Origin of the sequence: Aromatoleum diolicum, assembly GCF_012910955.1 — a bacterium.
GTDB lineage: Bacteria > Pseudomonadota > Gammaproteobacteria > Burkholderiales > Rhodocyclaceae > Aromatoleum > Aromatoleum diolicum.
The window spans coordinates 1-56,727 of the sequence record NZ_WTVQ01000028.1; the positions used below are offsets into that span (position 1 = coordinate 1).

Consider the following 56,727-nt stretch of genomic DNA (forward strand, 5'->3'; position numbering starts at 1 on the left):
GGCTCAGAGCATGCGTTCGATCTGCCCGTAGTCTCCACGGGTCTTCAGCGTCACGGTGATCTCGGCTCCCGAGCGGTTACGCCAGAACCAGCCGTGCTTGCCATCGAAGGCGGCCTGCAGCGTACCGGCATCAGCGGTTTCATTCTTGCCCTTGCCATAGCCGTGGTAGAAGCCCTTGGGGGCTTTGACGGGATCGCCGTGGGTGTCGTAGTTGACGGGGCCGCCGACCGTGGACCATTCGTAGCTGACGCTGGCGTCCTTTTGCATGGTCAGCTTGATTTCCGCCGCCTCACCAGGCTTGAGGCTGATCGTCACGGTATGTTGCCGCGCTGGTGCCCCCTCGGCGGCTGCGGGCTCGGAGCGTGATGGCACCGCGGGCGCCACGACGGCCGTGTGCTCGTGCTCGTGCTCGTGACCATGTTCGTGACCATCGGGGGCGGGGGCTGTCACGACCGCTGCGGCTGCCGGGGTGGCCGGTGCCACGATCGGAGCGACACCGCCTGCGGGCGACGCTTCTCCGGCCTTCGCCTCGTTCGCCAGCGAAATCTTTATTTCCCCCATCTGCGTAAGGCCGAGGGCGCGGCCGGCGCCGGTCGGATCGATGCCGTACTCCGCCGGCAGGATGGTGGTGACGAGCAGGCCGGTCGCGATCAGCGCGGCGACGGCGGTGGAACGCAGCAATTTGCCCGTGCTCGGCAGTTCGGCGCGGGTGGGAAGATCGGTGTTGTACATGGGTCAGGACTCCGCAGAATTCAGGAAATGAACAGGCCGGTCAGCTGATAGCCGATGAGCATGAAGCCGGCGCACATCATGGCGACGTTGGCGGTGTAGGCATGCTTGAGGAACGCGGCGGTACGCCGCCAGTAGCCCATCGCAATCAGGATGGCGCCAAGTGCGAGCAACTGGCCGATCTCGACACCGACGTTGAAGGCCAGCAGGTTGGGCAGGAGACCGTCACGCGCGATCTCGAACTCCTGGATCTTCGCCGCCAGACCGAAACCATGGAACAGGCCGAACACCAGGGTCGCGGCCTTGGTGTTCGGCTGCACCCCGAACCAGCGTTGATAGGCCCCGAGGTTGTCCAGCGCCTTGTACACCACCGACAGACCGATGATCGCGTCGATCAGGTAGGCGTTCACATTCACCCCGGCATAGACGCCATACAGCATCGTCACCGAGTGACCGATCGCGAACAGGCTGACGTAGAGCGCGATGTCCTTCAGTTTGTAGAGGAAGAAGATCACCCCGGCGAGAAACAGGAGATGGTCGTAGCCGGTGACCATGTGCTTGGCGCCGAGATAGGTGAAGGGCAACAGCTGCGTGCCCGAGATCTCCTGGATATAACCCTTGTCGCCTTCGGCTACGCCGTGGGCGTGGGCGGCAACGCTGAAGAGCAGGTAGAGCAGCACGCCGGCAAGGGCGTGCGGGAATGCTCCGAAACGGGACAGCCGTATGGGCTGGCCACCGACGGGAAACGGTCGAGTCATGTGTCAGTTCCGATCAAATTGAGGACGGGCCACGGTGTCACGCAAACAACGGACCAATGGTCATGGGCGGACGCTCGAAGGGGAAATAGCGGCCGGGATGGACCAGAGCCTGATTTACTGCGCTCCAGGCGTCCTGCGACTTCGCACCAGCGCAACCTCGCTGCACCTGCGCGCACGCGACCGCGTTAAAAACTTGGCTCGCGCGCGATGCATCGCTTCAACTGGCCCTTGGGAACGCGCTGAATCCTGCGAAGTAGTTCGACGGAAACGTCATTCACCTGGTGACGGTCACGCAGCTCACCCTCCAACCGCAGCAGAAGGCTGGCGGCCATTTCCGCATCGGCTAAAGCCCGGTGGTATCGGCCTGCTACCGGTAGATTCGCATACTCGACCAAGGCACCAAGCTTGTGGCTCGGCGCCTGCGGGAAAATCCGGCGCGAAAGCAGCAACGAGCAGACGAATTCCTGCTGCCTGCTTCTCTGAATTCGAGCAAGCTCGGCATCCCAGAATTTGCAGTCGAAAGAAGCGTTGTGGGCAACCAACGGATAGTCGCCGACAAAATCCGACACCTCCTGCATGACCTGCGCCGCCGCCGGCGCATGACGAATCATTTCATTGGATATTCCGGTCAGGGATTCGATGAAGGACGGTATCCTGGCACCTCCGTTCATCAGGCTCTGGTAGCGGTCGACGACCCTGCCGTCTTCCAGGATCACCGCAGCAATTTCCGTTGCGCGGTCCCCCTGTGCCGGCGACAGACCCGTCGTTTCAAAGTCGATTACGGCAACGACTTCCATGAGCTCGTCCCCTCAACCCGGTTTTGACAGGGCTGTGGCCCGACACTTGTCGCACACCTCCCACGGGGGGCAATCACACACCCGAGGATGCGCGACGTAGTCACTGCCGACATGGACCTTGCCGGACGAGGCCTGATTCTTGGCTGCCACGCTCTTCTGCGTCCGCACGTCGCCAACAGAAGCATCGTGAGGCGTTGGCGACCATCTGGAAAACGGGGTCACGTCGTCTTTGCCCTCGACGTACCAAATTTTTCGGCCAGCATCCCACCGAGCACCAAGCTTCTTGGCTTGGTCTTTTTCCGCGAAGGGGACCTTCAGGTTCAGCCTCATTTTTCTCCCAAGCCAAGAGTTACGGGCGGGCATTATATGTTGCCGTTGCAGGCGCAGGCCCGCTTTGAAGCCGTGTCAGCGCAGCAGCCAGGCGCTGCACCCCCTCCTGGATATGTTCTCGCTCCAACAAGGCATATCCCATGACCAGGCCAGCCGGCCTTTGCCTTGCAGTTGCTTCTCCAGCCGGAAGGAAGAACTGGCTGATGGGGTAGACGCGAACGTTGCTGAGACGAGCCGCCTGAACCAGTGCAGTTTCCTGTTCTCGTCGGAGAGACGGGAACCAGGCGACAAGGTGGAGCCCACTCGCCGAACCCTGCACCACCACGCGATCACCCAAATGGGCGGAAAGAGCGTCAAGCAGCGCTCGCTGCCGTGCATGCTGCAGACGACGCATCCGGCGAACGTGTCGGTCGTAGCTGCCATCCCGCAGCAATACGGCCAACGCACGTTGAATGCCCGTTGGTGCGTGCCGATCTGCGAGGCGCTTCGCTGCAGCGAACGTGCTGACCAGGCGCTGCGGTAGCACCATGTAGCCGAGCCGGAGTTGAGGAGAAAGCGTCTTTGAGAAAGTGCCGACGTGGACGACGCACTCGCGCAAGTCGAGCGACCGCAACGTGGCCTCGGGGCGCACCGAGTACCGGTACTCGCTGTCGTAGTCGTCCTCGATGACCCAAGTCCCCCCGTCCGCTGCCCATTCCAGCAACGCCCGCCGGCGTCCGATTGGCAAGAACGACCCGAGCGGGAATTGATGCGTTGGTGTCACGTAGGCCATCTGCGCACGGGGAACCTGCCCGAGCAAGTCGGTTCGGAGCCCTTGGCCGTCAACCTCGATACCAACAATGTTGGCGCCATAAGCCTCAAAGACGTAATGCGCCATCCGGTATCCGGGGTTCTCAACAACAACCGGGTCACCCGGGTTGACGAGCAGCCGCGCGCAGAGATCGAGCGCCTGTTGGGATCCATTCACGATCAGCAGTTGCTCAGTCGAGCAAGAGAGACCACGCGTCTGGCTGAGATGCGCCTGGAGCGCCCTGCGAAGGTCGATATTTCCGCGAGGATCTTCGTAGGAAAGGCGCGCACCTCGTTGCCGCTCCACTGTCCGGAGCGCCTTCAACCAGAGCGACGTCGGGAAATCACGTCCCGCCAATGGACCATAGACGAAGTCGATCTCGCCGGTGACCACAGGGAGAAGGTCCTGGAACTCCAGGGCGGACACCCTCACCCCAATCTCGGACAGACGACCGTCGTGATGTTTCGGGCGCGCAGCATCTGTGCCGTCCGACCGGTCATGCTCGTTCTGGCTTGACGGCACCGCCCCTGCCGCCACGCGGGTTGCGGCGCCAGGCCGAGTTTCGATGAACCCATCGGCGGCCAGTTGTTCATACACCAGCGACACCGTGGTGCGCGACAACCCACGCTCGGCCGCAAGCGCCCGGGTGGAAGGCAATACTGTCCCCGGCGCGTAGGTGCCATCGCCGATTCGCGCCTTGATCTCCTCGTAGAGTGCACGACTGCGGCCGCGACGGCCGACATCGTCCATACCCATAGACAGCAACTGGACCAGTGAGATGATTTAGAACTGGCTATTATCTACGTGCCAGCGGCGCTGCACAATGATCGATCGAGCAGACAGGACCGCCACATGTACCTTCCCAAGCAGTTCGCCGAGCCGCGGCTTGAAGAACTTTATCGCATCATCCGCGAGCATTCCCTCGGCATGCTGGTGACGCACACCGCCGCCGGCCTGGAAGCGAATCACCTTCCGTTCCTGATCGACGCCGAGAATGGTTCCTGCGGCGCACTTCAAGCGCATGTTGCGCGCGCAAACCCGATTTGGCGTGAGGTCACGGAAGGCGACCCGGTGCTGGTGGTCTTTCGAGGCGTGCAAGGCTATATCTCGCCGAATTGGTATCCAGGCAAGCATGAGACCCACCGCCGCGTGCCCACATGGAACTACGAGGTCGTGCATGCCCACGGCACCGTCCATGTCCACGACGACGAAAAGTTCGTTCGGGGTGTCGTCGCTCGCCTGACGCGACAGCACGAGGTGGAGGAAGCCCAGCCGTGGAAGATGGGGGACGCGCCCCCGGACTTCCTGGCGGAGCAACTAGGTCATATCGTCGGGATCGAAATCCGCCTCACCCGTTTGGAAGGCAAACGCAAGCTGAACCAGCACCATGAGGCCAGAGATCGCGAAGGTGCCATTTGTGCGTTGGAAGGGAGGGGAAACCACGGCCTGGCGCTCGCAATGAAGGAAACGGCCAGGTAGCGCTTGCTACGTGTTGCGTGGCTACCAGATGAGGACGCATTTCTTGTACACCGCTACCTTTACCTTTGCCAAAGGCGAATACGACGCCGAGTTCCATAAATTGGATCAAGCGATAGCCGAGGTCGCGAGGTCCATCCCTGGTTACTTGGGCGAGGAATCATGGGAAAACCCGGCTTCCGGGCTGATCTCGACCGTCTACTATTGGCAGACGCTGGAAGCGCTTCAGCAGCTCATTCAGCATCCCAAACACGTTGCCGCGAAGCAGCGGCAGGCGAAGTGGATAAACGGGTATCACATCGTGATTGCCCGAGTCATCAAATCTTATGGCGATGGCGGTATCCCTCATCCACTTTCGCCAGGCCAACCCGCGACTGGTCAGTTCGTCGACATCGGCGGCGACCTTCAATCCTGAGTCGCCTCTGCATCCCATGCCCCTCGTCGCGTTTGTCTTTGCCGCAGTTGTCCTTGCCATCACGCCTGGCCCCGGCATCGCATATGTTGTGGCGCGTACCGTTGCCGGCGGCCGCTCAGAAGGCTTGGCCTCATGCTTCGGGACGGGCCTCGGCGGCCTTGTCCACGTGGCTGCAGCCGCCTTGGGCCTATCCCTGCTCATCGCGCAGTCGGCCTTCGCGTTCAACCTGGTCAAGTACCTCGGCGCTGCGTACCTGATCTATCTGGGCCTCCGTATGCTCCTGCGCAAGGAGCAGCCGATTGCAGTGGAACGGGTCGCATCCCAGGGCGCTCGCCGCGCCTTCATGCAGGGGATCATCGTCGAGACCTTCAACGTCAAGACTGCACTCTTCTTCCTCGCCTTTCTTCCCCAGTTCACCTCTCCCGATGCGCCGCTGGCTCCGCAGCTAGCGGTCCTTGGCAGCATCTGCGTCGTCCTGAATACGTTCGTCGACGTCCTGGCCGTGTTCGGCGCAGACCGTCTGCTCAAGTCGAATGCCGGCCTAACAGCCAGAGCCCGCCTGCTCACGCGAGTGTCGGGCTGCACGATGATGACCCTTGGTGTTTTTCTCGCCTTGGCACGTCGCGGGACGTAGTCCGAGGGCTTGCTGCACGCGCCGCTATGGCGTCTCGCGCACGAACACGATGTCCTGCCGGTTGTGGGTGTCGAGGAACAAGCCGCTCTCGTCTTGCGGGAAAACGACCGGCAGGTTGAGGTTGTTGCTCCTTGTGAATGCCGCGACGAAATCGCCGCCGACGCTGGCGAGCCCGACGTAGTCGCCGGGGAAGAAGCCGCGCGGGCCCGTGATCACCATCTGACGCATGTCAAATGAGCTGGCCGTCAGCGGGCGCTCGCCGAGGAAGTCCAGTTCCGGCGTGAACAGCGACAGGAACACGTCGGTGCTCAACGGTGCGTCGCCAAGCACGTCGTTGCGGAAATCGTAGAAAAGCACACCCACGGTGCCTTGCTCGTTGACCGCAACGATCGGCAGGAACGCCTGGACGTCATCCGGCGTCGCCTGGTTGACGCGCACCGGCGCCGACCAGGTCAGGCCGCCGTCGTCGGAGCTCGCGACGAAGGCGCCAACGAGCCCCGCACTGTTGGCGTTGCGGTCCTGCCACGCGATGTAGATCTGCCCGCTTCGAGGGTTGACCGCGATGCTCGGCAATCCGCCCGCGTCGCGCACTGGAATATCACGCTCGGGATCGACCGCCGACGCGCTCTCGAACGGCGCGACCCGCGTGTCCAGGCGTGTCCAGTGCCGGCCCTGATCGGTCGAGCGCAGGATCGCCTGGTCGTTCGTCACGCGCCCCGTGGCGTCGTCGAGCAGTATGCGGAAGAACGCGTTAACCAGCGTTCCGTTGGGAAGCACGACGATCTGCGCGCCTTGGCGGAATATGGTCTTCTCGGAAGTCCCAACCCCCGAGCCCATCGTCGCGATCGGCGCCGGCTTGGACCAGGTGAGCCCCCCGTTCGTGGAGCGCGCGAACACGAGCGACGTGATCCCGGTGCGGAACAAGGTCCAGGTCGCATACACGAGCCGTGCATTGAAAGGGTCGGCGGTGAGCGTGTTCTTGTCGTGGAACAGCGAACGCAAGACCGGATCCTGTGCGGGCATGCGCGCGATCACCACCGGTGCGGACCAGGTGTTACCGCCGTCGGTCGAGCGCGCGGTGACCATCGCGTTCTCGTTGACCGACTTGTCGGTGACCAGCGCCATGTAATGCGCCGTGCCGGTCGGGCCGAAGCTGATCCACGGATCCGAGCCGCGCTCGTAGTCGCCCGCGGAGCGCGGTGCCGCGCCGGAGCAACGCGTGAACGGGATCACCACCTGCGTCCATGACACGCCGCCGTCGGTCGTGTACGCCGCCCCCAGGCTTTGCGCGCCGCCGGAGCTCCAGCGGTCCTGGTGCCACCCGGCGATCATGTTCGCCGGATCGCTCGGGTTGACCGCGAGCTGCGGTTCGCTCTCGCTATTGCGATAGAGGACACCGAGTTGCGGCGCGCCATTGCACTGCGTCACCGCGAGCGGATCGTTCGGATCGCCGCCGTCGGGGTTCGAGCTCAAGTCGCTGATCGGCGTTTGTGCGTGCGTCGCGCCGGGCCACATGCCGCTTGCCAGTAACGTCATGCCGAGGGCTGCCGCCCGCAGGACTGCCGATCTCGTTGAGCGTGATAGCGTCTGAAACATGATCGCACTCCCTCCTGAAAAGAGACAGGAACAGGCATCGTGCGAGTGCGGGTGGCACTGCACTAAATGCTAACGGCGCCATTCTGGATAGATGCCATTCCGAGTCTAGTCAACTTTGGTCGCCCATCCCTCCATTTCGAGTCCGCCTCGTCCCAGGCGTACGGCCAGGATTGTTTCGCTTTATGCGTCCTCGGCAGCCCAACTGTGATTCGACTGACCCAACACCTCTCCTCGACCTGTTGGACATTGCCCACCGTTTGGCCTCCGCCAGCGGACCCGTCATCGGCTTCGCTGCGATCGGTGCGGTTTCACATTTTTAATTTTTTCAATGCCTTACGCCGATCTCGCGGTGTGCATGGCGACACCCTGGCGCGCTTTCTGCAATAGAAGTGGCGAGCGCAACATCCGGCTCACTACCAACAGAAACGCGAAACACCCTTCAGGAGAACCGCCATGACCCACCTCACCATCCACGACCTGCCCGCGACCGAAACCCTCGACGCCAAGGCCATGAGCGCCGTGCGCGGCGGCATATGGGACTATTCCAACCGACTCGGCATGCTCGGTCAGATGTTGGAGGACCAACAGGATCGCAACTACGGCGATCCTTTCGGCCCCAAGACCCTGGACGAGGCGGCCCACCAGGCTCTTGAGGGCTGGGTCTCGGTTCCTTGAGATGATCATCGCGTCGAGGGGGCGCCGACCGTTAGCACGCCCGGCGATGTCGCCGTGCGGGACCGCGCCAACGGAATCCTGTTCGCCGGCAGCCTCGTCGTCCTCGGCCGGGTGCCTCTGATGCGCGATGCCGAGGTGTGGCGAAGCAAGAATGCGATGCGGTTTGTCGCCGGACCGCGCTCAGGTTCCCGAACCGGAAAGTATCGACCTCACCCGCTCCGGCGTCGGCGGATGCGTCGATAGATACCCCCCTTTTTCGTCCTTCGGCGCATCGAGCCGCTGCAGGATGTCGGCGAAGCGTTGGGGGTCGATGCCCTGGCGGCGCAGCATCTCGACCGCATGCTGGTCCGCTTCGCGCTCGAAGGTGCGTGAGTAGCCGAGTTCGGTGAGCATCACCGGAAGCGCTGCGATGGCCGAGGAAACGGAGGAGATGTCTCCTACGACCAGCGTTGCGATGAGGCCCATGAAAGAGGCCTGGATGGAGCTGCGCAGGGCGTGGCGCTGCCTGACGTGGCCGATTTCGTGGGCGACCACACCCATGAGTTCTTCGTCGTGCTGCGCCAGATGCACGAGCTGGTCGGTGAAGATGATGGAGCCGGCTGGAAGGGCCAGGGCGTTGGCGCCGATGGAGTCGGCGGCGTCGCGGAACAGCACGCGCACCGGCTGGTGCTGCGCGGCCTCTTTCACCAGCGGGGCGAAGGCTGCGAGCAGGCGGGCCTGTTCCTGTTCGGGCAGGCGGCTGGTTTTGAGTAGTCGACGGTCGAGGATCTCCAGCACCACGCGGTCGACGTGGCCGTTGACCGCGGCGGGCAGCGAGAAGGCGGCGATCCTGGCGAGCGCCGGCACGCCCCACTGCACGCTGCCCCAGACGAAGGCGACGGAGACGACGAGACCGACGACGACGTAGCGCAGCTTCGATTCCAGTCGATGGACGAGCCCGCTCGCGGGCGAACGCTGCGCGGCGAGGCGGTCGACCGCCTCGTTGTCGGGCGTCTCGAAGCTCGCGCCGCCCGGAAAGCGAAGGAAGCGCGGCGTGTTGCCGATGCGCGACGAAAAGGCGACGCGATCGAGCGCGACCGGCGACAACAATTCATCGCCGGCTTCCCCTTCCACGCGCGCGCAGCCGTTTTCGACGAGTACGCTCGCGCAGTCACCGCGCGAGCTCGCACCGTCGAAGAAGCGGCCCTCCACGCGCATCAGATGCCCAGATCCATGTCGAACACGTCGCCGATCTCGCCGCCGAGCGCGGAAACCTGTTCGCGCTGTGCGGCAGCGAATTCGCCGAGGTCGCCGTCGGCCACGAGACCGATGTGCCCGGCCGCATAGCGCGCGGTGCGCACCTTGGCCCAAGGGTAGAACAGTCCCAGCGTGAGGGCGATCGCCAGCGTATTGGTGAACATCAGCATGGCGTAGGAACCGAGCCGGTAGTCCGCCTGCAGCGCGTGCGCGCCGAGTCGGGTGTTGTTGTAGCGCAGGTTGGTGAACATCACATTGGACAGCGCGAATATCACGGCGTACGCGGCCACCATCGCCAGCGCGCCCAGCGGCGGGAAGACCTTGCCGAGGAGCATGGACAGCAGGAAACCGCCCACGGCGGCGCCGAACACGGCCAGCGCGATCCTGTAGAAGGCGCTCGGGCGTGCGCCGAACTGGAAGGGCTCGACGCCGTAACGGCTGTTGCCGATCACGAATTGCTGCTGACGATACACGGCGTACGGGAACATCAGGCCGAGACTGAGCACACCGAGAAGCGGCCACAGCAGGAAGACCCGGTAGGCCTCGCCGAGCTGCCCGTCGAAGCCGAAGCGCACGCCGCGCCAGGCGGAGTTGTGGTTACGGAAGGCCAACCCGCGCACCATGATCCACGGGAAGATCGCAAGAAAACACAGCATCAGCACCGCGCCGAGCAGCGGGGCGAACTTGTTTGCCAGCGAGTAGATCAGCAGCAGCGCAAAACCGACCAGGCGTCCCTTGAGAATCTTCAGCGGGTCGGCGAGGTATTCGAAGGAGGCGCCGTCGCTGCGTGTGTTGCCGTAGAAATAGCGCTGCGTGCGTACCTTGGCCCAAGCGGAGTAGATGCCCGCGGTGACGATGCTGAGCAGCAGGTTGACGATCCATATGCGGAAGAACTCGAAGCCGTTGCCGGTGAATTCGAACTCGATCTCGCGAGGGGCGACGCTGGCTGGGGTGACGGGCATCGCGGCGGCAGCGGATTGTGCATCGGCGACGGGCGGCGCGGCGGCCGGGACCTGCGCCGCGGGCTCGTCAGCCTGCTTTTCAGCCTGCGGCTGCGGCGCGGACATCGGTTTCAGCACGGGCGAGGATGGCGCGGCGGCGGCCGGCGGATGTGCGGCATCCACGGTGACGGCCATGCCGATCCCCGCGAGCCGACTGGCGTAGGCGTCGGCCGCGGCACGGTCGAGGTTGCGCTGGAGCACCACCCGCGGATGGCCGAAGACCTTTTCGACGTCCGCCGCCGACAGGCGGAACAGCTGGCCGAAACGCTCCATGACTTGTTCCCGCTCGAACCCTCCAAGAGTAACTCCCTGGAATACCAAGGCGTAGCTCGCGTCTGCCATCACTCCTCCGAAAAGTCGCCTGAACCGCCGCAGGATGCGGCTGGTCACCGCCGCGAAACGACGCACTCGCAGCACGGGTCGCGTTCCGGGTATGACAGGAGTGTAACATTTGATTACTTTGCTCGTCATGACGAGCGCGGGCGGAATGACCGCAACCGGGCAAGGGGCGTTCATGTCCGAAACATTCCTTTCTGCCTTGGGAGGTGCGGAACTCCGGCGGACTTTTGAAAGTCTGTTAGGCGTAACTTGGCTGACGCGGCTGAAGGGCGAAAGTCGTCGGCAGGTGAGAACCATGGCCACATGAGGTAAGCTCGCCCAAATGTTGAACCTAGAAAGAATCCGGGCCATTTCGCTGGATCTGGATGACACGTTGTGGCCCATCTGGCCCACCATCGAGCGCGCGGAGAAGGTGCTCCATAGTTGGCTGGAGATCAACGCTCCGATGACGGCGGCCATGTTCTCCACGCCCCGGGCGCTGCGTGAGATTCGCGATGCAATGGGGCAGCAGCGGCCGGACCTGGCGCATGACCTGACGGCATTGCGCCGCGAGTCGATCCGCGTGGCACTTTGCAGCGCGGGGGATGACCCCGGGCTGGCGGAGCCCGCCTTCGAGTTCTTCTTCGCCGAGCGCCATAACGTGACCCTCTTTCCCGATGCGCTTCCTGCTCTGGAGTTTCTGGCCGCGCGTTACCCGCTGGTGAGCATTTCCAACGGAAACGCTGAGCTCGCGCGCATGGGGTTGGCACCATTCTTCGTGGCCAGCGTCGCCGCCCTCAAGGTTGGTCTGGCCAAGCCCGATCCCCGTATCTTCCACGCCGCCGCCGGGGCAGCCGGAGTGCTGCCGCAAGAGGTGCTGCACGTGGGCGATGATGTGCTGCTGGACGTGCTGGGCGCGCGCGACTCCGGGATGCAGGCGGCCTGGCTCAACCGAGCACAGGCGCTATGGCCGCACGCGGAGACACCGGACTTGGAACTGGCGAGCCTGAGTGAATTGTGTGATGCACTGAAATAGGAGCCCTTTCGGTATTGCTCGCAGACAATTAACCGAAAGAGACGCACAGGAGTACGGAAATGCGCAGGATTTGGCCTGATCGGCGCAGTGAGCTTTGAGGGTTCCGGTCGCCGACCCCGTCCCGAACCGCCAGGCACGGTCCCGATCAACATGGAGAAAACTCATGACCTTGTCGATGTATGAAGCGAGCGCGCCGCGCTTTGCGAACATGCTCAGGAACCTCTCGGCGATTCTGGCCAGGGCCGAGACCCAGGCTGTCGAGCGCAAATTCGATCCTGCTGTGCTGCTGGGTTCGCGTCTCTTCCCGGACATGTTCCCGCTATTGCGGCAGGTGCAGATTGCCTGCGATAACGCCAAGGGGCCCGTGGCGCGACTGGCCGGCCTGGAGCCCCCCCGGCATGAAGACAACGAGGCGAGCTTTGCGGATCTGCAGGCGCGCATTGCCAAGACGCTGGACTTCATCGCCACCGTACCGGCAGATCAAATCGACGGCTCCGAGGACCGCGAAATCATCCTCAAGCTTGGCAAGCACGAAGTGCGCTATACGGGAATGCAGTATCTGTGCGGATTCGCCTTGCCGAATTTCTACTTTCACGTCGTAACGGCCTACGACATCCTTCGTCACAACGGGATTGACCTCGGCAAGCGCGACTATATCGGCCAGCCCTGACGCACAGGGCTCGGGCCCTCCGCACCGAGGGGCTTTCGCGCGGTGCGGAGACGCGAAATCCCGCTGCGGAACCGCGGAAAGCAGACGAATCACCTGGACGCAGTTCCCTACGGGGCCGGGTGGCGCGGCGGCTCAGGTGCTGGTGACGATGATAAGGCGGTAAGTGCGGCGACGACATCGCGCACGTCGCCTGGCAGGAAGGGTTTTTCGATCACCGGACAACCGCACGCGGCGGCAAACTCGCGCAAGGCATCGGTCAAGGTGTCCCCGGTCACGAAGGCCACGCGCTTGGCCTGTTCGGGCCAGCGTCGTTCGACCTCCCGATACAGGGCGCGCCCGTCGAGATCGGGCATTCGAACGTCCGTGAGGATCACGTCGTAGTGCTCCGCGGCGATGCGCGCCAAGGCTTCTCGCCCGGAACTGACGGTGACGACCCGATGCCGCGCGTCGGTCAGAATCTCGGCCAATGTTTCGCGAATGTCCGGTTCGTCGTCGACAACGAGTATCGCGCGCTGGCCCGGAGTCGCCTGCACGGGCGGCGGGCGCGCTGCTCCGGCGGTTTCCGCGCTGCCCACGGGCAACGTGATCGAAAACTCCGCTCCACCCTCGACCGGACAATCGACGGTAAGCGTGCCACCATGGGCTTCGACGATGCCGAGACTCACCGCCAGCCCAACGCCGGTGCCGATTCCGACCGGTTTGGTGGTGAAGTAAGGCTCGAAGACCCGCGCGCGGAGGTCCGCCGGAATGCCGGGTCCGTTGTCGGCGACGGTAATGCGGATCATGTCGCTGGTCGTGTCGTAACGGCTGGTCAGGCGAATACGGCGCGGCCCCGGCTGATCTTGCAGCGCTTGCTGCGCGTTGATGATCAGGTTGAGGAATACCTGGTGGAGCTGGTCGGTGTCGGCGAAGACGGCCGGGAGATTATCGGCAAGATCGAGCGCCACGTCGATTCCACTGGTACGAACGGCGTAACCGGTGATGTCGAGCGCTGCCGACACGACCTCGTTGATCGCCACGGGCCCGCGCTCGGGTCGTTGCTGCCGAGCCATGGCGAGGAAGGTTCGCACGATGCGCGCGCATCGCTCCGCGGCAGTACGGATTTTTGCTGCAGCAGCCTGGGTCGTCGAATCCCCTTGTTCCTCCAGCATGACCGCCCGCGCCACGACCACGGAAAGCGGGTTATTGAGCTCGTGAGCGACGCCGGCGAGCAGCGACCCGAGTGCAGCCAGTTTCTCGCGTTGATGCAGGGTTTCGCGATGGCGCGCCAGCTCCTCTGCGGAGCGCTTCTTTTCGGTGACATCGCGCGTGATCATCAGGACATGAGGCTTTCCCTGGTACTGCATCGGGATGCCGTGAACCTCGACTTCCAGCGTGGAGCCGTCCTTGCGCAAATCGGTGAGCTCTACATGCAAGGGCTCGCCGGCCGCGATCGATCGCAGCAAATCAGGATGGTAGGACGGACCGACGAATTTGCTCAGCGGCGACGCCAGGTGCTCCGCTTCGCTATAGCCGTATATCTTCCATAGCGCAGGATTGGCGTCGACCATTTCAGCCGCGGCATTCCACAGCGCCAGTCCATCGATCGACGCGTTGAACATGGACCGGTACTGCTCCTCGCTATTCTCCAGCGCCTGCTGCACGCGGGCGCGTTCGGCAATATCGTGGCGCAGCCGGGTTTGCGTCTCGGACACCTCGACTGCCATCGCATCGAAGGCGCGTCCCAGCCGACCGAGCTCGTCGCGACCGCTCAGATTGCTGCGGGCGGCGAGATTTCCGGCAGCGAGTTGTTCGGCGGCGCGGACCAGTTGCGCAGTGCGCCGGGTCAGGAGGAAATGGAACGCAAGCCACATCGCCAGTGCCAGCGCAATCACCCATCCGGCCCAGTAAAGCGATTGCTGAAGCACCCGCGCGCGAGCTTCCGACGTGGATCGCTTGAGATCGTAGGCGAGGAACAGGCTGCCCGCCCTTGAAGGACGCAGTTCTTCACGCTCGCTGCCCATCAGGATTCCGGCGTAACCGAGCAATGCACTGTCGGCTGCATCGTGGGTCACCCTGGCGCGACGTTCGCGAATCGCGCCGGCCGCCTGGTCAAGATCGAACTGCGGCAGCACATCCGTGACCTGCCGCCCCAGCCACGCTCGACGCGTGGCCGCGATGACCGCGTGCCGGTCATCCGTGAGCACGACGACGAGGTAGTCGTGGTTGTGCGCCAATACCGCAATCTCGCGTTGCGCAATCGCTTCATCACCCTTGAGCAGCAGGTATTCCAGCGTGCTTTGCAGCCGCGACATCTCCTGAGCCAGGCGTTTGCGGCTTTCTTCCTCCGCTGCGTGTTCGGCACGCGGCACGTGGTAGACGAAATTGAAGGCGCTCAGCGTCGCGGCAAACACCAGCAGGATGAGCGGGACCGTCAGCCTGAGCGATGCCGGAATGCGAATACTCACGGCGGCGAACTCGCCAACGGACCCGGTGCAAGCACTTCTTCGATTGCAAGCGGGGCGCGCAGCAACTTCGCTTCCTGCATCAATGCCATCAGTCGGCGCCCGCTAACCGCCAGCTCGGGGGTCGCCCCGCCGATCATCCTGAGATTTTCCTCGCGGGACGGAATGTGGAGGCCTTTCAGTGCGTCGAGGAACTGCTCGCCGGTCGTCTGCTGACGTATGCCCATGCGGTGCGCCGCATCCTTGGGCTCGCGCTTCAGGTAATCGATCGCACTGAACCAGCCGGCCAGCAAGGTCTGAATTGCCTTGGGCTGCTTTTCGAGGACGCTCGCCCGGACCGCCACGAGATCGACGATCTCGCCGGGAATCTGGGTGCTGTCGAACAGCGTCGTGGCGCCCGCGCGAAGCAACTGGGTACGGTACGGGTCGAACGTGACGGCGCCATCCACCTGCCCCTTCGCGAACGCACTGGGCTGTTCGTTCGACTCCAGGTGGACGACCCTGACGTCGCTTGCCTGCATGTCATTGAGGGACAGGGCCCGGCTCAACACGAAGGCCCCCAGCGCGCCGCTTTCCACCGCGACCGGTTTGCCCTTGAGATCCTTCATCGTGCGCATGCCGGTGCGACCCACGACCGCATCGGCCCCGTGGGACACGTCCACCACCAGGATGATCCGCGGTTGCAGCCCGTCCACCGCGAGTCCGAACAGCTCATCCAGGCTGATCACCATGCCGTCAATGGCCTGGTTGCGAAAAGCGCGAAGCACTTCGCTCGCCGATGGATATTCCACAAGCTGCACGACCTCGGGATTCAGGTGACCCAGTTCCCGCGCCAGGTAGAGCGGTTCGCTTCCAATCCAGACATTGGTGCCGATGCGCAACGCGGATTCCGGTTCGCGCACGCAGCCGATGAGCGGGAGCAAGAGCGCGACGCACGCCAGAACACACCAATGCCTCTTCATCCTCAGCCATGTTTTCATTTCGTTCTCACTCTCCACCCGGGACGAAGATATAGCCCGCGTTGCGCACGGTCCTGATGAATCGGGGATGCTCGGGATCAGGCTCGATCTTCTTGCGCAAGCGCATGACGCGCAGATCCACGCTGCGGTCGAACGGGTCCAGATCACGTTGCTGGCCCAGATTCAGGATGCGTTCGCGAGAGAGCGCCCGGTTGGGGTTTTCCACCAGCGCCTTCAGCAGATCGAACTCCAGCGGCGACATGGGTACCTCGTTGGCCTCGTCATCCGTGAGCCGATGCGCGCCAAGGTCGAGCACGCACCGGCCGACGCGCACGCGGGCAGCACCCAGGTCGGCGCTCGCAGCCAGCGACGTGCGGCGCAGCACACTCTTGACGCGGGCGAGCAGTTCGCGCGGATCGAAGGGTTTGGCGACGTAATCGTCGGCGCCCATTTCCAGGCCGATGATGCGGTCGACCACGGTGCTGGCGGAGGTCAGCATCACGATGGCGATCCGCGCGTAGCGCTCGCGCAGGTGCCGCGCAAGGCTCAGGCCATCCTCGCCGGGCATGGAAATGTCCAGCAGCGCCACGTCGATCGGATGCTCGGCAGCCATCTCCCGCGCATCGCTGGCGCTCGCCGCGCAGAGGGCTGCGTAGCCCTGGGCGATGAAGTATTCCTCCAATACCTCGCGCACGTCCGGCTCATCGTCGACGATCAGGATGGTGGCTTTGGGACCCATCGAAGCTCTCCCCCTCCTTTGGCCCGCAGGGCGCGGCAGCGACTGATCCCCTGGCTGCCGGACGCACGGGCCGTACAACCCCAAGCTAGCACACGCCATCGCGCATTGCGCCGTAAGCAGGGCGCCCGCGCCGCGACCGCCAGGAACGTATCTGCCGGGATTCGGTTCGATCGGTGCCGGGGGGCTTGAAACAAACGAAACAAGAACAGCCCCGTGCTGAAGTTCGCCTGCCACAGCTGCTCACTAGACTGGGCTTCAATCCAGGCGCCACCCGATTCAGTGCGGCATCGCTCGTGACCAAGCTAGCGCAGTTGCTCCGACCGCCAAAGCCGAACACCGGGCCTGTTCCCGGACCCTTCTCCGCCCGACCCCAAGCAAGGAGACAGCCATGAACGTATCAGGTGCATCACCGAACACCGAGATGACCCGCATCGAAATCGCTCGCAGCGAAATAGCGCACATTCGAAACGGTCGCGGCGCGCTACTGCGTGTGCAGTACGGCGCCGTCTGGCTTACTCAGTACGGCAGCCCCGACGACGTAGTGCTGGGTGCCGGTGCGTCATTCCGCATCCATCGCGACGGCCTGACGCTGGTGTCGGCCTGTGGCCCTGCGCCGTACGCGCTCGTGACGCTTGCGCCTGCGATGCGAGTGACGCCCTCGCTCGCGAAGCGCTTCTGGAGCCTGTTGGTCGGCCTGCGGATGCCATCGCGGCAGCCGATTCGCGGCATCTGAGTCGAGCGCGCAATGATGTCGACACTCCAGATTTCCGGCAACCGCATCGCATACCTTGAACTGGGCAGTGGCGAGCCGGTGGTACTTCTGCACAGTTCCGGCAGTTCCGGCGCCCAATGGCGCGCACTCGCCGAACGGCTGGGCGCGAGATACCGGGTCATCGTGCCGGATCTTTACGGCTATGGCGACACGGCCGACTGGGCGGGACGGAGACCATTCGGCCTCGAATGCGAAGCCGAGATCGTTCTCGCTCTGCTCGCGCGGGGTACCGGGCAAGCGCACCTTGTCGGACATTCCTACGGTGGTGCCGTCGCGCTGCATATTGCGAGTCAGCGAGGCGATCTGTTGCGCAGCCTCACGTTGATCGAACCGGTCGCATTCCATCTACTGAGAGGAACAGATGCCCCGGCTCTTGCTGAAATCACGGAAGTCGCCGAGCGCGTCGCGCGCGCAATCGCCCGCGGCGAGTATGTCGCGGGTTTCGGAGGTTTCGTGGACTATTGGAGCGGTCCCGATGCATGGGCGGCGGTACCGGCAGACAGGCGCCGCGTAATGGCCGCGCGCCTCCCCAAAGTCGCGCTCGACTTCCATGCGACGGTCAACGAGCCGATCCGACTCGAGGACTTGCGCTCGATGGCTGTTCCGACCCTGCTCTTGCAGGGGACGAGCTCGCCGTTGCCGACGCGGCGCATCTGCGAACGGCTCGCACACACCCTTCCCGACGCAAAGCTGACGAGCATCCCCGGTGCGGGCCACATGGCTCCGCTGACCCATCGCGCCCAAGTCAATGCGATGGTCATGACGCAGATCGATGCGCATTCGGCAGGAGGGTTCCGACCGTCCCTCATTCCGGAAGCCGCCTCCGGGACAAACGTCTCATGCGCGGCCGCAATGGTCACCTGACCACGCGACCGTGTTAACCCCGCGCAACCCAAGGAGAAAATCATGCAAACCATGCAGCACACAGCAACAAGCGACCGCTACGCCAAGTGCATCGAAGTGTCGAAGCGCATCCGCTGGGACATCGATCGCGACGTCATTCGCGGCCGCAAATTCGACGTCTCGAAGAAGTTTCTGCCTGACGGGCTGTCCAAGATCGAGCGCCTGTCCTTTCTCGACGCGAACGAGAAACGGCTGGTGAGCCAGATCCAGGGGCGTACGTATGCCAACCTCTTCGGGCTCGTCGAGCGCTACATTGGCGCAAAGATGCTCGAGATCAGCCGCGAGCATTGCCTGGGCGACCAGACCGTGTTCGAGGCGCTGGTGCGTTTCACCGACGAAGAATTGAAGCACCAGGAGCTGTTCCGCCGCGTGGAGGCGATGGCGGCCGCAGACATGCCCCCGGGCTACAGCTTCCTGCCAAAGCCCAACGACGTTGCCAACGCCGTGCTCAGCAAGTCCACGTGGGCGGTACTTGGACTGACTTGCCACATCGAACTCTTCACCCAGGCGCACTACCGGCAGAGCATCGAGCCCGACATCGCACTGTCCGAGCTATGGAAGGATGTCTTCCTGTTCCATTGGAAGGAAGAATCGCAGCACGCCATTCTCGACGAACTCGAGTGGCAGCGCGAGGACGCGAAACTGACGCCGGAACAGCGCGATTCGGCCGTGGGCGATCTCATCGAACTGGTCGGCGCCGTGGACGGCATCCTGCAGATGCAGGCCAAAGCCGACGCCGATTACTTCCTGCGAGTGTGCGGCAGGACGCTCGACGAGGCGCAGGCGCAGGCGCAGCAGCTAGGCGAGACCATGCTGCATGCCTATCGCTGGCAGTACATCGTTTCGGGCGTCGCGGACGAGCGTTTTCAGAAGATCCTCGGCGGCATGATCACGGCGCCGCAGTTCAACCGCATCAGCGCCGCGCTCGCACCCATCATGCAATGACGGCAAACATCGAATGCGGGCCCAGAGCCGACGATTGAACCATGTTGTTTCGGCGCATCGCCGGCCCTGCCCCAACCCTCGACATGCAAGAGGATCCTGAGATGAAAAAACAGAGTTTAGTGGCAATGTCCCTCGCGGCACTTGCGGCGGGGTACGCAACGGCCGAGGCCGGGACGCTTCCTTCGATCCCCGAAAGCCTGCGAACGCCGGCGGCCGAAATCCTGACGCTCGAAACTGCCGCGCGCGGTGTGCAGATCTACCAGTGCAGCGCCCGCCAGGATGAGCCGACACGATTCGAATGGACCTTCAAAGCACCGGAGGCCGACCTGTTCGACACGACAGGTCGCAAGATCGGCAAACACTATGCAGGACCGACCTGGGAATCCGATGACGGAAGCAAGGTGGTCGGGGTATTGAAGGCGCGCGACAACGGTCCGGACGCCGATGCCATTCCATGGTTGCTGTTGGGCGCGAAATCGACGGCAGGAAGCGGCGTCTTCAGCCGGACGACGAGCATCCAGCGCGTGCGCACCGTCGGCGGCATTCCGCCAACCGAAACCTGTAGCGAAGCGCAGGCGGGAAACGTGTCGAGGGTCGGCTACAGCGCGACGTATTACTTCTACGTTGCCAAGCCATAGCCACGACGACGCGGCTGAATCAAAGCGGAGCGCCGTGATGCGCCTACGCATCTCATTGTCAATCCACTCGGGAGAAATCCATGTCCATCGTTGAAACCCGCCCCATGCAAGCCGCTGTTGATAGCCCTGCACCCGCGCAACCCGATTTTGCCGCGATCAAGGCGAAGCAGCAGGCCACCTGGGCGAGCGGCGACTTTGCGGTGATCGGCGTTACCCTGCAGATCGTCGGCGAGTCGCTCGCGGAAGCTGTCGATGTCAGGGCCGGCGAGCACGTCCTCGACGTGGCCGCCGGTAACGGCAATGCCACACTCGCCGCGGCGCGCCGCTTTGCCCACGTCACCTCGACCGACTACGTGCCGGAACTACTGGCAAAAGGCGCCACGCGCGCGAAGGCCGAGGGCCTCAACGTGACCTACCGGGTCGCGGACATCGAGGATCTGCCGTTTGCCGATGCCAGCTTCGATGTCGTGCTGTCGACCTTCGGCGCGATGTTCGCGCCACGCCATGCGCGTACAGCGGACGAGATGATGCGCGTCATTCGCCCCGGCGGCCGCATCGGCTTGGCGAACTGGACGCCGGAAGGGTTCATCGGGCAATTGTTCAGGGTCATCGGCACGCATCTCCCGCCGCCGGCGGGGCTGAAGTCTCCAGCGCTGTGGGGTACCGAGCCGCATATGGCCGAATTGTTCGGCACACAGGCTATGAAAATCCGCTGCGAGCGCAAGCACTTCAATTTCCGCTACGCATCGGCTGCGCACTGGATTCAGGTCTTTCGCGACTACTACGGGCCGACGCACAAGGCCTTCGCTGCGCTCGATGAGGCAGGCCGGGCAAAGCTCGAGGCCGACATTACGGCACTGCTGGAACGCCTGAACGTGGCGGGAGCTGGTTCCCTTGTCGTGCCGGCCGAATACACCGAAGTCGTCATCACCAAGCGTTGACGAGCCCGCCGGGGGGCGTTTTCCGCCCCCCGTGACATCGGTTTGAATGGCGAAGAGCCGGCGTTGCGAAGAAGCTTGCTTGCGAATTTCCTGCGACTGTCGATCTGGTGTCCTGTCGTTCGACTAAGGTAGGAGAAGCGGCGACAACAGCCGCGAATCCAACCCCCGACGAAAGGAGAGATCATGCCTACCGGTACCGTCCGCCTGCACCGCGTGCTGCGCGCGAAGCCCGAGAAGATCTATCGCGCCTTCCTCGATGCGGAGGCCCTCGCCCGATGGCTGCCGCCCAACGGCTTCACCTGCAAGGTCGACCAGCTGGATGCCAGGGTTGGCGGCAGCTTCAAGATGGCATTCAGGAATTTCAGCACGGGCAACGGCCATTCCTTCGGCGGCAGCTATCTGGAACTCATGCCGAACGAGCGCATCCGCTACACAGACAAGTTCGACGATGCGAACCTCCCCGGCGAAATGGTGACGACGGTCACCCTGCGCGCGGTGGCCTGCGGGGCGGAGGTGAACATCGTGCAGGAAGGTATTCCGGAGGCAATTCCGCCGGAGTTCTGCTACCTCGGCTGGCAGGAGTCGCTCGACCATCTGGCGCGGCTCGTCGAGCCTGAAATTCCGGATTGAAGTCCCTGTTCAAGTAAGGAGGATCATCATGAGCGAAAGTACTATCCAGAACCCCGTGGGCTGGTTCGAAATCTACGTGAACGACATGCAGCGAGCCAAGACCTTTTACGAAGCCGTGCTGGGCACGCAGTTTTCGAAACTTGAGGCTCCGGGCCAGCCTCCCGGCATGGAGATGTGGGCGTTTCCCATGCAGCAGAACGCCATGGGCGTCACCGGGGCGCTGGTGAAGATGCCCGGCTTGGAGGCGGGCGGGCATAACGTGATCGTGTATTTCATGTGCACCGACTGCGCCGTCGAAGCGGCGAAGGCTGCGAAATCGGGCGGCGGCCTCGTCAAGGAAAAGATGTCCATCGGCCCCTATGGATTCATCGCGCTGGTGACGGATACCGAAGGCAACATGATTGGTCTGCACTCCATGCAGTAGCGCCAAGGCGTGCGGCACGGCCGCAGTTCTGGACCACAAGCCATTCGGCGAATCAGAGTCGAGAGGACGGTGGAGCGTGGCCCGGGGGGCGTCTAACGAAGCCGCAAGATCCGCAACGCCCCGCCCAGCACTAGCACGCCGATGAGCGCACCGATGGTCCAGTCGGGAATCGGACTGCCAGTCCATGCCACCAAGGCGCCGGCAACGATGACCCCCAGATTGGCCAGTACGTCGTTCGCGGAAAAAATGTAGCTGGCCCGCATGTGGACACCGCCGTCGCGATGGCGAGAGATCAGCGCGAGGCACGCGATATTCACGCCCAATGCCAGCAGCGAAATGCCAATCATCGTCACCGCTTCAGGAACGCTTCCCGTGACCGCACGCCGACCCACTTCGGCGAGCGCGGCCAGCGCAAGCACCAACTGCAGCACCCCGGCGAGTCTCGCTGCCGACACCTTGTGCCTTGCGCTCCGCCCTACCGCGTAGAGTGCAACGCCATAAACCGCCGCGTCGGCAAACATGTCCGCACCGTCGGAAATCAGGCCCACGGAGTTTCCGAACCAGCCAGCAAACACCTCGACGACAAACATCACGGCGTTGAGCGCAAGCAACGTCCAGAGCGTCCGCCTTTCCGCGGAGTCATTCCGTCCAGGTACTGTCTCCTCGCCGGGATAGATCGGTTGAGAGTCCTGTAGCACCGCGCCGTAGCCCAGCGGGGCGATGCGTTCGAGGATTTCCGATGCATCGCCTGAATGGCGAACAAGCAACTGCCTGCCCGGCAAGTCGAACTCGAGGGAGATCGCGGGCAGGTCGGCAAGACGCAGCCTGATCATCTGCTCCTCGGAGGGGCAGTCCATCCCGGGAATCCTGAATCGCGAACGCGCCGTGTGATGGTCCGATTGCGGCGTAATGGGGGCGTCATTCGCCGGCACGTCTCCATCCTTGGAGGCACAGCTGCCACTACAAGAGCAAGGCTTTCGGCTAGTCATCTTTGAAGTTAGTGTGTTCCGTCCGTGCGCACAGCCATCAGTCGTTCTGGCAATTTACCAGACTAGCTAATGGCCGCGTCAGGCCGGGACTTCGCGTTCCGCCTGCGCCGAGACCTGTCGTTCGTCCCAACTTCGTTCGAACGGCAGTTCTGTCCGCCACTGGCGGTCCGGGCTCGACCCAAAGCGGTCCGCCGACCATTTCGAAACCAGCCGTTCGCGGCAACGACCCAAATCTCGGAAGCTGCCGTTCGACCGGCAACCAGGACCTTGATCGCTTGGGCGGCAGCTTTGTGGGCGATACAGCCGCTCAACGTCGGGCTGAGGAGGTGAGATCGGCCATCACCTGCCCGTCGCGATTTTTCTCCAAAACCGCCGTTGAGCCGCACCAAGTCCCCGTAAGCAGCCATTCCACTGTCGATGCCGGTTCTCGTGGACGACGGGCAGCTTTGTGAGGGCTCTAGCTGTTGGAGAGGCGTTCGGCGAGATCGGTACCGGGCCAACTCCGGTCATTGTCGTCCTCCAAATCATGTAACACGAGAGGCTGGTTAAGCATCGCATTGCTGAATAGGAAGCTCAAACGCGTCAGCTAGATTCCGTTCCTCGAAACGGTGACGCACGTTGGCGTGTCCACGCTGTCGCTCGTCTTGCTCGTGAGGGGCGTGACAGGCTTCATCGGCACTCTGATCATCGGCACGTTCCTCAAGCGCGGCCTGTACCAAACACTGATCGCCATTCCGATCCTCATGGCGGTGATCCCCTTGACTCTAATTCCCTTTGGAGGTTGGATTGCTGCCGTTGCGACGCTGCTGGGCCTTTGGGGATTGATGGCTACCGCTGCCCCAGTGGGCTGGTGGAGTTGGATCGCTCAAGCCATGCCCGAGAACGCCGAGGCCGGCGGCGGGCTGATGGTAGCGGCGATCCAGTTGGCCATAGCCTTGGGCTCCACGGTCGGCGGTTTTCTGTTCGATAGCAGCGGCTACCAGAGCACCTTCGTGGCAAGCGCAGCTGTGCTGCTGCTCGCGGCCTTCCTGACCTTCCTGACCTCACGTTTGCAAACGCCACGGGCCGCCTGAGCCAGTTGCAGAACAAGGAGAAAAGTCATGACGATGAGCAGCTTCGGCGCCCGTATGGGCGATCAGCGTCCCTTCACCATGGAGATCGAACATCGCCGAGCCTGGGGTCTGCGTGGACTAAGCCTGCTGCTCTGCCTACTCGTGCTCGGCGGTTGCGAAGCCGGCCAGCAGGCGGCTCCGGGGTCACCTGCTGTTGCTGCTGCGGGTGCCGGTACGGCATCCGTGAAACCGGAGGAATCACGCATGTGGATGACCGTCGGCGAACGTCGCTTCGCCATCACCTTGACCGACAACCCTACTGCCCGTGCGTTTGCCGTTCAGTTGCCGCTTACGCTGGACATGGCTGAACTCAACGGCAACGAAAAACACGCCGACCTGCCGAAAGCACTGCCAATGAATGCGAGCCGACCGGGGACGATCCGCAATGGCGACCTCATGCTGTACGGCTCGAACACCCTGGTTGTCTTCTATTTGACATTCGACTCGTCGTACTCGTACACGCGCCTTGGCCGCGTGGACGACCCCGCCGGCCTGGCCCAGGCGCTCGGCCGGCGGGGTGTACGGGTCCTGTTTTCCAAGGATCAGTAACTCCACGTGTGTAGAGGAAATTCGGCGTATCGAACGGCCGCGTCCGATGCTTACAAAAAGCTCGAACGGCAAGTTTGGGTCGGGCTCGGACGGAGCCCTGAAGAGGCTGGACGACGGCTTTCCGACTGCTCCGGACCTTACTGATGGAAGTTCGTCACTTCGCGGCCTCGCGGGCAGCTTTATTTTGGAACCGGCCATTCAGCTGCCACGCCCGGCGGATGGCAGCCGCCCCTAGCTGCCAGCGATGCCGGTGTTCCTGCCAAAGCAACATGGCCTCATGCAGCGTAGGCGCGGTCGGCGCCGCCTGCAGAAGTTCGAGCGTGTCGCCTAGCCTAATCCGCCCTGGCTGAATCACCCGCCAGTACCAACCGGTCAAGCGGGCCTCGGCAATGCAGGCCGCCATGCCGTTACAAGAGAATCGCTCGTCGATCTTCCAGCAAGGATTGCGCGGCTGGCAGACCTGGAGCTGGGCCGAACCCAGTTTCCAGACGTCCCCGATACGGACATCGTGTTCATCCAGATCCTCGGTGGAGAGATTTTCGCCGAGAGCCCCCGGAACCAGACTCGGTCTGGCCTCCGGGAATTTAAGGGCAAGCCTTTCATAGTGTCGGGCCGGATAGAGATGGACGGCCTTTTCCGGCCCGCCATGGACTCTTCGATCGGCCTGCTGGTCGCCGGCAAATCCTTCATAACCGAGTTCAATGTCACCCGACACGCGCGTCTTGTACATGCCGGTGGGTCGTCCGGATTCGGGCAGTGGCTTCACGCCGCCGACAAAAACGAGTACTTCAGCCATGTGACCCTTCTCAATTACCAGCCTGGGGGCCGGCGAGCAAGTGGCGACGTGAGGTGCCGTGGAGCCGCTCCGCGACGCTCATTAATAACGGCGGGATCTCTACGCCGGGAAGGATGTCAGAGCAGGCGTTTTCGAGCCGCCCGGGCCAGGGGTACGGGCGACATTCATGATCCAGCACACCATGGCAAAGTAGCCCACCAGGGCGGTGAGTTCCACGGTCCCCGGCGCCCCGAAGCAGGAAGTCGATTCGGCGTACGTTTCGTCACTGACGCCGTGCCGCCGCATCAGCTCATAGACAAAATCGACCGTGCACGCTTCGTCCGCCGAGAGACTACGGGGGCGTCGTCCCGCTGCCAGTGAATCGATTGCCTCCGCAGCGACGCCCGCCTTGATGGCCAAGGGCGCATGCGTCTGCCACTCGAACTGATTGCCTGTTTCCCTTGCAACGACACAGATCGCGAGTTCGCGGATTCTGTCCGGCAGCGTTCCGTCGAACCGCAGCGCTTCACCGGTCTTGCCGATGCGCTCCATGAGCGTGGGCGTCTGGAGCAAGGGGACGAAGGGACCGAAGATCGCCTTGCGCGGGCCGTTCATGATGGCGTCCGCTGCCGCCCGTTGCGCGTCGCTCATGGCTTCCCGCTCGGGAATTGGCAAACGCTCTGCCGTCGAAAGACCAAACCCCTGCGGGGTACCCAAGGCGTCAAAAGCGCTAGTCATCAAATGTTCCTCAGTAAGCGTGGTGGCGACGTAGCTCGCGCCACAGGTAGAAGGCGCTTGACAACAGCCCTGCGGCCGAAAGCGCCAGGGCGTAGTTCAAAGCGGTGGCGAAATCGGCGGTAAAACGGCCGATGACGGCGGACGCGATCGGGCCCATCAACTGACCGAACGCAAACCCCGCAGTCATCCGGCCCAGGACCGCCGTGGTATTTCCTTCGGCCCGGGCACGCACTTCCTGCATGGCAATCATCGTGATCACCATGAAGGTGCCGCCCACTAGCAGCGCAGCAATGGAAACGCTGACGAGAGAGGCCCAGATCGCGGGCAACAGGACACCGACCGCCATCAGCAGGTGAGACGCCGCCCAGATATTCAGGCGATTGACGCTTTTCAGCCCCCAGGCAACAAAGACGGTGGATAGAGCCGCGGCCGTCCCGAACAAGGGCCAGGCCAGACCGAAGACCTGAGGATCGTCCACCAGTTGCCGAGCCAGCGCCGGCAGGTAGGTGGCCGGAAGGATGTACCCGAACCCGAAGAGGGTGTAGCAGACAATCAGGCCGCCGGTACTGGAATGCGGCTTGTGCGACGTCCCTTGGGGAGCCGTCGCGCCAGGGCTGACGACTGGGGCGGGCAAGCTCCGGCTCACCGCCAGCGGAACGAGCGTCGCAGTGCCTGCCAGGACCCCCAGTCCGATCCACATTCCGAGCGACGACACCTCGGGCCCGGCGGTCACGAGACAGAACAAGCCCGCTGCGGCGATGCCCAGTCCCACCCCGGCAAATATGGCCCCTGCCAGATGAGGTCGGCCCTGAGCGGCCAGCCATCCCAGTCCCCATGCGCTGGTGGCAACCAAAGTCCAGGCGCTCATCACCCCCGCGACGAAGCGAAGAATGGCCCAGAGCGGAACCGATGTGGTCCAGCCTACCGCCGCGGTTACGATGACGGTGCTGATCAGCCCCAGGGCGAGCAGCGTTGCGGCTTTCACTTTTATGCGGGCAGCGACCATAGCCCCCACGAGGTAGCCTAGGTAGTTGCTGGCCGCGAGCATCGCGCCGGCTTCACTCGCGAGCAGGCCATCTCGGACCATTAAAGGAAAAAGGGGGGTAAAGGCGAACCGCCCCACCCCCATGGCAACCGCCAGGGAGATCATCGCCGCCACACAAACCGCTACGGCGACTCGATCCGATCTGGCAGAGGGAGAAAGGATTGAAGTAGTCATGGGCGTCATTAAAGCGCAGCTAGAGCGCGCCTACTAATGAATAAATATGGACTACTATTCTCCGTATGAGAACGATCGATCTTGAGTCCCTGGCCATCTTCCGGACTGTGGTGGAGGAAGGAGGCGTCGTTCGGGCAGCGGAGAAACTGCACCGGGTGCCCTCGAACGTCACGACCCGTGTTCGGCAGCTGGAGGAATACCTCGGCGTCCGCCTGTTCCGCCGAGAGGGGCGAACGCTGAGCCTGTCGGCAGAAGGCCAGACGCTTCTGAACTATTCGGTGCGGCTCCTCCGTCTGGCGGATGAGGCGGTCAATGAACTGCGTACTGGAAAGCCCCAGGGCACGTTCCGGCTAGGCTCGCTGGAGAGCACGGCAGGCAGCCGCCTGGCGCCGATCCTCTCGCGCTACCACACTGAGAATCCTGAGGTGATCGTGGAACTCATCACCGGGACCACGGGCACCCTCATCAATCGGGTCATGAATTTCGAGCTGGAAGCCGCTTTCGTGTCCGAGCCGTTTACGGCTCCGGAACTGGAAGCGTTACCCGTGTTCCGTGAAGAGCTGGTGCTGATTACGCCTCGGGAAATTGAGGCGGTGCGCACGGCCAAGGATCTTGGGCGATCCACAATGATCGCGTTCGCCCACGGCTGCTCCTATCGCAAGCGCCTTGAAGACTGGCTCGGCAGTGGAAACGTGATGCCGGAACGCGCCCTGGAGTTTGGGTCCTACCAGGGCATGATTGCCTGCGTGGCGGCCGGGACCGGTTTCGCCATCGTTCCCAAGTCCGTCTTGGTTGCCTTGCAGGCGACCGAAAAAGTGAACCAGCACCCCCTGCCCGAACGGGTTTCCACGAACCGAACCCACCTGATCTGGCGAGGGCAGCCTTCTTTGGCGCTGGAGCGGCTGATCAATCAGTTGCAAGCCCAAGACACGTCCGGCCTGGACGTCGAAGCTCTTCTGGAACGCTAGGCATTTTGGGATGCCCGCTTTGCAGGGAAGGATCTGCCAGTCGGTCCACCGTGCTATGTGCGTCGGCAATGACGGCTCCTAGCCGGGCTGAGACCTCGGTACGGCGATGGCCACGTCTGGAGCGCTCAGAAAGCTGCCCGTCGTACGCGAAAAGTCGCGTACCCAGGCCAACGGCAGCTTACGGGTGCGCGGTCCCACTCAACGTCAGCTTTGGGGAAAAACGGCCATCGGCCGGTTGTGGCCGATACACCCCCTCCGGAACCGCTCCAGCAAGCGGCCGCTCGGCGCCTGAACGGTTGGCGGCGAGCGGCCGAACCACGGTCAGATCTCGATCTGCTCAGAGATCTCCAAGGCATCGTCGACTTCGATGCCGAGGTAACGGACGGTGCACTCAAGCTTGGAGTGGCCGAGCAGAAGCTGGAAGGCCCTCAGATTCTTGGTCCGCTTGTAGATCAGCGTCGCCTTCGTCCGCCGCATGGAATGCGTGCCATAGGCGGATGGATCCAGGCCCGCCGCTGTCACCCATTGTTCGACGATCCTCGCGTACTGCCGGGTGGAAACGTGCGGCGAGCGGTGCAGCCGGCTTGGAAAGAGGAAGCCCTCCGGCTTCAGCAGGACAAGATCACGACACTGAAAGCGCGGATGAAGGAATTCGAGGCGATCGGTATCCAGCTCGAGAACACGCCCGACAAGCAGATCTCCCTCACGGATCCCGACGCCCGATCCATGAAGACGCGGGGCACGGGCATCGTGGGTTACAACGTGCAGACGGCCGTCGAAGCTAAGAACCATCTGATCGTTGCCCATGAGGTGACCAACGACGGTCTGGATCGGGACCAGCTGAGCAAGATGGGCAGCAGGCCCGCAGGGCCATGCGAGTGGACTATCTCACCGCGATTGCCGATCGGGGCTATTACAAGAGTGAGGAAATCCTCGCCTGCCACAAGGCCAGCATCGTGCCCCTGGTTCCGAAAAGCGCGACCTCCAACGCGAAAGCCGACGGACGTTTCGACAAGTCGGACTTCGTGTATGACCGTGAGAACGACGAACACGTTTGCCCGGCCGGCGGGCGGCGATGAAGGCCTGAAAGGGCCTTTTTGAAGCTCAACTGAGCTGATTTGCCGCCTTCAAATTCGTTCGCTTCCGCCGCAGGGCGCCGGAACGACCGATTTTTGGCGCATCGGCGACCGTTTTTACACGGCCTCGGCCGGCGGCGACATCGCTCGAACATGGCGCTTGCAAGTCGTAACCCATGGGCTATCTTGAAACCGTTCATTCTCGGCTTTTTTTCAATTTCGCGATCTTGAACCAATTCGGTTGGCATGGGGGGGCGTGGGTCCGGAAGCATGCAGCAGTTACGAATATTCCCCCGCGCCGGTGAAGAGGCCCCAAAGGATCCGACCGCTTGTTGCACCCCGGGCCGTTCCCCGAGGCAGCAGAAATCAACTTCCTGCGCGTGCATGTAGCGAGCGGACAGATTGGTGCGACGCTGGGGAACTCCTGTTGTTTCATAAGAAAGCGGAAGCGGCCCGTTCGTTTTGGTGGTAGCGCGAAAAGGAGAGACGCCGTGTCCGTTAAATTTGTCGATTTCGAAGCGCTGAATCTTCGTTCCAAGGCAGTCCTAGCTCCGGCGACACGGATCGGAATTCTGCACCTGGGACAACAGGTTGAAGAACTGGAACCCGACATCCAAGGTGACTGGGTCAAGATCAAGGCAGAGGTCGACGGCGTGCAGGCGGAGGGCGTGGTGAAAAGCGTGATCGACGGGAAACGGTCCCTTCGTGATCCGGCCTCCGCATCACGCGAGGCGCTCGTTGGGGAAGCCATAAAGGAATGGCTCCGCTTTGAGAAAGGCCAGGGCTTGGAGCATCACGCCCCGTTTTTCGATTTTGTCGGCGAAATGTGGCGGGCCATCGGTCTGGATCTCGATGGAAAGGATAGGGACACGCCATGGTCCGCTGCAGCGATCTCCTTCATGGTGCGCAATGCAGCGGAAAGATTCCCAAAGTATGCGAAGTTTAAGTTCGCGGCTTCTCATTCAAGGTACATGCACGCCTCGATCGTGAAGAGAAATGCGGGGGATATGGATGTTCCCTTCTGGGGGTTTCGCCTGCACGAGAAGCGCCCCGAGATCGGCGATATTGTCGGCCGATGGCGTGAAACACCGCGCGATTTCGACGATGCCGAAACGAGTGATTCTTTCAAGAGCCATACGGACATCATCGTCAGCGTCGATTCCGATTCGGTACTTGCCATCGGCGGGAACGTCCGCCAATCCGTGAGTATCAGTCGCTACGACAAGACCGGCGCTGGATTCCTCGCTGCAACGAATGGAGTCTTCATGCATATGGTCAATCGGACGTGAGGACTCAGGTCCACGTGTGCGCAGGATTCATGGCGTCACTTCTGGCCTTTGCGCCCGGGTGCACCGCGGTGGAGCCTCCGGATGGGTGGGGATCCGTGCTTCCCGACGAATCGTCCTGCGACAGGGAAGCCAGGCTCTTGAAGGAAGAAGTAGAGGTCTTTGCGGCGCCGGAATCGGGGCTGAAACCCGTCAAGATTCTTGTGCAGGGACGCTTCGTGTATCGGTGCGAGCAGCGCAATGGGTGGCTCGGCGTAATGTTTCCGGGGGACGAGGAGAAAGTAGACTGTTCCCACCGGACGGCCGAGATTAGGTGTTTCCGAGGCTGGATCCGCCAGGATATCCGGATGGAGATATTGGGCTGGGCAGCGTCGGCAGCCCTCGTGTGACTTCCGGCGAAGTGGTGCTTTGGGCTTGCGTCCATTCAAGGTGTCGGCGGCCTGCCGCGGTTGGTGTGAGTGATTTCTGGGGGGCACAGGCATGCGCTCGCGATCATCGACTCACCTCGGTTTCACGCTCCTCGCCGCCATACTGACGGCCTGCTCGGGGCCTTTACCTCACCGGCACATTGCTGGCGCGGATGACGTGGAGTGCGGTGTAGTCGCCTCCGCCAACGACGAACGGTGTTTTGCACGCACTCCCGAGGTATCGAAGGAGCCGCCCTACACTCTCCATTTTATCGAATTCGACGATCAGGGGTGGCTGTATCCGGACACCAACGCCGATGGATACGTCAAGGAAATGGGGGCTGCCCATGGACAACTGGATCGAGCGGTGGCCGACGTCCGGAGTCAGCTCGACGACGGGAAGCGCGTGCTGCTGCTGGTCTACGTTCACGGGTGGAAGCATTCGGCGGCGCACGACGACCGCGACGTAAGGCGCTTCAGGCAGATGTTGGCGGATGCGGCCTATCTCGATGAGAAGCGCCCCACGGCGGAGGACGCGAGCAAGCGCCGAGTCGTGGGGATCTATGTCGGTTGGCGCGGCGCCGGCCGGTTTTCGGCCGAGAACCCGTTGGTGTACCTCTCCTTCTGGTCGCGCAAGAATGCCGCCCTGCATGTTTCCGAAGGGGCGGCGCGCGAACTGTTCGGCCGCCTTCGAGCCCTTCGCGAGCGCGTGAATCACGAGGATGTGCGGCGCCCGCCCCTTCGTACCGTGGTCATCGGCCATAGTTTCGGCGCGTGGGTTGTGTTCTCGGCCCTTTCTCCGTCCCTTCTCGAGCTTCTCGCGAGCCCCGTCGATGCCGCGCGCGACGCCAGCTCGGCGGCTGCGCGCAGCGCATGGCGTCGCGCGCGGCTGCGGCAGGCAGCGGACATAGTCGTGCTCGTAAATCCGGCCTTCGAAGCGAGCCGGTATCAACCGGTGCACCATCTCGCACAGCGGCTGAAGCTGGCGGACTACGAACCGCCCGTCCTTCTTCTCGTGACATCGACAGCAGACCGGGCGACACGCCAGTTGTTCCCGGTGGGCAGATTCGTCAACACGATCTTCCAACATCCGTTCGTTTCTGATGAACAGGAACGTGCCACCAAACACACTCCGGGATTCATGGATTTGTACCAGACGCACAGCCTGACGAGGGAGCCGTCCGCGCAGGTCGCCGAGTGCTCCGGATGGGCAGATTCGCCATTAGATGTGGCGGGACCGAATGGGCCGGACGTTTCCGCCGAGAGCGAGGCCGCCCGCATCGAAAGATTGAAGATCAACGCAAGCCTCGAGGCCCGTCGGCATGCCGCATGGCGGAACTACGTGGCGGCCCACCCGGGAGGCTTGCCACCAGACTGGGAATGGCGCTATTGCGGCGGAGCATTCATACGCCATAAGGCAGCACTCAACCCGGGATCGCTGGTTTGGAACGTCCTGACCGACGATACACTCGTGAGGGATCATAGTGACATCATGCGCGAACCACTGCATGCGTTTCTTCGCCAGCTCTATCTCGACTTGCCGAGGTGAGTCGAAAACGCCGGCGGTCTGCGAGCCAGATCCCGTCGAATTATCACGGAAGCGGTGAGCACTGAAGGAGTTTCCCATGCTCGATCCTGACGATTCCCTCTATCTTCACGAGCAATACAAGTTCGGTAGCAGGGAGAAGGAACATGCGGAGTTCGAGGACCATGTCAGACGCGTGCTTGATGCGCAGAAGGCCCTCGCCGCGGAGCACTCGCCCGGAAATCCGAAGCGAGTTTTTCACGCCAAGAGCCATGCCTGTCTGGCGGGCAGTTTGAGACTCCTTGAGGACCGGCCGCAAATCACACGGCAGGGAATCTTTGGCGAGAATGCGAAGGCGGCCTATAGCGTTCTCGCCCGATTTTCTGGTGGTGTCGGCTTCGACCAACACGATCTGAAACCTGATGTACGAGGGCTCGCTCTGAAGATTTTTGGCGTCGCCGACGATACAACTGCCGCCGATACCCAAGTGGCGCGCACGGTCGACTTTCTAATGACAAACTCGACCAACCCATTCGGAAAAGATCACGACGAATTCGTTCAATTCATGGAAGCCAGCCTCGCTTCTGCGCAATTCATCGGCTTTCTGATACGACACCCGAAGGTCGCGCGCCTGCTTATAAAGGCGAGCTTCAGAAGCATCCCAAGTCTGGCCACGGAGCAATATTGGAGTGGACACGCCTATTTGCTCGGGCCACGCCAGGCAATGAAGTTTAATGTTCGTCCGATTGCCGACGGCCCGGCCGACTTTGGCGACGAACTTCGGCAGGAAAATGAAATACTTCAGTCGTCGCTCGGAGCCGTCGGCGACAAGCTTTCCGATCAGCTCACGCATTGGTTCGAAGCGCGCGGGGAGCGGCATTCGAAAGTCAACCCGGACTACCTGAGCCTTGAACTGCGTGATCGCCTACGGCGCGGCCCCATCAAGTTTGTGTTCTCGGTCCAGTTGGAAAAGGATCCCCAAACGACACCGATCGAGGACGCGCTCGTCGAATGGAAGGAGAGCGATAGCCCGTCGATTCCAGTGGCGGAACTGGTGCTCGATCGAGAGATTGAACCGCATGTCTGCGAGGTTGCGCGGTTTACCCCAGGGCACTGCATCCCGGAGCATCGACCATTGGGCAATATGGGGCGTGGTCGCCTCTTCGCTTACGATGCGAGCCAACGCGGCCGTCACGCAGCGACCGAAGAGGAAATCGAACAGACGCTTTTCACCGGCAGGGTGGCTTCTCGAATCACTGATGAGGGTTGAATGGCATCAGGAAACTGAACGCCGTTCAAGCCACGGCGCTAACTCCCCCGGCCCAACGACCGTCTTAGTTGCGAATCAGTTACCCGCCGTTCACGGCCGTTAGTGCACCGGCCGCACGCTTGGCCTGGCGCGCGGCCGCTTACGGTCCCAATCGCCGCTGAGCAGCCCTGGCGTCGCCCAGCAGCGCCGTCTTGTAGGTGTTGGGTAGCACCGCACAGATTCGGGGCACTGGCGGGTACCTTCGACCACCCCACGCCGCGTCGCGCTTCGCCGAGATGCGGTGATACCGACGGTCCCACCCGGAAACCCGGTGATCGCGCGGCCACGTCGACATTCGTCTGGCCATTCTCCGCTACCGGCACGCTCCATGCTCCTGTTCAATCGAGCACTGCAATATGCTCGATTGAAACCACACTTGTTAATTCGCACCCAGGAGAAGGCCATGAGCACGCTGATGATCAAGGACTTGCTACCGCTCGACATCGAGCAGCAAGGCGATCAAACCACGACGATTCGCTCACTCTCGCGCGAGGAGTTGCGCGGGATATGGGGCGGGCGTTACGCGGTGGGGATGTTGAACGGGGACGAGAACAACCTCGTCACCTTCGATATAGACAAATGGAATTTTGACCAATTCGCGCGTGCGAACCTCTGATGGGATCGAGCGGACCGGTGGCACCGGACAAACTCTGGGCCACCGGTTTGCAGGGACCGAGGACCGCCCCGGCCCATAAGGAGGCCTTCGCCCCGATGCCCCACGGGGGGCTGCGTGCGAAGGCAAACGGCCCATTCCTGACTTCGTTCGACATGTTGTTGCTTCGCAAAACTTGACCCCAAGGCTTGCGGGAACGGCACGTCAGGATCAACTACACGGCGCGACATTCGAGAGGGCGTCACAACGTGCCACAGTTCGGAAGATGTTGCTCGGTGCCGCGGAAGCGGCCTTCAGTGCCGTCATGTTCGCGAGGGTGCGAGACTGTTCCCGGCGCGGCATCAGCATCGAGAACGGTTTGGCTGCAAGATACGCCTACCTTATAGCCAAAAATACACTAGCGGTCCGAGCCCCGAGCTCCCCCGAAAATTGCGCCGCTCAGTATCTTCGCGGGTTGGGCTTGCCACTCCTCGGGAGCAGAACATGAACTCGTTCAACAAGCGAACTGCGGTACGGATTGCGGTCGTCAGCGCACTGCTCGCTGCGCTGGCCAGTCCTGTCGCCTGGTTCGTCACGTATAAACGTGCCGAGGATGGAACGGTATGGCTTGCAATCGACGAGTCACGCCGTCTTCTGCATCATTTCGGCGCTATTGACCTGACCGGCCTGGATGCAGGGGACAGCGCCCGGAAGGCGGCGGATGTCCTTGCAGGGGGACTCTTCGACATTGCTGAAATCTACGATCAGGAGGGACTCAAGCTCGCACACGCAATGACCGAGGAGGGCAAGGCGGTTGAGGAACAGCTGCCCTCCCACGCTCGTCCCATTTACCGTGCGGGCTTTCACGAGAGCTTCAGACTTGAAGACAAGCGTTGGGCATTGCGGGTTTTTGTGCCGCTGCGAGGGGCCGCCGACGCGGATCGAATCACTGGATACTTCGAAGGTGTCCGCGTCGTTCCCCCGTGGCTGCGCGAGCAGCTGCGTGCGGACGCGCTCAGCGGCGCCCTGATGGTGGGGTTCGCGTCGCTGCTGTGCGGCAGCGCAATCTATCCCGTTGTCCTAATCCTGTCCGCCGACAATGAGCGCAAGGCCCGCGAAATCCTCGATTCGCACCTCTCGATGATGGAAGCGCTCGGGCGTGCCGTCGCAATGCGGGATTCCGACACCGGGGCCCACAATTTCCGGGTTGCCTGGATTGCTGCGCGCATCGGCGAACGCCTCGATCTGGCCGGGAGGGCCATGCAGTCCTTGATCGTCGGCAGTTTTCTGCACGATGTCGGCAAGATCAGCATTCCCGATGCAATTCTGCTCAAACCGGGCAAGCTCGACGCCGAAGAGAGCAAGATCATGCACACGCACGTGGCGCATGGCGAGGAAATTGTTTCCGGCATCGGATGGCTGGAGGACGCGAATGCGATTGTCGCGGCCCATCATGAAAAGTGGGACGGCTCGGGTTACCCGCGCAAACTGGCGGGGGACGAAATCCCGCTTTCCGCCCGCATATTTTCTGTGGCGGACGTCTTCGATGCGCTCAGCTCGAAACGACCCTACAAAGAGCCGATGAGCTTCGAGGCAACGATGTCGATCCTGGAGGCCGACACCGGAAGCCACTTCGACCCGCAGGTGATGACTGCCTTCCGCCCCATTGCCCGCGAGGTATTCAATTGCCTTGGCCGCTGTAACGAGGAAGATGTCCGGCGCCTGCTGGAAGAGCGGGTTCGCTTTCATTTCGGCGTTTAATGCCTGAAAGGACAAGAACCAAGCGCCCTCCAGAACCGCGACCGCGTTCTTTCGATTGGCACTCTTGTCCCGCGTGCAGGCTCCGCACGCCGTTCAGCGTCAGGCCGGCGACGGCAAGCAATTTCAGCTCGCGCGCCGTTCAGCATTGATTCACGTCTGTGTGCACACAATGCGTTCCATGCGATCGCGGCAGGCAAGGCAGCAATCATGACTTGGCTTGACGCTTGCCTTGGAAGAAGTCGCCCATCGTCCGAGCTGATTGCTCCCATCGCTGGACATCCCCCAACCGCCGGAGAACGCGCATGATTCCCGCACTGACTGCATTGATCGCCATTGTTGCCGGCACCTGGGGCTGGGGCCTTGTCGTGAACGGTGCCGGTCCGGGATCACTGCCGTGGGTCGTCTACGACCAGGGGCTCTACCTGAGCGGCCTGCTCGCGATTGCATTGATGTCGCTCGCGATGGTGATGGCGGCGCGACCGCTCTGGGCCGAGCGCCTGCTCGGGGGCATGGACCGCACCTACCGACTGCACAAGTGGGCGGGCATTCTGGCCGCCGGATTCGCATCATTGCATTGGCTGCTCGAGATGTCCGATGACGTGATCGAGAAACTGTACGGTGAAGCCGGCCGCGCGGGTGACGAGGACGTCTCGGGCGTGCTGGATACGCTCCGGGATGCCGGGGAGGAACTCGGCGAGTTCGCAATCTACCTCGTCCTCGCGATGATCGTCCTGGCGCTGTGGAAGCGCTTTCCGTACAAATTCTGGCGACATATTCACCGGGCGATGCCGGTCCTGTACCTGATGCTCGCATTTCATGCCGCCGTGCTGGCGCCGACGACTTACTGGAGCGAGCCGACCGGGTTGCTGCTTGCAATGGCATTGTCCGCCGGCACGGTCGCCGCCGTCTGGTCCCTGACCGGGCGCATTGGCCGCGGCCGGCAGGCCCAGGGTATCGTGACCGCAGTAGCCTCACCGGCGGCGAACGTGACTGAAGTGGTTTGTCGCCTCGACGGGAACTGGCGCGGACACCAGGCGGGGCAGTTCGCATTCGTGACCTTCAATCGGTTGGAGGGCGCGCATCCATTCACGATTGCCAGCGCGGACAAGGGCGACCGTAGCGTGGGGTTCCAGATCAAGGCGCTCGGCGACTACACTCGTGAGCTCTCGCGCCGCATCACTGTCGGCCAACCCGTAACCGTCGAAGGCCCGTATGGACGCTTCGAACTGGCGCGTCAGGACCGCAAGGCGAGGCAAATCTGGGTCGCTGGCGGAATCGGCATCACGCCCTTCCTCGCCTGGCTCGACGCGCTTCGGGGAAATCCCTCCGCAGCGCCGGTTGCCGACCTGCACTACTGCACCCGCGCCGGCGCGGACGACCCGTTCGTGGGCCGACTGGAAACGCTGTGCCAAGACCTGCCGTCTGTAACGCTGCATGTTCATGACACCGCTCGAGATGGCGCCCTGAGCGCCGAAAGGTTGGCGAGCTTGCATGACCGCGGTCAGCGGGTGGAAGTGTGGTTCTGCGGCCCGCGTGCATTTGCAGAGCAGCTGCGAAGCGGATTCGCGCGAGCCTGGCTCGGCCGCTTCCGCTTCCATCAGGAAGCCTTCGACATGCGGTGAAGAATGCGCGAAGCGCCGGCGCACGCCAGGTCGAAGGCGCCCGCCTGGCGCTGCAGCGTAACCTCGGCCTCGGCGGCGCCTGCGTCGTCACGAAGGCCCTGACCCTTGAAGGGCTAGACGTATTGGTGCTTGAAAAGTACTCGCTGCCGCGCTACAAGACCTGACTTAAACTAACTGACCTCCATCAAACACGGGCGCTTCAATAGCGTGGGAGCATGATCCTGCGCCGCTGCCAGCAGCTGATCCTCGATCAGCGCGGACGATCTTGCCTCGCTGGCCTCGCTCTGTACAAGCTTCATTTCATCTGAGGACAAATCCCATGGGCAACACTGATCACCTGTATGTGATCTATTCCGAGTCGGAGTTCAAGTCGGAGGGCGACGGGGCCGGCGGCTTCTGGTCAGTCGAAGACGGATGGGGCCCGCTGGAAACCGCGACACGTTTCAGTCGGGAAGAAATGGCTGTGTACAAGCTCCCGTTCTGCCCTGCACTCGACGCATTGTGGATACCGGAGGGGGCAGAGATCGACGTACAGAAACACGAAAACGGGAGCGAAGATGCGCGTCAGCTCAAGTGGTTCGCCGTGACCGGCCGCATTCCCGGCGACAACGACAACTGCACCATCATTGTCGAATGTACGTCCCGACAGGCCGCCATGAACGCGCTCACCGAAGCTCTCTGGAGCAAGGCGGAATCGCACGATCGGGCACAGGTCGAAGCCGAGCATGGCGCTCCGGTCTGGTTCGTTTCCGTGCTGAGCTCACAGACAGAGATCTTCTACGAACCTCTCTGATCCGTCAGCTCGCAATCCCCCACGTTATCTACAGCTGTGCGCCGATGAGCGACGCTGCATGCTCCAGAAATTTTTCAGAAAGCGGCCGCTGCTGCCACTCGTGCAGGCTGATCTGGCGCGAGCGCGACAGATCGGCATTGAACACGTCGACTTGCTGGCGAGCGAAATCGGCCGCGTAAATGTTCAGATTGGCTTCGTCGTTGAGGCGAAAGGAACGGGTGTCGAAATTGGTCGAGCCGACCGACACCATCAGACTGTCAATGATCAACACCTTGCAGTGATACATCGTCGGCTGGTACTCGTGAATCTCGGCGCCGGCGGCAAGCAGGTCTCCCCATCGGGCACGCGAGGCGCGCCGGACGATTGCCGCGTCGGTGTGCTCGCCGGGCACGATGATCTGCACCTTGACCCCGCGCTTAAGCGCATCTGCGAGCGCCTGAGTGCTTAGCTTGTCGGGGACGAAATAGGCACTCGACAAGTGGATCGAATGCTGCGCCGACGTAATCGCCAGCAGGTACATCAAATGCATGCTCTCGCTGCCGCCGGAGGGCGAACTGCTGAACATCTGGGCGGCGTCGTTCCCGGCTGCCGGCAGCTCGGGGAAGTAGTTGTCGCCGTGCAGGACGGCGCCGGTGGCCTTGATCCAGTTGTCGAGAAATACTGCCTGCATTTGCGCCACGACCGGACCCTCGGCACTGAAGTGGGTGTCGCGCCAGTGCTGCGGATCCTGGGCATCGCCCGTCCAAAGGCCGGCGATGCCGACGCCGCCGGTAAAGCCCACCTTGCCGTCCACAACCAGCACTTTACGGTGGGTACGGTTGTTCATGCGCGCCAGGGAGTACCAGGCGGGCTTGTGAAACTTGCGCACTTCGACCCCGGCCGCCTCCATGGTAGCGAGATGCGTCGGGTCCATTTTGTTGCTGCCGACCCAGTCGAGCAGCACGTGCACCTTGACGCCGGCGCGGGCACGTTCGGCCAGCGCGTCGGCGAACTCCTTGCCGATTGCATCCGACCAGTAAATGTAGCTCTCGAATGTGATGGTCTTCTTCGCGTCGCGAATGGAAGCGAGCATGGCGGGAAAAATTCGGTCGCCATTCAACAGGGCTTCGAAACGGTTGCCCTGCAGGATGGCCGGCCCGAGCAGTACACCCATCGCGCGCGCAAAAGCCGGATCAGCCGCTGCGTAAAGGCGCTCGACGCTTTGCTCGATTTTCTTTTCGCCAGTGGTGAAGTTCAGCGCCAGGATGCCCACAAACAGCACCAACACAGCGGCGATGAGAAACCCCGGCATGGAGAGTATTGCTTTCATTCCACGATTGTCGATTGCATGAGTGCGGGGCTTTCCGCGCAGTGCGTCACCAATGTGTTGCCATGAACAACGGGCGGCGGTGATGCCGCCGCCCGCGCCATTGCTCTCTTAACGATTGCCAATGCGCTCCCACGCATCACGCGTGGCGTTCCGTGCTTGATTCCATTGAAGTTGCGATGCGCCGCGTGCGCCGTCCCAGTCGCGCGAAAGATCTGCTTCGACGTCGTCGAAGCTGCGACCCGGATATTTGGCGTATGAACTCACACCATAGCCGTAGGCCGGACCATAGTCGTCGAAGCTGGTGGCGTTCTCGACGTACGGCCGGCCTTTGAAGTTGTCGCGCCAATAGGCCTCTTCGCTCGTCGGATCAATCACCTCGGCAACACCCTTGCCGGCGAGCCCGCCGACAATCGCACCGACCGCGGCGCCAACGACGGTGCCAACCGGGCCGACGACGGTACCTGCTGCCGCGCCGGCTGCCGCCCCACCAACCACTGCACCGACACCTGTGCCGATCGGGTGCGCCCCGGGTGCACCACTGATCGGGTCGCGGTTCGCGTTCGTGTCGCTGGACCTGCTCGGGTCATTCTTTTCGTAGTTCATGTGGATATCCTTTGGTAGTTGGGATGATCTGGGGGCATGCGATTCGATTCCGCAGTGGCCACGCGAAGCACAATTCCCGTCACCAGCAGCGCTGCTGCACTTTGCCTTTACCAGTGGTATTGATCTTCGAGGTGGGCCCGGCAAGTGTCTGTGCGCTGTCGCGCATTGCGGCGGGACTTCAGAACCGCCACGAGATGGCAGTGCGACGGCTTTTGCGCACGTCGGCTGTCCGGCTCGCTGCTGACGTTCATTTCGCCGATTTCGATGAGCTCTCCCCACGCGCAAAGCGTTGCCCGGCTTGTGCGGGGGGCTTGGATAGCGACCGTTTGCAAGCCCGCGGGGCCTGTGTTGGTCATCGCACAGACTCGACATCCCTGAGGGCATACGGTGCAACTCGTGCCCTCGTCATGAGGCATGACACTTCCCAAACTGCAACCCTAAGGACTGAAATGCTCGCTACTACCACCGCACCTCTTGCACCACTGGAACGCGGATACGGCCTAGCTGACGACTACGCCGATGCGCGACGTTCCGTGACCAGCGCCGTCTCGTGGGGCGCCATCGCTGCTGGCGCTGCCGCCGGCGCCTCCTTGTCGGTGATCCTGCTGATTCTCGGCGTCGGGTTAGGCTTGTCATCGGTGTCGCCGTGGGCGCGCGAAGGCGTCAGCGCAGCGACCTTTGGCGTGTCCACCATCGTGTGGCTGACGCTCACGCAGTTGCTTTCGTCTGCGATGGGTGGCTACCTGGCCGGCCGACTGCGAACAAAATGGATGGATACGCACACGGACGAGGTCTATTTCCGTGACACCGCTCACGGCTTTCTGGCTTGGGCCGTGGCCTCACTGGCCACCGCGGTACTGCTGACTTCGGCTATCGGGTCCATCCTGAGTGGCGGCATCCAGGCCGGGGCCTCGGTAGTCGGTGGTGTAGCCAACACGGCCACCGTGGCTGCGGGCGGCTTCGCTGCACCCGGGAAGATGGCGTCTGAGGAAAGTGGGCCAATGGCTTACTTTGTCGATTCCCTGTTTCGCCGGAATGGGAGCGCTGAGGCTGCCAGTTCGACCGGGGCTGCGATGCCTGCCGAAGCGTCCGAGCGCACAATGACCAATGAGGCCGCGGAGGTGGGGCGTATTTTCATGAACGCCAGCCGTGCAGAACGCCTGCCGCCCGAGGACATACGGTACGTCGGTCAGCTCGTTGCCCAACGCACGGCGGTGTCGCAGCAAGAGGCCGAGAAGCGCGTGACTGACGTCTACGCGCGCGCTCAGGCCAAGCTGCACGATGCCGAAGTTGCCGCGAAAGACACCGCCGACAAGGCGCGCAAGGCGTCGGCCTACGCGGCGCTGTGGATTTTTGTGTCATTGCTCAGCGGTGCCTTTGTCGCCAGCCTGGCAGCAACCTACGGTGGCCGGCAGCGTGACGCCTGACTATCCAATGTAAATATCCGACTTCAAGAGGCTCCACCATGCGTTCACTCATGCTGCTGTTTTTAGGCATACCCATCCCGATCATCATCCTGATTGCGTTGTTGACGTGATTGCACACCACTCGCCCGGCAAATAACCAAGCGCAAGTCTGTTGCGGGCGACCATCCGGTGAACATCTTCGACTTCGACCTGGCAGGCATTCTCCTTCACGGTGTCACCGCTGGAACTGGTGCTGCGCGGCACGCTGATGTACTGGTTCCTCTTCATCCTCTTGCGCTTCATTCTGCGGCGCGACGTCGGATCGTTGGGCATCAGCGACTTCCTGTTCGTGGTGATCATTGGCGATGCCGCGCAGAACGGCATGACCGGCAACGCCACCTCGGCCACCGATGGGATGGTGCTGATCGGCACGCTCGTCTTCTGGAGCTACATGCTCGACTTCATGAGCTTCCAGTTCCCGGTCATACAGCGCTTCACTTCAGCGCCGCGCCTGTGCCTGGTGCGCGATGGAAAGCTGCAGCGCCGGAACATGCGCCGGGAGTTCATCACCGACGAGGAGTTGAACGCGAAGATCCGGCAGGAGGGTGTCGACGGCCTCGCCAACGTCAAGCGCATGTACCTCGAAGCGGACGGCGAGATTAGCCTGATCTCTAAGGACGAGCCGAAGGCCACAGCATGATCCGGCATTCAAAGCGCTCGCTTGAGGCCCCGGCGCACGATCCGCTGGGCGCCTACCAATCGAAGCGCGACTTCGCACTCACGCCGGAGCCCGCTACGGGCGGTCAGTCCGTTGTCGATCAGTTGAGGTTCGTCGTTCAGAAGCATTGGGCCAGCAGCCTGCACTACGACTTCAGGCTCGAACTCGACGGCACGATGAAGAGCTGGGCGGTGCCCAAGGGGCCCAGTTTGGACCCGAGCGTCAAACGCATGGCCGTGCAGGTCGAGGACCACCCGCTGGCCTATGCGGACTTCGAAGGAACCATCCCCGCCAAGCAATACGGCGCTGGCAAGGTCATCGTGTGGGACGCCGGAACGTGGCTCCCTTTGCAAGACCCGCAGCAAGGGGTTCGAGACGGTAACCTGAAGTTCGAGCTGCATGGCCACAAACTGCACGGCCGATGGGTGCTGGTGCGCATGAAGGGCAAAGGCGAGAAGCAGCCCGCCTGGCTGCTGATCAAGGAGAAGGACTCGTACGCTCGACCATCGACCGAGTACAGCGTGGTCGACGAGCTGCCGGCAAGCGTGAAGTCCCTGGGCCCCGCGTCACGCGGCGCTGCCGCCGCCGCGGATGGCCATCGGTCAGCTTCCAATCACGACTTGCCTGTCGAGGCCGTACCATCCGCTTTGCCGCACTCGCTCGCGCCCCAACTGGCCACCTTGGTGGCAGGCCCGCCGCCGGACGCTGCCGAGTGGCTCTACGAAATCAAGTTCGATGGCTATCGCATGCTGGTGCGCAACGACGCCTCGGGCGCGCGCCTGTTGACACGCAATGGCCATGACTGGACATCGAAGCTGCGGCCGCTGCAAAGCGCCTTCGAACGCCTCAGGCTCCCGCCGGGCTGGTACGACGGCGAAATCGTTGTACCCGACGAAGCCGGCATTCCTGACTTCGGCGCACTGCAGCAGGCGTTCGACACGCAGCGGACGAACGATGTGGTCCTGTATCTGTTCGATGTGCCCTACGTCGCCGGACACGACCTGCGCAGCGCGCCCCTGCAAGCGCGGCGCTTGGTCCTGAAGGGACTGCTTGCGGCTTCGAACTCCGACCAGATCCGTTTCAGCGAGGCGTTCGATGCCGCGCCGCAAAGCGTGCTCGCCTCGGCCTGCAAGCTGGGCCTGGAGGGCGTCATCGCCAAACGCCGCAGTAGCACCTACCGGTCTTCCCGGTCAGCAGATTGGGTCAAGCTGAAGTGTAGCCAGCGGCAGGAATTCGTGATCGGCGGCTATACCGCCCCCCAGGGTGCGCGCACCGGCTTCGGCGCGCTGCTGCTGGGCGTGAACGATGCGCAGGGCGCGCTGCTGTACGCTGGCGATGTCGGCACGGGCTTCAGCGAAAAGGTCTTGAAAGACCTCAAAAAGGCCCTCGACGCGAGGGCGCAAAGCACGAGCCCTTTCGCTGTCGGCTCGAAGATAGACGGCAGGCCGCAATGGGTCACCCCGACCCTGGTCGCCGAGGTGAGCTTCGGGGAATGGACACGCGCCGGCCACATCCGTCATGCCGTTTTTCGGGGCCTGCGGACCGACAAGGATGCCAGCACGATCGTGCGCGAGAAGGCACTCCGCATGCCCTCCGCCAAGGCGTCGAACGCCGTCCCTTCGCTCAGGGCGCATGCCTTGTCCGATCGTATACATGTAACGAACCCGCAGCGGGTGATCGACACCCGCACAGGTACGACGAAGCTCGAACTGGTTCGCTACTACGCCCTGGTCGGCGATCTGATGATGAAGCACTTGAAGGGCCGCCCCGTGTCGCTGGTGCGCGCCCCGGATGGCGTTGATGGCCAGCTGTTCTTCCAGAAGCACGCGGAGACCGAGAAGCTTCCCGGCATCCGGCAGCTCGATCCAGGCCTCGACCTCGACCATCCGCCGATGATCGAGGTTGCCAGCAAGCGAGGCCTGCTGTCCGCTGCGCAATGGAACGTCGTCGAGTTCCACACGCTGAACACCGGCACGGTGTCTTTCGAGCACCCGGACCGCATGGTGTTCGATCTGGACCCCGGTGAAGGTGTGGCCTGGTCCCAGGTGCAGGAGGCAGCGCAACTCATGCATTCATTCCTGGCCCAGTTGGGCCTGCCGTCCTTCCTGAAGACCAGCGGCGGCAAGGGGCTGCACGTCGTGGTGCCCGTGAAGCGCTTGCACGACTGGGGCACCGTCAAGGGGTTCTCTCAAGCCGTCGTGGCGCACATGGCCAAGACGATTCCGCAACGCTTCGTCGCCCGCAGCGGCCCGAAGAACCGCGTCGGCAGGATCTTCATCGACTACCTGCGCAACGGGCTCGGGGCCACTACGGTGTGCGCCTGGTCGGCGCGGGCGCGGCCGGGCCTCGGCATCTCTGTCCCGGTGGCCTGGGGAGAACTGCCATCGCTGCGCGGGGGCGACCACTGGTCCGTGAAGACGGTCCACGAACGCCTGGACATTGGCAATGAACCCTGGATCGGCTACGCCAGGGCAGCACGCGGGCTCGCCTCTGCGATGTCAGCCCTGGGCTACGCGCCTCCTGTTGCATGAGTCGCCCTTGCGTCGTCCTCTCCATCCACCCACTTTCGGCCCTGTGCCGAACAAGGAGTTCCCATGCCCCGTGTGATCTGGAAAGGTGCCATCACATTCGGCCTGGTGCATGTGCCCGTGGCCCTGTACCCGGCCTCGCAGGAGATCGGCATCGACTTCGACTGGCTCGACAAGCGATCGATGGACCCGGTGGGCTACAAGCGCGTGAACAAACGCACCGGCAAGGAAATCCAGGCCGACGACATCGTCAAGGGCATCAAGCAGGGCGATGGCGATTACGTGATCTTGAGCGAGGACCAGATCAAGGCGGCGTATCCGAAGTCGACCCAAACCATCGAAATCGAGTTCTTTGTCAAGGCCAGCGAGATTCCGTTCACGCTACTGGAAACCCCCTACTACCTGGAGCCCGTGGGCAAGGGCGAGAAGGTCTACGCCCTGCTCAGGGAGTCGATGTTGGAAGCTGGAGTCATCGGCATCGCGCGGGTGGTGATGCACACCAAGGAGCACCTGGCTGCGCTGATTCCCTCCGGTGCTGCATTGGTGCTCAATACCATCCGCTGGGCCGGCGAAATCCGCCCCCTGGAGGAGCTGAAGCTGCCGGCCGAAGGCAAGACCGCAGCGGGTCTGAAGCCGGGCGAACTGAAGATGGCCGCACAGCTCATCGGAGACATGACCGGCCCCTGGAAGTCGGACGACTACTCCGACAAGTTCAGCGATGCCATTCTGGCGCTGGTGAGCAAGAAGGTCGAAGCCGGCGAGACTGCCACGGTGACGCCGCTCGAAGATGCGCCTGCGGAGGCGGGAGCGAACAACGTCGTCGATCTCACCGATTTGCTGGCGAAGAGTTTGGCAAAACGCAAGGTTGGTAGCAGCGCCGAGGACGGCACCCGCAGCATGGCGGTTACCGCGAAGAAGTCCGCGCCCAAGACGCCGACCCGACGCCGGGTATGACGGCCCATGCGCGATGCCTGTGTGGGTCAACGCACAGACTCGACATTTCTGAGGGCATACGGTGCAGCTCCTGCCCTCGTCATGAGGCATGACGATTTCTGGGCATACCCGTCCCGACCATCATCCTGATTGCGCTGTTCGTGCATTGATTGCACACCACTTACCCGCCAGATAACCAAGGAACTGCCATGACTACTACCACCAAGACCACCGCCACACCGAAGCCCCCCGCTGCCGCAAAGGACGCGATCGCCTTGCTTAGGGCTGACCATGGAACGGTCAGCGGTTTGTTTGCGGAGTACGAAAAAACGAATTCCAGCAGCAAAAAGAAGGCGCTCGTCGCCGAAATTTGTACCGAATTGAGCGTGCATGCGCAGATCGAGGAAGAGATCTTCTACCCGGCCGTCAAGGCGGCACTCAAGGACAAAGTTTTGGTGCCGGAAGCCACGGTTGAGCATGCCAGCGTCAAGGACTTGATCGCACAGATCGAGGGGGTCGAACCCGACGGTGAGGTCTACGACGCCAAGGTCAAGGTGCTGTCGGAATACGTCAAACACCACGTCAAGGAAGAGCAGAACGAGATGTTCCCAAAGGTCAAGGCCACTTCCCTGGACCTGGTGGAACTCGGCGCCCGGATGGCGGCGCGCAAGGCGGATCTTCTCGCCGCCCGCGGCTGAAGGAAACCCGACATGTCAAATCCATGGCTGAAAAAGAACCCGTTAATGAGCATGTGGCTGAGCGCGGCAAACCGGATCGCCGGCACGATGCGCGGCCAGGCGACCGCGCAGGCCAAGCGCCAGATCAGTGCAGCGGTGACCAAGGCCACCAACGACAACCTCAAGGCCGTCCTCGGCGGGACAGAGCCGGCATCGCCCAAGGCCAAACCTAAACGGCGTCGTTGATTGCGCCAGTGCCTTGGCGAACCGCATGGGGGGTGGATCGTCACCGGTTACCTGACCGCGCAGTCTCGCCACGGCAGCCACGGGCCTCATCGGTCCGCCGTGATTCTCATTCATGCTGCTTGCAGCCTTCACTTGGTCACTGCGATCAATTACTCAGGATGGCCCCATGAAAAAGACTGATCCAAAACCGATGGCTGCCAACAAGCGGCCCGCTCCGGCAACCGACCTCGGTTCCGCCGACGCGCTTGCACAACAAGCCGCCGCGGTCGAGGCACTCGCCAGGTCAATGCCGCACAACGCCAACAAGAGCAAGGAGTTCGGGCGTGACAATGCGATCTCGCCGTCGGCCGGGCAGACGCTGGAGCCGACGTCCGGACTGGCGGCCGAGCTGACATCGGCCAGCACCCTCAGCGAATCCAATCTGTCGGCCAAGACCGGCGGCAGTGCTGCCTCGCTCGACCGGGCGCGCACCGACTCCGCTGGCCAGGTGCTGACGACCAATCAGGGCGTCGCCGTCGGTGACAACCAGAATTCGCTGAAAGCCGGCCTGCGCGGGCCGACCCTGCTTGAAGACTTCATCCTGCGCGAGAAGATCACCCACTTCGACCACGAGCGCATTCCGGAGCGCATCGTTCATGCTCGCGGCTCGGCCGCCCACGGCTTTTTCGAGGCCTACCAGCCGCTGACCGAATTCACTCGCGCGGCACCCTTCCAGGAGGCTGACAAGGTCACGCCGGTCTTCGTGCGCTTTTCCACCGTCGCCGGCGAACGGGGCTCGGTGGATACGGCACGCGACGTGCGCGGTTTCGCCGTCAAGTTCTACACCGACGAGGGCAACTGGGATCTGGTGGGCAACAACATCCCGATCTTCTTCATCCAGGACGCGATGAAGTTTCCGGACCTGGTCCACGCCGTGAAACCCGAACCGCACAACGGGATGCCACAAGCTGCGTCGGCCCATGACACCTTCTGGGACTTTGCCTCGCTGATGCCGGAGACCACGCACATGCTGATGTGGGTGATGTCCGACCGCGGTATCCCGCGCAGCTTCCGGATGATGCAGGGCTTCGGCGTGCACACCTTCCGGCTGGTCAATGCTGCGGGCGAGTCGCATTTCGTCAAGTTCCACTGGAAGCCCAAGCTCGGCACCCATTCGCTGGTCTGGGACGAGGCGGTCAAGATCGCCGGCGCCGATTCCGACTTCCATCGCCGCGACCTCTGGGACGCCATCGAAGCCGGCGAATACCCGGAATGGGAGCTCGGCCTGCAGATATTCACCGAAACCCAGGCCGAAGGCTTCAGCTTCGACGTGCTCGACGCCACCAAGATCATTCCCGAAGAACTGGTTCCGGTGACGCCGGTCGGGCGCATGGTGCTCAACCGCAACCCCGACAATTTCTTTGCCGAAACCGAGCAGGTCGCCTTCTGTACCGCGCATGTGGTGCCCGGCATCGACTTCAGCAACGATCCGCTGCTGGCCGGCCGTATCCATTCCTATGTCGACACCCAGATCACCCGGCTGGGTGGGGCAAACTTCCACGAAATCCCGATCAACGCACCGCTGGCCCCCGTCCACAACAACCAGCGCGACGGTTTGCACCGCCAGGCCATTCCCCGTGGCCGGGTCGCCTACGAGCCCAACTCGCTCGGCGGCGGCTGCCCTTTCCAGGCCGGTGCAGCAGGGTTCGTGTCCTTCCCGCAACCTATCGAAGGCGACAAACTGCGCGGCAAGCCGGAGAAATTTGCCGACCACTACACCCAGGCCACCCTGTTCTATGAGAGCCAGACCGAGGTCGAAAAGGTGCACATCGTCGGCGCTTTCCGCTTCGAACTGAGCAAGCTCACCGTGCCGGCCATCCGCGAGCGCATGCTGGCCTCGCTGGTGAACGTGTCCGCCGACATGGCTGCGAAAATCGCCGCCGGGCTTGGCGTGAAGGTGCCCGGGGCCATGCCCAAGGCCTTGGCGAAATCCATGCCCCCCGAAGTGGTCAAGTCGCCGGCACTGTCCCTGACGGCGCTGCCCGGCGATGGGGGGATCCGCTCCCGCAAGGTGGCGATCCTGGTCGCCGACGGTGTACACGGAGCCTCCGTCGTGGCCGTTCAGGCTGCACTAACCGCTGCAGGCGCCGTCGCGTGCATCGTCGCGCCCCGCCTCGGTCCGGTTAAAACCGCCGACGGCAAGTCGATGCAGGCGACCGGTACGCTGGAGAATTCACCGCCGGTACTGTTCGATGCGCTCGTCTTGCCCGATGGGGGCGACGGGGTAAAGCTGCTGGCCGGATACGGCCAGACGCTGGAATTCGTGACCAACCAGTATCGCCACGGCAAGACCATCCTGGCCCTCGGCGCCTCGAAGGCCCTGCTCGACAAAGCCGGCATCGCAACCACGTTGGCGTCGGGCAGGCCCGATCCGGGTATCTTGCTGGCCAGCGTCGATGCTCTTGATGATGGTGCGGCAGCCTTCATCGCTGCCGCAGGCAAGCATCGTCACCCGGCACGCGAGACGGACCCACCACATATCTGACGTCGGTCCCGATCATCGAGCGGCAGCGATGAATAGCAAAAACCCACCCGGCTCTCGCCGGAGTGGGTTCGACGTTTACAAGACGTCGCGGGACTGATCAGAACGAGTATTTCACCACCAGTGACAGCTGGTCGCGGTCGGTCAGCAGGCGCTGCTTTTCGAGCCTGGCCGTTTCGGCGCCACCAAGGCCGACCTGGAAATTGCCCTTGTAGCGACAACCTGCTCTACCGCTACGCCGAACTGATCGACAGCGGCCAGCGTGGCGCACGCGACCCGTTCCGTGATGCGGTAATTATTCGTCAAGCTAGTCGTCGAGTTCAACGACCCCACAAGCAGTCCTGCCTCCAGCGTCTCCGGTATTCAAGGTGGTCGCATCCGGATTAGGAGCATACCTGGACGGAATATTGGCATAGTTATCCGGAGCCGCATGGACGATGATGGCACTGCCATCGCCATCGAACAGACCGGCGACCGAGAAGCGATCCGTCTGAAACCTCGCCTCCCCAGTACCATCGGCGTTCACTAACAAAACAGGCATGTCACCTGCTTCGGACGGATGCGGGGTGCCGCCCCCTCCAGTCTCGCCCGGCTGGAAGTGAAAACCTGCTGAGGTGAAAGAGGGCGGAGTGCAGATGCCGGTCTCATGAATATGGAATCCATGAAAGCCGGGCGGGAGGTCGTTAACCCTTACTCGTACCCCTACAATGCCATCGTCTTCTTGGAGCCAGACGGTACCCACTCGCTGGCCAGCGGCGTCGAGAAGTCTTGCTCTGGCTTCTCTTGCCTCCGCAGTCGTGCCAATCACGCTCACGAATGCACCGAGAATCCCAACTAGAATGAGCCGCTTGGGTTTCATGAATCTACCTCCTTTCGCAGTGGCAACTGATGGCAGATCGGAGCCTCTTGTCGTCTGATTAATCCAACATAGTCAATGGCCGAGAGCATTCAAGGGAAACGTAGCGGCCAGCGTCGGCTTCTGGCTGTGACCCGCCCGTTCAGGCCTGGCCAGAGCCATTGCGGCCGGATCGATTATCGCTTTTCCAGCTTCCAGTGATCGTCGAAACGCCTCCACCCCCGTGGTTGGGGAACGCCATTGCTGCGAGCCCATAAAGCGCCGCGGCCAGCACGATGACGCCGCTGAAGCCTAAGTGGATGGCGAGAAGCGTCGCCAGCACAGCGCCGATCACCGAGGTGCAGGCGTTGATGGCATAGGCCCAGGGCACGGCGGACGGGCTGTGCGAAGCCAGCGCAGCCAGGCCCCGCGGGAAGGGCATGCCCATGCAGAAGGCCAGCGGCGCGATCAAGGCAACGGCCAGCGGGATCTTCAAGGCGTCGGGCAGGGCGACCGCGGACCGCAGCAACCAGGGTAGCAGCAGCAGGTAGGACGCCGCGAGCAGAAGTATGGCCAGCACCGGCCGCCACACCCTGCCTTGCAGCCGTTCGGAGTAGCGGCTGCCCAGGCCGGCGAAGAGCAGGAAGGCGCAGAGCACCACGGCCACGGCATACAGCGGATGGGGCAGCAGCAGCGTGAATTTCTGGATGAAGGCGATCTCGATGAACATGAAGCCGAAACCCAGCGCGGCGAAGTAGGCGAACACCCGGGTCCGCGGCACGGCCGGGGGCTGCACCCGTCCCGGCCTCAGGGGCAGCAGGATCAGCAGTGTGCTGGCGAGCAGCGCCTGCCCCAGTGTGGCCACCAGCACCGGGTAGCCCAGTTCCAGCAGCGGCAGACCGCCGCGGCCCTTGAGGGCGAGGATTTCAGGGAAGGTCCGCCAGCGGAAGAAGTTGAAGAAGTAGGGGCGGTCGTCGGTGGCCGGGACGATGTTGAACTTGTAGCGCTCGATGAATTGCTCGCGGCCCTCGCCCAGCAGTGCGGTGGCGCCCTCGTGGAACCAGGGCTTGTCGAGCCGGTTGAAGCGATTGGTCTCCCAGGCGGCAATGCCGGGTGCCCACTCGGTATCGAAGGAGCGCGCGTCGCTGAAGGCCCGGATCCTTGCGACGTCCTCCGCGCCGAATTCGCCGTTCCGAACGAGCAGCGTGACGGTCTGCCAGCCCCGCACCAGGGCCAGGCGATTGCCGGGTTGCGCCACCCCTTCGTGCTCTAGTGCGACCACCGCGGTGCCGAACAACTTGAGGGCGTCGCGCGGTGGCAGGCTGACCCAACGCGTGATGGAGAGGAGCCCGCCGGGGCGCAAGTGGCGCAGATAGCCTTGCAGCGCCTCCACTGTGTAGAGATAGCTTTCGCTGAGGCCGTAGAGTCCGGCGGAGGAGGCGCCGAAGGCATCGAGCAGCGCCACCTGGATCAGGTCGTAGCGCTGCTGACTCGCGGCGACGAAGCCGCGCGCCTCCGCAACATGGACCTGGACCTCCGGGCGCCGGTACACATCACCGGCAAAGCCGGCATGCCGGTCGCGGACGAGGTCGACCATCTGGGCGTTGAGTTCAACCGCGTCGACGCGCCGCGCCTCGTGGCTGAGCGCCTGGAGGACGTCTGCGCCGCTGCCCGCCCCGAGCACCAGCACATGGGGCGCTTCCAGCAGGTGATAGGGCAAGGCGGAAGTCATCATGTCGAGGTAGGCGAGCTTGCCGAAATCGCCGTCGAAGCGGGTGAGCGCGGCGAAGCCCTCCCCGTCCGTAAAGACCCCCAATTGAGCGGGCGGCTCCCCCTCCGCGTTGAGGCTGAGTCCCGGCGCATGGCGGAAGGGTACGCGCGGGCTTTCCACCACTGTCAGGAGTCCCAGCGGGCTGGAGCGCTCCTCGAGCACGCGCGCGCCACCGATTTGCAGCGTCCGCGAGAGGCTCTTGTATTCGTTCGGGACGGGGGTGCCGACCGGTGCCGGCAGCGCGAAGGGCAGCGCCAGCGCCAAGGCCAGAAGGACCACGGCGAGCCGCGGCCCGAGCCGGAGTCGCCAAGCGCCCACCGCGGCGGCGAGCAGGCCCAGTGCAGCGATGACCCGCAAGGCGGAAAGCGGCGGCAGCAGGAAGAGCAGCGCCATCACCAGCAGGCAACCGCCCGCCGCGCCAAGCAGGTCGGCGCCATAGAGGCGATGGGTGGCCGCTTTGCAGCAGACGAAACTGAGGCAGATGCAGTTGCCGGCAAAGAAGAAGGGCACGAACAGCAGCCCGTAGAGCAGCAGCAGGAAGAGGGGCTGGCGAGCGTCCCAGAGGATCTCCAGGGCATTGAAGGGCACGCGCTGCGCCACCTGGAAGGCCGCGACCTGCGCCAGGCCGAACAGCGCGGCATTGATGACGAAAGCGACGGGGAAATGCCGCGACAGGCGTTCGCGCCACAAGGCGACGACGGTGCCGGAGACCCCATAGCCCAGCAGCGCCAGGCTGATCATCATGTAGGCGAAGTGATGCCAGTACACGATGGAGAAGAGCCGCATCAGCAGGAGCTGGTAGCCCAGCACCGCCGCCGAGATCAGCCCGACGGAGACGAGCGGCGCCGGCATGCGCTTCAACGCTTGCCGGTGAGCGGCACGAAGGACACCGGGAGGATTTCGCGCGTCAGTACGCGGCCCTGCCCGTCCTTCTCCACCAGCATCAACTGTTGCGTCATGAAGGCGCTGCCGAGCGGGATGACCATCCGGCCGCCCGGCTTGAGCTGTTGAATCAGGGGCGGCGGAACGTGGCTCGCCGCCGCCGTGACAACGATGGCATCGAAGGGGGCATGCTCGGGCCAGCCGTAGTAGCCGTCGGCTGCCTTGACCTGGACCTTGCCGTAGCCCTGGTTCTTCAGCGTGGCATCGGCGCGCCAGGCCAGGGGTTCGATGATCTCGATTGTGAACACCGCTTCGGTCAGCTCGGCCAGCATGGCGGCCTGATAGCCCGAGCCGGTGCCGATCTCCAGGACTCTGTCGCCGGCCTTCACCTGGAGCAGATCGGTCATCAGCGCCACCACATAGGGTTGGGAAATGGTCTGTCCGTAGCCGATGGGCAGGGGCCGGTTCTCGTAGGCACGCTGTTCGTGTTCCACCGGCACGAACTTGTGGCGCGGCACCCGGGCCAGCGACTCCATGACACGGGGCGAGATGGACGGCTTACCGGTTTCGGCCTGGTCCTGAGCCGCCATCGCGGCGATCTCGCGCACCAGCCGCGCGCGCGGTACTGCATAACTGTCCGCGGCGTCGGCAAAGGTGGTGCCAGGTACACCGAGTAGCATCGCGCCCGCCAGCAGAATGAATCCGGCAAAGTACGTCATCGCAGCGCGCTCCTGCGGGAGAGATCGGAGGAGCCTAGGGCGGCGAACGACCAGCGTCAACGCTCAGAACTGGCAAAGGACCGGGGGCCAAGCCCAGGCCGTCAAGCCCGCCGTTAGTTCTTGATGCTTCGATTGTCCGGTATTGGTGTCCTGAGCCCTACGGCCGCTCCAGTCAGTGACCAGACGTCCAACGAAACCCGCCGTTTAAGCGGGACAACCTACTGCCTCGGCAGATCCGCCAGCGCAAATTCGAACCACGCCACGTAGTCCTGTAACTGATGAAGATGTGATCGCGGTTCTGAGCTGTCATGGTCGTTTTCCCGCCGCGCAAGGACGTTCGGTTGGCCACTGGCATCCCGACCCGGCAAGCTTGGCGAACGCAAAATGCATTGTCCAGCCCGCATCGGGACCGTTTCCTCGGAAATCATGAGTAATATCGCCGTTCGATCACCGTTCAATCACGCCGAAACCCTTCAACAAATTCCTCGACCTGCTCGGCTGCGATTGGCTTGCTGAACAAATACCCTTGAATCCTCTGGCACCCGATGCTCCCCAGAAAGTTGAGCTGAGCCTCCGTCTCTACCCCTTCGGCCACCACCTGCAGGCCGAGCTTTCGCGCCAGCAGCATCGTCATTTCGCAGATCGCTGAGTCGTTCTCGTCTGTCTCGAGATCCGTCACGAATGAGCGATCGATCTTGATAATGTCGACGGGAAAGAGCTTCAGATAGGCGAGCGATGAGTAGCCGGTACCGAAATCGTCGAGGACCACCTTGACGCCCAGCTCGGTCAGCGCCTTCATCATCACGATGTTCTGCTGCGGATTCCGCATCGCCATCGATTCGGTGATCTCCAGGTGAATGCAACTGGCAGGCACTCCAGCACGCTCCACGGCTTGCTTGACCAAACCAGGCAAGTCCTTTTCCTGGAATTGGATCGCGCTCAAGTTCACCGACATCTTTAGCTCGTTCAGCCCCGCGTCATGCCAGCGCTTGAGCTGCCGGCAGGCTTCTTCGAGGACCCATTTGCCGAGCGGCAGAATCAGTCGGGTTTCTTCGGCTAGAGGAATGAAGTCGCCCGGGAGAATGGTTCCTCGCTCCGGATGACGCCAGCGCACCAGGGCTTCGACGCCGACGACCAGGCCGCTGTCGAGCTCGATCTGCGGCTGGTAATGCAAGACGAACTGTCCTTCGGTCAGCGCGACCTCCAGCGCTTTCTCCGCCCTTACGCGCTCAGCGACGGCCGTCCGCATCTCCTCGGTGTAGAACTGGTAATTGCACCGGCCGGCCGCCTTGGCGCGGTACATCGCGATATCGGCATTCTGGACGAGCTCGTTGATTTCGGTGGCATCGTCGGGATAGAAGCAGATGCCGATGCTCGGTGAGGTGCGCAAATCATGGTCGACCATCGGATAAGGCGCGGCGAGCTGATCGACGATCTTGCCGGCGACCTCGGCCGCATCCGAGATATTTTCGATCGCGGTCAGGGCGACGACGAATTCGTCGCCGCCCAGCCGGGCGACGATATCGCTGTGCCGCACGGAGTGCTCGAGGCGTTTTGCGACCTCGATCAGCAGTCGATCGCCGACGTGGTGACCGACCGTGTCGTTGATCGACTTGAAGCCGTCGAGGTCGATCAGCATGACGGCCATTGCCTTGCCGCATCGCCGAGCCATGGCGATGCTCTGCTCCATGCGCTCGTAAAGGCTGCTGCGGTTGGGCAGGCCGGTCAGTCCGTCGTGGTGGGCGAGAAAACGGATCCGGTCCTCGGCCCGCTTGCGCTCGGTGATGTCGCGCGCGATCCCGATGACGCCGGCCGGCGCCCCATCGGCGCCGGGCAATGGCGCCTTTACGGTCTCCAGCAGGATCGCCGGCCTGCCGTCGGCCGCCGGAACCAGCTCCTCGTTGCGGCGCGGCTCGCCGGCGGCGATGGCTTCCCTATCCTTGCCGCGGAAGAATTCGGCCAGTTCGGCCGGGAAGAAGTCGTCGTCGCGGCGACCGACGATATTACCGACGGTACTGCCTACCAGGCGCTCGAACGCCCTGTTGCAGGACAGGTACACGCCGTTCGTATCCTTGAGCCAGACCGGGTCGGGCAAGGCATTGATGAGCGCTTCCATGCGCCCCTGGCTTTCTTGCAGTCGCAGATTGGTCAGCGACAGACGCGACAGGTAGGCAGCCAGGTTGACGACCAGGCCCATCACGCTGCGCACCTTTTCGCGGCTGAAGCGCGGGATGCCGGCGATGGCGGCCAGATACGCGGCCTTGTCGTAGTTGAAACGCTCGGCCTGGGCCGCAAAGAAGCCTTCGTCAACGACGTCGTCTTCGTAGAAGAATTGACCGCAATACAGATTGCCCAGGTGCTCCTCGCCCACGAATACGGGCGTGACGACGTCCCATAATCCGTTCTTGCACTTGTAATCGACGAACTCGCCCTTTCGCAGATGGCTGGCGAGAAAGAGGTCGCTCTCGGTGCAATTGACGCCCGAACCCGAAACCGCGCGATGGAAGGCCGTGCAGGCCGATTGCCAGCCGGCGCTCTGCAGGATGTTGCCGTCGAGGTCGAGCAACGCCGTGGCGATACCGACCAGATCGGACAGCCCGTCGAGAAACGAACGCAGCGATTGGACGTCGATCAGCGCGGCGACGCCGACTTGCGACACCGGATTCTTAGGCCGTGTCTGAACCGAATCGGCCGTGAATTCGTTCCGTGATACCGCCTTGTGCCATCGCACAGGCACGGCCTCAGGTGGCGCAAATCTGCCCATGATCTTCCTGCCTCTTGCCCGGATAGGATGCGCGGTCGCTGGCGGCGCCGTCGGGCTATTGCGAAGATAATAGTATAGGAGTTTCCGCCGAGAGGTTTGCCGGTAAGCGCTCCTGCCGATCTCCCGGTGATCGGGCGTGGCACAAAGTGCTCCGGGATCAAATCCCAAAAAAAACCCCATGCTAGAGGCGAGTAACTGGCGAGCTCCATTTGTGGCACAGTTATTCTGAGGTTTTCAG

The 56,727-nt window shown here is 62.8% G+C and carries 54 protein-coding genes and 1 pseudogene; 33 read left to right on the forward strand and 22 right to left on the reverse strand.

The features are described from left to right. Positions 1-3: 3 nt before the first annotated feature. From GPA25_RS15710 to pdxR, 5 genes are all read right to left on the reverse strand, one after another. Complete coding sequence (locus tag GPA25_RS15710; protein WP_169261354.1) at positions 4-732, reverse strand: transmembrane anchor protein; 729 nt, start codon at positions 730-732, stop codon at positions 4-6. 20 nt (positions 733-752) lie between these two features. Continuing rightward, complete coding sequence (locus GPA25_RS15715) at positions 753-1,487, reverse strand: HupE/UreJ family protein (RefSeq protein ID WP_246265752.1); 735 nt, start codon at positions 1,485-1,487, stop codon at positions 753-755. 185 nt (positions 1,488-1,672) lie between these two features. Next, positions 1,673-2,284, reverse strand: coding sequence for a 3'-5' exonuclease (locus GPA25_RS15720; RefSeq protein ID WP_169261355.1), 612 nt, complete (start codon positions 2,282-2,284; stop codon positions 1,673-1,675). Positions 2,285-2,296: 12 nt separating this feature from the next. After that, positions 2,297-2,647: a DUF5710 domain-containing protein gene (locus GPA25_RS24025; protein WP_343034962.1), complete on the reverse strand. Its 351-nt coding sequence runs from the start codon at positions 2,645-2,647 to the stop codon at positions 2,297-2,299. Further along, complete coding sequence (gene pdxR / locus GPA25_RS15730) at positions 2,634-4,160, reverse strand: MocR-like pyridoxine biosynthesis transcription factor PdxR (protein WP_169261357.1); 1,527 nt, start codon at positions 4,158-4,160, stop codon at positions 2,634-2,636. Before pdxR ends, GPA25_RS24025 begins: the two co-directional genes overlap by 14 nt. 96 nt (positions 4,161-4,256) lie before the next feature. Here pdxR and GPA25_RS15735 point away from each other — a divergent pair, with 96 nt between their 5' ends. The 3 genes from GPA25_RS15735 to GPA25_RS15745 are packed head-to-tail and all read left to right on the forward strand — an operon-like array spanning position 4,257 to position 5,929. Beyond that, complete coding sequence (locus GPA25_RS15735) at positions 4,257-4,883, forward strand: FMN-binding negative transcriptional regulator (protein WP_169261358.1); 627 nt, start codon at positions 4,257-4,259, stop codon at positions 4,881-4,883. Positions 4,884-4,926: 43 nt separating this feature from the next. After that, positions 4,927-5,295: an antibiotic biosynthesis monooxygenase family protein gene (locus GPA25_RS15740; RefSeq protein ID WP_169261359.1), complete on the forward strand. Its 369-nt coding sequence runs from the start codon at positions 4,927-4,929 to the stop codon at positions 5,293-5,295. Continuing rightward, positions 5,207-5,929, forward strand: coding sequence for a LysE family translocator (locus GPA25_RS15745; protein ID WP_211163154.1), 723 nt, complete (start codon positions 5,207-5,209; stop codon positions 5,927-5,929). Before GPA25_RS15740 ends, GPA25_RS15745 begins: the two co-directional genes overlap by 89 nt. 24 nt (positions 5,930-5,953) lie before the next feature. On the opposite strand, the gene GPA25_RS15750 is transcribed toward GPA25_RS15745, so the two are convergent. After that, positions 5,954-7,465, reverse strand: a complete 1,512-nt coding sequence (locus GPA25_RS15750; protein ID WP_169261360.1) for a sialidase family protein — start codon at positions 7,463-7,465, stop codon at positions 5,954-5,956. Positions 7,466-7,978: 513 nt separating this feature from the next. On the opposite strand from GPA25_RS15750, the gene GPA25_RS15755 reads away from it, so the two are divergent. Beyond that, positions 7,979-8,200 carry a hypothetical protein gene (locus GPA25_RS15755; protein WP_169261351.1) on the forward strand — a complete coding sequence of 74 codons (222 nt, stop codon included), beginning with the start codon at positions 7,979-7,981 and terminating at the stop codon, positions 8,198-8,200. 180 nt (positions 8,201-8,380) lie between these two features. On the opposite strand, the gene GPA25_RS15760 is transcribed toward GPA25_RS15755, so the two are convergent. Together GPA25_RS15760 and GPA25_RS15765 are read right to left on the reverse strand one after the other, a co-directional pair. Then, a complete protein-coding gene (locus GPA25_RS15760) occupies positions 8,381-9,397 on the reverse strand; it encodes a M48 family metallopeptidase (RefSeq protein WP_169261361.1) in 1,017 nt (338 codons plus the stop codon). Further along, positions 9,397-10,779, reverse strand: coding sequence for a YjgN family protein (locus tag GPA25_RS15765; RefSeq protein ID WP_246265754.1), 1,383 nt, complete (start codon positions 10,777-10,779; stop codon positions 9,397-9,399). Before GPA25_RS15765 ends, GPA25_RS15760 begins: the two co-directional genes overlap by 1 nt. 319 nt (positions 10,780-11,098) lie before the next feature. On the opposite strand from GPA25_RS15765, the gene GPA25_RS15770 reads away from it, so the two are divergent. Both GPA25_RS15770 and GPA25_RS15775 read left to right on the forward strand, forming a co-directional pair. Next, positions 11,099-11,791, forward strand: coding sequence for an HAD family hydrolase (locus tag GPA25_RS15770; RefSeq protein ID WP_169261362.1), 693 nt, complete (start codon positions 11,099-11,101; stop codon positions 11,789-11,791). 163 nt (positions 11,792-11,954) lie between these two features. Beyond that, on the forward strand, positions 11,955-12,461 hold the full coding sequence (locus GPA25_RS15775) for a DUF1993 domain-containing protein (RefSeq protein ID WP_169261363.1): 507 nt from the start codon (positions 11,955-11,957) through the stop codon (positions 12,459-12,461). Positions 12,462-12,568: 107 nt separating this feature from the next. Here GPA25_RS15775 and GPA25_RS15780 read toward each other — a convergent pair whose 3' ends face one another. From GPA25_RS15780 to GPA25_RS15790, 3 genes are read right to left on the reverse strand one after another with little or no spacing between them, the layout of a single operon-like run. Next, positions 12,569-14,908 (reverse strand): ATP-binding protein, encoded by a 2,340-nt coding sequence (locus GPA25_RS15780; protein ID WP_169261364.1) that lies wholly within the window; start codon positions 14,906-14,908, stop codon positions 12,569-12,571. After that, the gene (locus tag GPA25_RS15785; RefSeq protein WP_343034963.1) at positions 14,905-15,885 is read right to left on the reverse strand and encodes an ABC transporter substrate-binding protein; all 981 of its coding nucleotides are present in this window, start codon (positions 15,883-15,885) and stop codon (positions 14,905-14,907) included. Before GPA25_RS15785 ends, GPA25_RS15780 begins: the two co-directional genes overlap by 4 nt. A 7-nt stretch (positions 15,886-15,892) precedes the next feature. Next, on the reverse strand, positions 15,893-16,603 hold the full coding sequence (locus GPA25_RS15790; RefSeq protein ID WP_169261366.1) for a response regulator: 711 nt from the start codon (positions 16,601-16,603) through the stop codon (positions 15,893-15,895). Positions 16,604-16,991: 388 nt separating this feature from the next. Between GPA25_RS15790 and GPA25_RS15795 the strand changes: the two genes are divergently transcribed. From GPA25_RS15795 to GPA25_RS15825, 7 genes are all read left to right on the forward strand, one after another. Then, a complete protein-coding gene (locus tag GPA25_RS15795; protein WP_169261367.1) occupies positions 16,992-17,336 on the forward strand; it encodes a DUF2917 domain-containing protein in 345 nt (114 codons plus the stop codon). A 12-nt stretch (positions 17,337-17,348) separates the two neighbouring features. Next, entirely contained in the window at positions 17,349-18,239 is an 891-nt protein-coding gene (locus tag GPA25_RS15800; protein ID WP_169261368.1) for an alpha/beta fold hydrolase, read from the forward strand. A gap of 42 nt (positions 18,240-18,281) precedes the next feature. After that, a complete protein-coding gene (locus GPA25_RS15805; protein WP_169261369.1) occupies positions 18,282-19,223 on the forward strand; it encodes a hypothetical protein in 942 nt (313 codons plus the stop codon). A 41-nt stretch (positions 19,224-19,264) separates the two neighbouring features. Beyond that, a complete protein-coding gene (locus GPA25_RS15810) occupies positions 19,265-19,861 on the forward strand; it encodes a DUF3455 domain-containing protein (protein ID WP_246265755.1) in 597 nt (198 codons plus the stop codon). 80 nt (positions 19,862-19,941) lie between these two features. Then, positions 19,942-20,802 (forward strand): class I SAM-dependent methyltransferase, encoded by an 861-nt coding sequence (locus GPA25_RS15815; RefSeq protein ID WP_211163155.1) that lies wholly within the window; start codon positions 19,942-19,944, stop codon positions 20,800-20,802. 183 nt (positions 20,803-20,985) lie between these two features. Then, positions 20,986-21,432, forward strand: coding sequence for an SRPBCC family protein (locus tag GPA25_RS15820; RefSeq protein WP_169261370.1), 447 nt, complete (start codon positions 20,986-20,988; stop codon positions 21,430-21,432). Between the two features lie 28 nt (positions 21,433-21,460). After that, positions 21,461-21,856, forward strand: a complete 396-nt coding sequence (locus GPA25_RS15825; RefSeq protein ID WP_169261371.1) for a VOC family protein — start codon at positions 21,461-21,463, stop codon at positions 21,854-21,856. Positions 21,857-21,948: 92 nt separating this feature from the next. Here the strand turns inward: GPA25_RS15825 and GPA25_RS15830 are convergent, their stop codons facing one another. Beyond that, positions 21,949-22,845 (reverse strand): cation efflux transmembrane domain-containing protein, encoded by an 897-nt coding sequence (locus tag GPA25_RS15830; protein ID WP_169261372.1) that lies wholly within the window; start codon positions 22,843-22,845, stop codon positions 21,949-21,951. Between the two features lie 590 nt (positions 22,846-23,435). On the opposite strand from GPA25_RS15830, the gene GPA25_RS15835 reads away from it, so the two are divergent. Then, entirely contained in the window at positions 23,436-23,918 is a 483-nt protein-coding gene (locus GPA25_RS15835; protein ID WP_343034967.1) for an MFS transporter, read from the forward strand. Between the two features lie 27 nt (positions 23,919-23,945). Next, positions 23,946-24,506 carry a cyclophilin-like fold protein gene (locus tag GPA25_RS15840; RefSeq protein WP_211163157.1) on the forward strand — a complete coding sequence of 187 codons (561 nt, stop codon included), beginning with the start codon at positions 23,946-23,948 and terminating at the stop codon, positions 24,504-24,506. A 154-nt stretch (positions 24,507-24,660) separates the two neighbouring features. On the opposite strand, the gene GPA25_RS15845 is transcribed toward GPA25_RS15840, so the two are convergent. From GPA25_RS15845 to GPA25_RS15855, 3 genes are all read right to left on the reverse strand, one after another. Then, positions 24,661-25,302 carry an MOSC domain-containing protein gene (locus GPA25_RS15845; protein ID WP_169261373.1) on the reverse strand — a complete coding sequence of 214 codons (642 nt, stop codon included), beginning with the start codon at positions 25,300-25,302 and terminating at the stop codon, positions 24,661-24,663. A gap of 99 nt (positions 25,303-25,401) precedes the next feature. Continuing rightward, complete coding sequence (locus GPA25_RS15850; protein ID WP_169261374.1) at positions 25,402-26,019, reverse strand: carboxymuconolactone decarboxylase family protein; 618 nt, start codon at positions 26,017-26,019, stop codon at positions 25,402-25,404. A 10-nt stretch (positions 26,020-26,029) separates the two neighbouring features. Continuing rightward, on the reverse strand, positions 26,030-27,169 hold the full coding sequence (locus tag GPA25_RS15855; RefSeq protein WP_246265762.1) for a YbfB/YjiJ family MFS transporter: 1,140 nt from the start codon (positions 27,167-27,169) through the stop codon (positions 26,030-26,032). Between the two features lie 134 nt (positions 27,170-27,303). Between GPA25_RS15855 and GPA25_RS15860 the strand changes: the two genes are divergently transcribed. Next, complete coding sequence (locus GPA25_RS15860; RefSeq protein WP_169261376.1) at positions 27,304-28,206, forward strand: LysR family transcriptional regulator; 903 nt, start codon at positions 27,304-27,306, stop codon at positions 28,204-28,206. Between the two features lie 321 nt (positions 28,207-28,527). On the opposite strand, the gene GPA25_RS15865 is transcribed toward GPA25_RS15860, so the two are convergent. Further along, on the reverse strand, positions 28,528-28,917 hold the full coding sequence (locus tag GPA25_RS15865; protein WP_425486403.1) for a tyrosine-type recombinase/integrase: 390 nt from the start codon (positions 28,915-28,917) through the stop codon (positions 28,528-28,530). Between GPA25_RS15865 and GPA25_RS24030 the strand changes: the two are divergent. From GPA25_RS24030 to GPA25_RS15915, 10 genes and pseudogenes are all read left to right on the forward strand, one after another. Further along, positions 28,819-29,273, forward strand: a pseudogene (locus GPA25_RS24030) (transposase); the annotation flags it as partial. The gene GPA25_RS15865 and the pseudogene GPA25_RS24030 sit on opposite strands and share 99 nt — an antisense overlap. Before the next feature lie 500 nt (positions 29,274-29,773). Beyond that, the gene (locus tag GPA25_RS24310; protein ID WP_169261377.1) at positions 29,774-30,571 is read left to right on the forward strand and encodes a DUF2272 domain-containing protein; all 798 of its coding nucleotides are present in this window, start codon (positions 29,774-29,776) and stop codon (positions 30,569-30,571) included. A gap of 29 nt (positions 30,572-30,600) precedes the next feature. Then, entirely contained in the window at positions 30,601-30,957 is a 357-nt protein-coding gene (locus tag GPA25_RS15880) for a hypothetical protein (protein ID WP_169261378.1), read from the forward strand. A gap of 91 nt (positions 30,958-31,048) precedes the next feature. Further along, positions 31,049-32,524 carry a hypothetical protein gene (locus GPA25_RS15885; protein ID WP_169261379.1) on the forward strand — a complete coding sequence of 492 codons (1,476 nt, stop codon included), beginning with the start codon at positions 31,049-31,051 and terminating at the stop codon, positions 32,522-32,524. A gap of 76 nt (positions 32,525-32,600) precedes the next feature. Further along, positions 32,601-33,770 (forward strand): catalase, encoded by a 1,170-nt coding sequence (locus GPA25_RS15890; protein ID WP_169261380.1) that lies wholly within the window; start codon positions 32,601-32,603, stop codon positions 33,768-33,770. A 442-nt stretch (positions 33,771-34,212) separates the two neighbouring features. Then, positions 34,213-34,425 carry a hypothetical protein gene (locus GPA25_RS15895; protein ID WP_169261381.1) on the forward strand — a complete coding sequence of 71 codons (213 nt, stop codon included), beginning with the start codon at positions 34,213-34,215 and terminating at the stop codon, positions 34,423-34,425. A gap of 480 nt (positions 34,426-34,905) precedes the next feature. Continuing rightward, a complete protein-coding gene (locus tag GPA25_RS15900) occupies positions 34,906-36,162 on the forward strand; it encodes an HD-GYP domain-containing protein (protein ID WP_169261382.1) in 1,257 nt (418 codons plus the stop codon). Positions 36,163-36,464: 302 nt separating this feature from the next. After that, a complete protein-coding gene (locus tag GPA25_RS15905) occupies positions 36,465-37,784 on the forward strand; it encodes a ferredoxin reductase family protein (RefSeq protein WP_169261383.1) in 1,320 nt (439 codons plus the stop codon). Beyond that, entirely contained in the window at positions 37,781-37,948 is a 168-nt protein-coding gene (locus GPA25_RS15910; protein ID WP_169261352.1) for a hypothetical protein, read from the forward strand. The genes GPA25_RS15905 and GPA25_RS15910 overlap by 4 nt, the downstream gene beginning before the upstream one ends. A gap of 155 nt (positions 37,949-38,103) precedes the next feature. Beyond that, a complete protein-coding gene (locus tag GPA25_RS15915) occupies positions 38,104-38,577 on the forward strand; it encodes a hypothetical protein (protein ID WP_169261384.1) in 474 nt (157 codons plus the stop codon). Positions 38,578-38,605: 28 nt separating this feature from the next. Here the strand turns inward: GPA25_RS15915 and GPA25_RS15920 are convergent, their stop codons facing one another. After that, positions 38,606-39,886 (reverse strand): phospholipase D-like domain-containing protein, encoded by a 1,281-nt coding sequence (locus GPA25_RS15920; RefSeq protein WP_211163159.1) that lies wholly within the window; start codon positions 39,884-39,886, stop codon positions 38,606-38,608. A 108-nt stretch (positions 39,887-39,994) separates the two neighbouring features. After that, positions 39,995-40,489, reverse strand: a complete 495-nt coding sequence (locus GPA25_RS15925; protein ID WP_169261385.1) for a hypothetical protein — start codon at positions 40,487-40,489, stop codon at positions 39,995-39,997. Positions 40,490-41,022: 533 nt separating this feature from the next. Between GPA25_RS15925 and GPA25_RS15930 the strand changes: the two genes are divergently transcribed. The 7 genes from GPA25_RS15930 to GPA25_RS15960 all read left to right on the forward strand — a co-directional run bounded on the left by GPA25_RS15930 (position 41,023) and on the right by GPA25_RS15960 (position 49,521). After that, positions 41,023-41,916: a hypothetical protein gene (locus GPA25_RS15930; protein WP_211163160.1), complete on the forward strand. Its 894-nt coding sequence runs from the start codon at positions 41,023-41,025 to the stop codon at positions 41,914-41,916. Between the two features lie 211 nt (positions 41,917-42,127). After that, complete coding sequence (locus GPA25_RS15935; RefSeq protein ID WP_211163161.1) at positions 42,128-42,595, forward strand: DUF421 domain-containing protein; 468 nt, start codon at positions 42,128-42,130, stop codon at positions 42,593-42,595. Continuing rightward, positions 42,592-45,144: a DNA ligase D gene (gene ligD, locus GPA25_RS15940; RefSeq protein ID WP_169261386.1), complete on the forward strand. Its 2,553-nt coding sequence runs from the start codon at positions 42,592-42,594 to the stop codon at positions 45,142-45,144. Before GPA25_RS15935 ends, ligD begins: the two co-directional genes overlap by 4 nt. A 63-nt stretch (positions 45,145-45,207) precedes the next feature. Then, entirely contained in the window at positions 45,208-46,095 is an 888-nt protein-coding gene (ku, locus tag GPA25_RS15945; RefSeq protein WP_169261387.1) for a non-homologous end joining protein Ku, read from the forward strand. A gap of 188 nt (positions 46,096-46,283) precedes the next feature. Beyond that, positions 46,284-46,772 carry a hemerythrin domain-containing protein gene (locus GPA25_RS15950; protein ID WP_169261388.1) on the forward strand — a complete coding sequence of 163 codons (489 nt, stop codon included), beginning with the start codon at positions 46,284-46,286 and terminating at the stop codon, positions 46,770-46,772. Positions 46,773-46,784: 12 nt separating this feature from the next. Then, the gene (locus GPA25_RS15955) at positions 46,785-46,997 is read left to right on the forward strand and encodes a hypothetical protein (RefSeq protein WP_169261353.1); all 213 of its coding nucleotides are present in this window, start codon (positions 46,785-46,787) and stop codon (positions 46,995-46,997) included. 166 nt (positions 46,998-47,163) lie between these two features. Beyond that, positions 47,164-49,521, forward strand: coding sequence for a catalase (locus tag GPA25_RS15960; RefSeq protein WP_169261389.1), 2,358 nt, complete (start codon positions 47,164-47,166; stop codon positions 49,519-49,521). A gap of 304 nt (positions 49,522-49,825) precedes the next feature. Here GPA25_RS15960 and GPA25_RS15965 read toward each other — a convergent pair whose 3' ends face one another. The 4 genes from GPA25_RS15965 to GPA25_RS15980 form a co-directional block, all read right to left on the reverse strand. After that, complete coding sequence (locus GPA25_RS15965; protein ID WP_169261390.1) at positions 49,826-50,377, reverse strand: superoxide dismutase family protein; 552 nt, start codon at positions 50,375-50,377, stop codon at positions 49,826-49,828. A 139-nt stretch (positions 50,378-50,516) separates the two neighbouring features. After that, complete coding sequence (locus tag GPA25_RS15970; RefSeq protein ID WP_169261391.1) at positions 50,517-52,976, reverse strand: spermidine synthase; 2,460 nt, start codon at positions 52,974-52,976, stop codon at positions 50,517-50,519. Positions 52,977-52,981: 5 nt separating this feature from the next. Next, complete coding sequence (locus GPA25_RS15975; protein ID WP_169261392.1) at positions 52,982-53,725, reverse strand: protein-L-isoaspartate(D-aspartate) O-methyltransferase; 744 nt, start codon at positions 53,723-53,725, stop codon at positions 52,982-52,984. Positions 53,726-54,179: 454 nt separating this feature from the next. After that, positions 54,180-56,669: an EAL domain-containing protein gene (locus GPA25_RS15980; RefSeq protein ID WP_169261393.1), complete on the reverse strand. Its 2,490-nt coding sequence runs from the start codon at positions 56,667-56,669 to the stop codon at positions 54,180-54,182. Positions 56,670-56,727: the final 58 nt, after the last annotated feature.

What these genes read in the sequence shown, in the direction of transcription:
- GPA25_RS15900 (WP_169261382.1), top strand. Translation starts at nt 34,906, where the DNA reads ATGAACTCGTTCAACAAGCGAACTGCGGTACGGATTGCGGTCGTCAGC.
- GPA25_RS15975 (WP_169261392.1), bottom strand. Translation starts at nt 53,725, where the DNA reads ATGACGTACTTTGCCGGATTCATTCTGCTGGCGGGCGCGATGCTACTC.
- GPA25_RS15790 (WP_169261366.1), bottom strand. Translation starts at nt 16,603, where the DNA reads ATGGGTCCCAAAGCCACCATCCTGATCGTCGACGATGAGCCGGACGTG.
- GPA25_RS15960 (WP_169261389.1), top strand. Translation starts at nt 47,164, where the DNA reads ATGAAAAAGACTGATCCAAAACCGATGGCTGCCAACAAGCGGCCCGCT.
- GPA25_RS15980 (WP_169261393.1), bottom strand. Translation starts at nt 56,669, where the DNA reads ATGGGGTTTTTTTTGGGATTTGATCCCGGAGCACTTTGTGCCACGCCC.
- GPA25_RS15710 (WP_169261354.1), bottom strand. Translation starts at nt 732, where the DNA reads ATGTACAACACCGATCTTCCCACCCGCGCCGAACTGCCGAGCACGGGC.
- GPA25_RS24025 (WP_343034962.1), bottom strand. Translation starts at nt 2,647, where the DNA reads ATGCCCGCCCGTAACTCTTGGCTTGGGAGAAAAATGAGGCTGAACCTG.
- GPA25_RS15860 (WP_169261376.1), top strand. Translation starts at nt 27,304, where the DNA reads ATGAGAACGATCGATCTTGAGTCCCTGGCCATCTTCCGGACTGTGGTG.
- GPA25_RS15800 (WP_169261368.1), top strand. Translation starts at nt 17,349, where the DNA reads ATGATGTCGACACTCCAGATTTCCGGCAACCGCATCGCATACCTTGAA.
- GPA25_RS15760 (WP_169261361.1), bottom strand. Translation starts at nt 9,397, where the DNA reads ATGCGCGTGGAGGGCCGCTTCTTCGACGGTGCGAGCTCGCGCGGTGAC.
- ligD (WP_169261386.1), top strand. Translation starts at nt 42,592, where the DNA reads ATGATCCGGCATTCAAAGCGCTCGCTTGAGGCCCCGGCGCACGATCCG.
- GPA25_RS15755 (WP_169261351.1), top strand. Translation starts at nt 7,979, where the DNA reads ATGACCCACCTCACCATCCACGACCTGCCCGCGACCGAAACCCTCGAC.
- GPA25_RS15885 (WP_169261379.1), top strand. Translation starts at nt 31,049, where the DNA reads ATGCGCTCGCGATCATCGACTCACCTCGGTTTCACGCTCCTCGCCGCC.
- GPA25_RS15735 (WP_169261358.1), top strand. Translation starts at nt 4,257, where the DNA reads ATGTACCTTCCCAAGCAGTTCGCCGAGCCGCGGCTTGAAGAACTTTAT.
- GPA25_RS15855 (WP_246265762.1), bottom strand. Translation starts at nt 27,169, where the DNA reads ATGATCTCCCTGGCGGTTGCCATGGGGGTGGGGCGGTTCGCCTTTACC.
- GPA25_RS15775 (WP_169261363.1), top strand. Translation starts at nt 11,955, where the DNA reads ATGACCTTGTCGATGTATGAAGCGAGCGCGCCGCGCTTTGCGAACATG.
- GPA25_RS15850 (WP_169261374.1), bottom strand. Translation starts at nt 26,019, where the DNA reads ATGACTAGCGCTTTTGACGCCTTGGGTACCCCGCAGGGGTTTGGTCTT.
- GPA25_RS15965 (WP_169261390.1), bottom strand. Translation starts at nt 50,377, where the DNA reads ATGAAACCCAAGCGGCTCATTCTAGTTGGGATTCTCGGTGCATTCGTG.
- GPA25_RS15825 (WP_169261371.1), top strand. Translation starts at nt 21,461, where the DNA reads ATGAGCGAAAGTACTATCCAGAACCCCGTGGGCTGGTTCGAAATCTAC.
- GPA25_RS15795 (WP_169261367.1), top strand. Translation starts at nt 16,992, where the DNA reads ATGAACGTATCAGGTGCATCACCGAACACCGAGATGACCCGCATCGAA.
- GPA25_RS15905 (WP_169261383.1), top strand. Translation starts at nt 36,465, where the DNA reads ATGATTCCCGCACTGACTGCATTGATCGCCATTGTTGCCGGCACCTGG.
- GPA25_RS15970 (WP_169261391.1), bottom strand. Translation starts at nt 52,976, where the DNA reads ATGCCGGCGCCGCTCGTCTCCGTCGGGCTGATCTCGGCGGCGGTGCTG.
- GPA25_RS15925 (WP_169261385.1), bottom strand. Translation starts at nt 40,489, where the DNA reads ATGAACTACGAAAAGAATGACCCGAGCAGGTCCAGCGACACGAACGCG.
- GPA25_RS15950 (WP_169261388.1), top strand. Translation starts at nt 46,284, where the DNA reads ATGACTACTACCACCAAGACCACCGCCACACCGAAGCCCCCCGCTGCC.
- GPA25_RS15955 (WP_169261353.1), top strand. Translation starts at nt 46,785, where the DNA reads ATGTCAAATCCATGGCTGAAAAAGAACCCGTTAATGAGCATGTGGCTG.
- GPA25_RS15920 (WP_211163159.1), bottom strand. Translation starts at nt 39,886, where the DNA reads ATGAAAGCAATACTCTCCATGCCGGGGTTTCTCATCGCCGCTGTGTTG.
- GPA25_RS15720 (WP_169261355.1), bottom strand. Translation starts at nt 2,284, where the DNA reads ATGGAAGTCGTTGCCGTAATCGACTTTGAAACGACGGGTCTGTCGCCG.
- GPA25_RS15805 (WP_169261369.1), top strand. Translation starts at nt 18,282, where the DNA reads ATGCAAACCATGCAGCACACAGCAACAAGCGACCGCTACGCCAAGTGC.
- GPA25_RS15890 (WP_169261380.1), top strand. Translation starts at nt 32,601, where the DNA reads ATGCTCGATCCTGACGATTCCCTCTATCTTCACGAGCAATACAAGTTC.
- ku (WP_169261387.1), top strand. Translation starts at nt 45,208, where the DNA reads ATGCCCCGTGTGATCTGGAAAGGTGCCATCACATTCGGCCTGGTGCAT.
- GPA25_RS15840 (WP_211163157.1), top strand. Translation starts at nt 23,946, where the DNA reads ATGACGATGAGCAGCTTCGGCGCCCGTATGGGCGATCAGCGTCCCTTC.
- GPA25_RS15830 (WP_169261372.1), bottom strand. Translation starts at nt 22,845, where the DNA reads ATGACTAGCCGAAAGCCTTGCTCTTGTAGTGGCAGCTGTGCCTCCAAG.
- GPA25_RS15895 (WP_169261381.1), top strand. Translation starts at nt 34,213, where the DNA reads ATGAGCACGCTGATGATCAAGGACTTGCTACCGCTCGACATCGAGCAG.
- pdxR (WP_169261357.1), bottom strand. Translation starts at nt 4,160, where the DNA reads ATGGGTATGGACGATGTCGGCCGTCGCGGCCGCAGTCGTGCACTCTAC.
- GPA25_RS15880 (WP_169261378.1), top strand. Translation starts at nt 30,601, where the DNA reads ATGGCGTCACTTCTGGCCTTTGCGCCCGGGTGCACCGCGGTGGAGCCT.
- GPA25_RS15745 (WP_211163154.1), top strand. Translation starts at nt 5,207, where the DNA reads ATGGCGATGGCGGTATCCCTCATCCACTTTCGCCAGGCCAACCCGCGA.
- GPA25_RS15715 (WP_246265752.1), bottom strand. Translation starts at nt 1,487, where the DNA reads ATGACTCGACCGTTTCCCGTCGGTGGCCAGCCCATACGGCTGTCCCGT.
- GPA25_RS15915 (WP_169261384.1), top strand. Translation starts at nt 38,104, where the DNA reads ATGGGCAACACTGATCACCTGTATGTGATCTATTCCGAGTCGGAGTTC.
- GPA25_RS15815 (WP_211163155.1), top strand. Translation starts at nt 19,942, where the DNA reads ATGTCCATCGTTGAAACCCGCCCCATGCAAGCCGCTGTTGATAGCCCT.
- GPA25_RS15820 (WP_169261370.1), top strand. Translation starts at nt 20,986, where the DNA reads ATGCCTACCGGTACCGTCCGCCTGCACCGCGTGCTGCGCGCGAAGCCC.
- GPA25_RS15765 (WP_246265754.1), bottom strand. Translation starts at nt 10,779, where the DNA reads ATGGCAGACGCGAGCTACGCCTTGGTATTCCAGGGAGTTACTCTTGGA.
- GPA25_RS15810 (WP_246265755.1), top strand. Translation starts at nt 19,265, where the DNA reads ATGTTGTTTCGGCGCATCGCCGGCCCTGCCCCAACCCTCGACATGCAA.
- GPA25_RS15845 (WP_169261373.1), bottom strand. Translation starts at nt 25,302, where the DNA reads ATGGCTGAAGTACTCGTTTTTGTCGGCGGCGTGAAGCCACTGCCCGAA.
- GPA25_RS15770 (WP_169261362.1), top strand. Translation starts at nt 11,099, where the DNA reads ATGTTGAACCTAGAAAGAATCCGGGCCATTTCGCTGGATCTGGATGAC.
- GPA25_RS15750 (WP_169261360.1), bottom strand. Translation starts at nt 7,465, where the DNA reads ATGACGTTACTGGCAAGCGGCATGTGGCCCGGCGCGACGCACGCACAA.
- GPA25_RS15785 (WP_343034963.1), bottom strand. Translation starts at nt 15,885, where the DNA reads ATGAAAACATGGCTGAGGATGAAGAGGCATTGGTGTGTTCTGGCGTGC.